Annotated in this window: 42 protein-coding genes, 2 tRNA genes, 1 rRNA gene and 2 pseudogenes; 24 read left to right on the top strand and 23 right to left on the bottom strand. The window is 62.4% G+C overall.

Annotation, left to right across the window (positions count from 1 at the left end; all coding sequences use genetic code 11):
- Positions 1 to 79: 79 nt before the first annotated feature.
- The 3 genes from ACZ9H4_RS35890 to ACZ9H4_RS35880 form a co-directional block, all read right to left on the bottom strand.
- On the bottom strand, positions 80 to 517 hold the full coding sequence (locus ACZ9H4_RS35890) for a DUF2971 domain-containing protein (RefSeq protein ID WP_476122921.1): 438 nt from the start codon (positions 515 to 517) through the stop codon (positions 80 to 82).
- Entirely contained in the window at positions 460 to 873 is a 414-nt protein-coding gene (locus ACZ9H4_RS35885; protein ID WP_476122919.1) for a hypothetical protein, read from the bottom strand. The genes ACZ9H4_RS35890 and ACZ9H4_RS35885 overlap by 58 nt, the downstream gene beginning before the upstream one ends.
- A gap of 402 nt (positions 874 to 1,275) precedes the next feature.
- Positions 1,276 to 1,800, bottom strand: coding sequence for an alkyl hydroperoxide reductase subunit F family protein (locus ACZ9H4_RS35880; protein ID WP_476122917.1), 525 nt, complete (start codon positions 1,798 to 1,800; stop codon positions 1,276 to 1,278).
- 743 nt (positions 1,801 to 2,543) lie between these two features.
- Here ACZ9H4_RS35880 and ACZ9H4_RS35875 point away from each other — a divergent pair.
- The 3 genes from ACZ9H4_RS35875 (at position 2,544) to ACZ9H4_RS35865 (ending at position 3,952) form a co-directional block, all read left to right on the top strand.
- Positions 2,544 to 2,894, top strand: a complete 351-nt coding sequence (locus tag ACZ9H4_RS35875) for a MarR family winged helix-turn-helix transcriptional regulator (protein WP_476122915.1) — start codon at positions 2,544 to 2,546, stop codon at positions 2,892 to 2,894.
- 57 nt (positions 2,895 to 2,951) lie between these two features.
- On the top strand, positions 2,952 to 3,368 hold the full coding sequence (locus tag ACZ9H4_RS35870) for a DUF1398 domain-containing protein (RefSeq protein ID WP_408155535.1): 417 nt from the start codon (positions 2,952 to 2,954) through the stop codon (positions 3,366 to 3,368).
- Positions 3,369 to 3,517: 149 nt separating this feature from the next.
- Positions 3,518 to 3,952 carry a hypothetical protein gene (locus ACZ9H4_RS35865; protein WP_476122913.1) on the top strand — a complete coding sequence of 145 codons (435 nt, stop codon included), beginning with the start codon at positions 3,518 to 3,520 and terminating at the stop codon, positions 3,950 to 3,952.
- Positions 3,953 to 4,059: 107 nt separating this feature from the next.
- Here ACZ9H4_RS35865 and ACZ9H4_RS35860 read toward each other — a convergent pair whose 3' ends face one another.
- On the bottom strand, positions 4,060 to 4,983 hold the full coding sequence (locus tag ACZ9H4_RS35860; RefSeq protein WP_408145839.1) for a LysR substrate-binding domain-containing protein: 924 nt from the start codon (positions 4,981 to 4,983) through the stop codon (positions 4,060 to 4,062).
- Positions 4,984 to 5,377: 394 nt separating this feature from the next.
- On the opposite strand from ACZ9H4_RS35860, the gene ACZ9H4_RS35855 reads away from it, so the two are divergent.
- The 6 genes from ACZ9H4_RS35855 (at position 5,378) to ACZ9H4_RS35830 (ending at position 10,639) form a co-directional block, all read left to right on the top strand.
- A complete protein-coding gene (locus ACZ9H4_RS35855; protein WP_408145841.1) occupies positions 5,378 to 6,220 on the top strand; it encodes a transporter substrate-binding domain-containing protein in 843 nt (280 codons plus the stop codon).
- An 89-nt stretch (positions 6,221 to 6,309) separates the two neighbouring features.
- Complete coding sequence (locus tag ACZ9H4_RS35850; protein WP_476122910.1) at positions 6,310 to 7,410, top strand: NAD(P)/FAD-dependent oxidoreductase; 1,101 nt, start codon at positions 6,310 to 6,312, stop codon at positions 7,408 to 7,410.
- The gene (locus ACZ9H4_RS35845) at positions 7,403 to 7,696 is read left to right on the top strand and encodes a (2Fe-2S)-binding protein (protein ID WP_408155543.1); all 294 of its coding nucleotides are present in this window, start codon (positions 7,403 to 7,405) and stop codon (positions 7,694 to 7,696) included. The genes ACZ9H4_RS35850 and ACZ9H4_RS35845 overlap by 8 nt, the downstream gene beginning before the upstream one ends.
- A complete protein-coding gene (locus ACZ9H4_RS35840) occupies positions 7,693 to 9,126 on the top strand; it encodes an FAD-dependent oxidoreductase (protein ID WP_476122908.1) in 1,434 nt (477 codons plus the stop codon). Before ACZ9H4_RS35845 ends, ACZ9H4_RS35840 begins: the two co-directional genes overlap by 4 nt.
- Before the next feature lie 38 nt (positions 9,127 to 9,164).
- Entirely contained in the window at positions 9,165 to 9,491 is a 327-nt protein-coding gene (locus ACZ9H4_RS35835; protein WP_476122906.1) for a RidA family protein, read from the top strand.
- Between the two features lie 431 nt (positions 9,492 to 9,922).
- Positions 9,923 to 10,639, top strand: coding sequence for a LysR substrate-binding domain-containing protein (locus ACZ9H4_RS35830; RefSeq protein ID WP_476122904.1), 717 nt, complete (start codon positions 9,923 to 9,925; stop codon positions 10,637 to 10,639).
- 37 nt (positions 10,640 to 10,676) lie between these two features.
- Here ACZ9H4_RS35830 and ACZ9H4_RS35825 read toward each other — a convergent pair.
- From ACZ9H4_RS35825 to fdnG, 8 genes and pseudogenes are all read right to left on the bottom strand, one after another.
- A pseudogene (locus ACZ9H4_RS35825) lies at positions 10,677 to 10,913 on the bottom strand (hypothetical protein); the annotation flags it as partial.
- Between the two features lie 314 nt (positions 10,914 to 11,227).
- Positions 11,228 to 11,320, bottom strand: a tRNA-Sec gene (locus ACZ9H4_RS35820).
- Between the two features lie 20 nt (positions 11,321 to 11,340).
- Positions 11,341 to 13,260 carry a selenocysteine-specific translation elongation factor gene (gene selB, locus ACZ9H4_RS35815; protein WP_476122902.1) on the bottom strand — a complete coding sequence of 640 codons (1,920 nt, stop codon included), beginning with the start codon at positions 13,258 to 13,260 and terminating at the stop codon, positions 11,341 to 11,343.
- On the bottom strand, positions 13,257 to 14,699 hold the full coding sequence (gene selA, locus ACZ9H4_RS35810; RefSeq protein ID WP_408155609.1) for an L-seryl-tRNA(Sec) selenium transferase: 1,443 nt from the start codon (positions 14,697 to 14,699) through the stop codon (positions 13,257 to 13,259). Before selA ends, selB begins: the two co-directional genes overlap by 4 nt.
- A gap of 34 nt (positions 14,700 to 14,733) precedes the next feature.
- Entirely contained in the window at positions 14,734 to 15,735 is a 1,002-nt protein-coding gene (gene fdhE / locus ACZ9H4_RS35805; RefSeq protein ID WP_408145942.1) for a formate dehydrogenase accessory protein FdhE, read from the bottom strand.
- An 87-nt stretch (positions 15,736 to 15,822) separates the two neighbouring features.
- Positions 15,823 to 16,479 carry a formate dehydrogenase subunit gamma gene (locus ACZ9H4_RS35800; RefSeq protein ID WP_408145944.1) on the bottom strand — a complete coding sequence of 219 codons (657 nt, stop codon included), beginning with the start codon at positions 16,477 to 16,479 and terminating at the stop codon, positions 15,823 to 15,825.
- Positions 16,466 to 17,398 carry a formate dehydrogenase subunit beta gene (gene fdxH / locus ACZ9H4_RS35795; RefSeq protein WP_408145946.1) on the bottom strand — a complete coding sequence of 311 codons (933 nt, stop codon included), beginning with the start codon at positions 17,396 to 17,398 and terminating at the stop codon, positions 16,466 to 16,468. Before fdxH ends, ACZ9H4_RS35800 begins: the two co-directional genes overlap by 14 nt.
- A 9-nt stretch (positions 17,399 to 17,407) precedes the next feature.
- Entirely contained in the window at positions 17,408 to 20,476 is a 3,069-nt protein-coding gene (gene fdnG / locus ACZ9H4_RS35790; protein ID WP_476122898.1) for a formate dehydrogenase-N subunit alpha, read from the bottom strand.
- Between the two features lie 189 nt (positions 20,477 to 20,665).
- On the opposite strand from fdnG, the gene ACZ9H4_RS35785 reads away from it, so the two are divergent.
- From ACZ9H4_RS35785 to ACZ9H4_RS35765, 5 genes are all read left to right on the top strand, one after another.
- Positions 20,666 to 21,025, top strand: coding sequence for a beta-xylosidase (locus ACZ9H4_RS35785; protein ID WP_476122896.1), 360 nt, complete (start codon positions 20,666 to 20,668; stop codon positions 21,023 to 21,025).
- Between the two features lie 228 nt (positions 21,026 to 21,253).
- Positions 21,254 to 22,318, top strand: a complete 1,065-nt coding sequence (selD, locus tag ACZ9H4_RS35780; protein ID WP_476122894.1) for a selenide, water dikinase SelD — start codon at positions 21,254 to 21,256, stop codon at positions 22,316 to 22,318.
- A gap of 188 nt (positions 22,319 to 22,506) precedes the next feature.
- On the top strand, positions 22,507 to 23,577 hold the full coding sequence (gene mnmH / locus ACZ9H4_RS35775; RefSeq protein ID WP_476122892.1) for a tRNA 2-selenouridine(34) synthase MnmH: 1,071 nt from the start codon (positions 22,507 to 22,509) through the stop codon (positions 23,575 to 23,577).
- Between the two features lie 25 nt (positions 23,578 to 23,602).
- Positions 23,603 to 24,658, top strand: a complete 1,056-nt coding sequence (locus ACZ9H4_RS35770; RefSeq protein ID WP_408145955.1) for a permease — start codon at positions 23,603 to 23,605, stop codon at positions 24,656 to 24,658.
- Between the two features lie 41 nt (positions 24,659 to 24,699).
- A complete protein-coding gene (locus tag ACZ9H4_RS35765) occupies positions 24,700 to 24,834 on the top strand; it encodes a hypothetical protein (RefSeq protein WP_476122890.1) in 135 nt (44 codons plus the stop codon).
- Between the two features lie 93 nt (positions 24,835 to 24,927).
- Here the strand turns inward: ACZ9H4_RS35765 and ACZ9H4_RS35760 are convergent, their stop codons facing one another.
- On the bottom strand, positions 24,928 to 26,250 hold the full coding sequence (locus ACZ9H4_RS35760; protein WP_408145957.1) for an MFS transporter: 1,323 nt from the start codon (positions 26,248 to 26,250) through the stop codon (positions 24,928 to 24,930).
- A 243-nt stretch (positions 26,251 to 26,493) separates the two neighbouring features.
- Here ACZ9H4_RS35760 and ACZ9H4_RS35755 point away from each other — a divergent pair, with 243 nt between their 5' ends.
- The 7 genes from ACZ9H4_RS35755 (at position 26,494) to ACZ9H4_RS35725 (ending at position 32,103) form a co-directional block, all read left to right on the top strand.
- Positions 26,494 to 27,237: an IclR family transcriptional regulator gene (locus ACZ9H4_RS35755; protein WP_476122887.1), complete on the top strand. Its 744-nt coding sequence runs from the start codon at positions 26,494 to 26,496 to the stop codon at positions 27,235 to 27,237.
- Positions 27,238 to 27,306: 69 nt separating this feature from the next.
- On the top strand, positions 27,307 to 28,359 hold the full coding sequence (locus ACZ9H4_RS35750; protein WP_476122885.1) for a cyclase family protein: 1,053 nt from the start codon (positions 27,307 to 27,309) through the stop codon (positions 28,357 to 28,359).
- A 32-nt stretch (positions 28,360 to 28,391) separates the two neighbouring features.
- On the top strand, positions 28,392 to 29,093 hold the full coding sequence (locus ACZ9H4_RS35745; protein ID WP_408145963.1) for an SDR family oxidoreductase: 702 nt from the start codon (positions 28,392 to 28,394) through the stop codon (positions 29,091 to 29,093).
- A 2-nt stretch (positions 29,094 to 29,095) separates the two neighbouring features.
- On the top strand, positions 29,096 to 30,055 hold the full coding sequence (locus ACZ9H4_RS35740) for a 3-hydroxyacyl-CoA dehydrogenase (protein ID WP_476122882.1): 960 nt from the start codon (positions 29,096 to 29,098) through the stop codon (positions 30,053 to 30,055).
- A 76-nt stretch (positions 30,056 to 30,131) separates the two neighbouring features.
- Positions 30,132 to 31,457 carry a short-chain fatty acid transporter gene (locus ACZ9H4_RS35735; RefSeq protein WP_476122880.1) on the top strand — a complete coding sequence of 442 codons (1,326 nt, stop codon included), beginning with the start codon at positions 30,132 to 30,134 and terminating at the stop codon, positions 31,455 to 31,457.
- 52 nt (positions 31,458 to 31,509) lie between these two features.
- On the top strand, positions 31,510 to 31,794 hold the full coding sequence (gene catC / locus ACZ9H4_RS35730) for a muconolactone Delta-isomerase (RefSeq protein WP_476122878.1): 285 nt from the start codon (positions 31,510 to 31,512) through the stop codon (positions 31,792 to 31,794).
- Between the two features lie 12 nt (positions 31,795 to 31,806).
- Positions 31,807 to 32,103 carry a YciI family protein gene (locus tag ACZ9H4_RS35725; protein ID WP_408145970.1) on the top strand — a complete coding sequence of 99 codons (297 nt, stop codon included), beginning with the start codon at positions 31,807 to 31,809 and terminating at the stop codon, positions 32,101 to 32,103.
- A gap of 93 nt (positions 32,104 to 32,196) precedes the next feature.
- Here the strand turns inward: ACZ9H4_RS35725 and dhaK are convergent, their stop codons facing one another.
- From dhaK to ACZ9H4_RS35680, 9 genes are all read right to left on the bottom strand, one after another.
- A complete protein-coding gene (gene dhaK / locus ACZ9H4_RS35720) occupies positions 32,197 to 33,900 on the bottom strand; it encodes a dihydroxyacetone kinase subunit DhaK (protein ID WP_476122876.1) in 1,704 nt (567 codons plus the stop codon).
- A 252-nt stretch (positions 33,901 to 34,152) separates the two neighbouring features.
- A tRNA-Val gene (locus tag ACZ9H4_RS35715) sits at positions 34,153 to 34,229 on the bottom strand.
- Between the two features lie 79 nt (positions 34,230 to 34,308).
- Entirely contained in the window at positions 34,309 to 35,799 is a 1,491-nt protein-coding gene (locus tag ACZ9H4_RS35710) for a M81 family metallopeptidase (RefSeq protein WP_476122874.1), read from the bottom strand.
- Positions 35,796 to 37,076, bottom strand: a complete 1,281-nt coding sequence (locus tag ACZ9H4_RS35705; RefSeq protein WP_476122872.1) for an allantoate amidohydrolase — start codon at positions 37,074 to 37,076, stop codon at positions 35,796 to 35,798. The genes ACZ9H4_RS35710 and ACZ9H4_RS35705 overlap by 4 nt, the downstream gene beginning before the upstream one ends.
- A 33-nt stretch (positions 37,077 to 37,109) precedes the next feature.
- On the bottom strand, positions 37,110 to 37,811 hold the full coding sequence (locus ACZ9H4_RS35700; RefSeq protein WP_408145978.1) for an ABC transporter ATP-binding protein: 702 nt from the start codon (positions 37,809 to 37,811) through the stop codon (positions 37,110 to 37,112).
- A complete protein-coding gene (locus ACZ9H4_RS35695) occupies positions 37,808 to 38,575 on the bottom strand; it encodes an ABC transporter ATP-binding protein (protein ID WP_476122869.1) in 768 nt (255 codons plus the stop codon). The genes ACZ9H4_RS35700 and ACZ9H4_RS35695 overlap by 4 nt, the downstream gene beginning before the upstream one ends.
- Entirely contained in the window at positions 38,572 to 39,648 is a 1,077-nt protein-coding gene (locus ACZ9H4_RS35690; RefSeq protein WP_476122867.1) for a branched-chain amino acid ABC transporter permease, read from the bottom strand. The genes ACZ9H4_RS35695 and ACZ9H4_RS35690 overlap by 4 nt, the downstream gene beginning before the upstream one ends.
- A complete protein-coding gene (locus ACZ9H4_RS35685; RefSeq protein ID WP_476122866.1) occupies positions 39,645 to 40,505 on the bottom strand; it encodes a branched-chain amino acid ABC transporter permease in 861 nt (286 codons plus the stop codon). The genes ACZ9H4_RS35690 and ACZ9H4_RS35685 overlap by 4 nt, the downstream gene beginning before the upstream one ends.
- Before the next feature lie 91 nt (positions 40,506 to 40,596).
- Positions 40,597 to 41,805 carry an ABC transporter substrate-binding protein gene (locus tag ACZ9H4_RS35680; RefSeq protein ID WP_408155632.1) on the bottom strand — a complete coding sequence of 403 codons (1,209 nt, stop codon included), beginning with the start codon at positions 41,803 to 41,805 and terminating at the stop codon, positions 40,597 to 40,599.
- Between the two features lie 272 nt (positions 41,806 to 42,077).
- On the opposite strand from ACZ9H4_RS35680, the gene ACZ9H4_RS35675 reads away from it, so the two are divergent.
- On the top strand, positions 42,078 to 42,923 hold the full coding sequence (locus ACZ9H4_RS35675; RefSeq protein ID WP_408145986.1) for a FadR/GntR family transcriptional regulator: 846 nt from the start codon (positions 42,078 to 42,080) through the stop codon (positions 42,921 to 42,923).
- A gap of 339 nt (positions 42,924 to 43,262) precedes the next feature.
- The gene (locus ACZ9H4_RS35670) at positions 43,263 to 43,727 is read left to right on the top strand and encodes a hypothetical protein (protein ID WP_476122923.1); all 465 of its coding nucleotides are present in this window, start codon (positions 43,263 to 43,265) and stop codon (positions 43,725 to 43,727) included.
- 404 nt (positions 43,728 to 44,131) lie between these two features.
- Here ACZ9H4_RS35670 and rrf read toward each other — a convergent pair.
- Positions 44,132 to 44,245: ribosomal RNA gene (rrf, locus tag ACZ9H4_RS35665) — 5S ribosomal RNA — on the bottom strand.
- Positions 44,246 to 44,295: 50 nt separating this feature from the next.
- Between rrf and ACZ9H4_RS35660 the strand changes: the two are divergent.
- Positions 44,296 to 44,802, top strand: a pseudogene (locus ACZ9H4_RS35660) (integrase core domain-containing protein); the annotation flags it as partial.
- Between the last annotated feature and the right edge of the window lie 298 nt (positions 44,803 to 45,100).

Genomic DNA, 45,100 nt, shown 5'->3' with positions numbered 1-45,100 from the left:
TCATTTCCTGCCTGGTGTTAGTCAAAAACACAGTCTTATGCCTACCCGTTATTTTAAGTGGGAGACTGTGTCCGGTGTTTCAGGGGGCTACTCCACTAACGTCCAGGCACACATAAGGCGTGAGTCCAAACTGTCCGTCACGGAATAAGACATGGTCCTCTTCCCCTAGCGACACAACGTGACATAGCCTCCACTCTTCTTCAATAGCGAAGGCAGGATGCTTGAACGACAGCAGGTAATCTGCCACCTCGGCGCGTACAAACTCGCAGCATCTAGCTATCACATTACTCGAATCGGCAACCGAAACGCCTTGGGTACCCGCCTCCAATGCTTCGATCGTCTTATCGATTACCTCTGAAAGCAGGCTTCTCTGCTGGTCGACGTCATAAACTACTCGCCGAAGCACGAAGTCCTGCGCCCGCTCCAGTTTGCCCCAACGACGCCCGATTTCCTTTGTTGTCAGACCGAGGGCGTAGCCGCCTCCAGACCCAGCGTATGTGCGCCATTGGTTGAGCAATCGTCTCGCTCACAAAAACAGGCTATGTAGCAATCAAGCATGCCATCGAAGCCATTTGCAGTGCGTAGTGTCCGAGTTAGGAACTCAGAAACAACATCGTTTTGTGCCTTGGCGAGCCGCTCTTGAATCAGGGTTTCGAAGAGACTTGCACTATGCGCGACCTCTGATGCATCGTTAAGAAACCGATAGTTGGTCGCCCACAGGCGCGAACTATCGAGAATGCCGCGCATGCCAGAGGCGGTCGTGTAGTGGAACAAGAGCTCAGGTACCTCGGTCTGCAGTCCATTGCGCGATTTGGCAAACACTGCGGACGCTTCCGCTAGGGTCGAATCAATCGTTTTATAGTCAAGTACCATTTCTTTCTTACGGTCTAATCTTTGAGTTCAGGGACCATCGGAGGCCCCGGGCCTATGCGACTCAAGCATCGTATGTCCGCTTTGTGGCACAAGGACGAGCGGCCGCTCTTGGCCGATACTGTTGAAAAAGTCGCTGATCGTCGTTCTCGCAAGGTTTTCAGGGGTCTTCCTTACCCTTGACCGACGTTCGCGAGGGGCTTGTGGGTCAATCTGAGCGGTCGATTTTTTCGGTAGCTGATTTCAAAAGCCAGGAAGCGACTTTTTCAACAGTATCGGCCGACTGCTGCCCGACACGGCCGGCTGACGTCCACGCGTGACGGACTTTCGGCGTTTCAGATAACAACAGCCCCGTGGACGAATTTGCAGGGATTACTCGCCACCGATATGACCTGCAGGTCAATGCTACTGTTTGCCCGCCGCGTGCAGTGCTGCTCTCATGCTCAGTTCTATGTCGTGAAGTTTCGCGCCGAGCTCCACAAAGCTGCTGCGCCCCTCCCCGAATACCTCGCCGTTCATGTAGATCGTCGGCACAACGCTAATATCACGCGCCGACACCTCGCTTTGAAAAATTCCTCCGTCGATCGTAATGTTGTGAATCCGTGGATTGATCACCGTCATCATGTTCAGCCCTTGCACAACGTCCACACAGCTTTTGCAAGATAGCGAAATATAGGTCTCGAAATAGTAATCACGTTCTAGCGCGTGAATCTGTTCAATGGTCGTACTGTCGGCTATGACGGGATGTCCTCCAACCTGGAGTATTGCCAAGACAAGGGACGAAAATTCAGGCCCTGTTGGAATGGCGGCAAACTGGATACCGGCTCTTCCTCCCGCCTGCCTGATTGAAAATGATGGCTTGCGTAAGTTGCCCTGCTGCTCCTCGATTACCGTCACCAGATCTGTCAACGACGCGATTTCGTTCAACATCGTCAGCATCTCGTGCGATTTTGGACTACCGCCCTGCGACACGACCAATTCGACAGGTCTGCGAATGTTTCGCAGATACGTCTGCAGCTGTGACCTGAGGCTGACGTTTAACATCTTTCGATCCCGTAATGACTTACAAGTCTATGTCAGGAAGGTGCCAGGAGCTGAAAGAAATCTGAATAGAGAGTGCAGCGCTGATTTGCCATCAGAGGCAGGAGGGTGCCAAGCCATGCTCCCTCGAACGTCGGTGCGTTTTGGTGCGCTATCGCACATATGCAAAGTGTGGGCGTTCCGGCAGCACGATTCGCTGTGACAGGCTGAGTGCGTGGAAAAAGTATGAAGTTACCGCATAGTTTTCGTCGCTCGCTTTGGCGAAGGCGGCCGGACCGGCGATGGTGCAGCTACTGGCCAATCTTCGTACCAAAGTTATAGCAAATCGGACGAGAGGGACTGTAGTCGACCCGTTCCCGCCAATCGACGCACGTTCGGGAAAGGTCCGCCCCCACTGCCGTAGATCAGACATTCGTCATCGCGTTGAGATCGCATTAAAGATCGACCGCATTCGGCCTTTCCTGGGGCGCTTGACAAAGGTTTCCATGGAAATTAGATCAAGCGGATCCACTGTGGACCCTACGACTTCGGTAAAGCCTGCGCCCGCTCTCGAAGCGCATTTGGGATACTGGGTAAGACTCGTTTCCAACCACATTTCCGGCACGTGCGCCCGCGCGTTGCAGGAGCAAGGCTTGTCCGTCGCTGAGTGGGTCGCACTGAACCAGATCGGGAGGGGGACGATCCTGAGTCCAGCTGGACTCGCCGACGTAATGGGTATGACCCGCGGGGCCATTTCAAAGGTGCTCGACAAATTGCAATCCAAGGAATGGATTTCGTGCGCGACGAGCCAGGAAGACAACCGCGTTCAGCTACTTGCGGTGACCCGACAGGGCAAACGTGTTTTGCCCGAACTTACAACCATCGCCGACGGCAACGACGAGCATTTTTTTGGTGTTCTGGATGCTACCGAACGAGCGACGCTTCAAAAGTTACTAAAGAAGCTGGCCGATGCCCAACAAATGCACAAGATACCCGTGGACTGACGCGCGACACCCACCACGCGTTCCCACAGCAGCGTTTTCCTAATGAGGAGTGCAGCAATGAGCAAGGCGATAGAGAATCTGGAGGCCGCCCAGCAGCGTGCCATGTCCGGCAGGCCGAAAGTGGGCGGGTTTCCGTACCAGGCTGATACCCTTCGGCGAGCAGGCGTGACGCGCAATGTGTGGTTCTTACCTGCATGCGAGAGCCTGTACCTGACCGAAGATGGGCCTGTCGTCATGCAGGGCACGCCGTTGGTGTCGGGCGCCGCGGACGTGCCACCTTTCGACCAGCACGCACTCGTGAGAGCGCTGCGCATTGATCAGGCAGGAAAGAGCTCATTTCCAGAATTTTTGGAGGCGTCCTGGCGCGCGGGCGTCGTCCGCTACGACGTCGACCTGGTTAATCGCATCGTTACTTATTACGGGTGCCAAGACGAACAATATGTCGAGCAATACCCTGCTCCAGAAGGTCAATAACCGCGAAGACTGGAAACGCTGCGAGGCCCATTCCTGCTGGTGAGCCAATCCCATCGCAGGCAGCCCGCTTGCAACAGTCGAGATTTCCCGACACCGCGCCGAATGGTTTTCATGGTAGCTGGACCGCTGCGCGTGAATGACTGGGTAGTTTGGAGTCCGAGAAGACTATTCTTCTAGCTTTTTCCCCTTTTATCGCATTCGTGGTGATCGAGCGTCTGGTCAGCGTGCCGGCGGGGCTCGCAGCGGGCGCGATCGTAGCCGCCGCCCTTCTGGTGCGCGACCTGGTGACACCGGGCCGCCACATCAAGCTTCTGGAGATCGGCACAGTTCTGCTGTTTGTTGCACTTACGATCTATGCGCTCACGAACAATGTGCAATGGTCGATTGCCACGGTGCGACTGCGCGTCGATGCGGGACTGATGCTGATCGTGCTGGCGTCTATCGCTGTGCGGCGGCCGTTCACACTGCAGTACGCCCGCGAGACCGTCAGCCATGAGCAATGGGACAGTGCGGACTTCGCGCATATCAATTATGTGATCAGCGCAAGGCTGCCTGATAACAGCGGTCCACCAATAGTCGGCTAAAAAACACGGACAGCACACCGAGCGCTTCGCAGCGCCGTCGAATGAACGGCCCCGCGAAGCCACACAGTTGCCGCATCAACCGTTGACCGGGATATCGTCGATGCGTTTCACGCGGTTGCGGCTTCGAATCCCGCAATCTCCCGGGTCAGTTCGTCGATGACCCGTTCGATCAAGGCATCCGTCAGTGCGGAGGCCTTGCTCCCTTTTTGCCGATAGATGCTGTAGTTGATCGACAGTGCCGGTTCGAATTTCTTGATGACCACCCCTTTCGCCGCCGTAGCGCTGGCGGACAGATAATCCACGACGGTGACGCCTGCCCCGGCCTGACAAAACGCGATGGCCGTCGCGGCAAGATTCGTCTCGATTGCGATCGGGATTCTCAGGTTCGCCAGCGCGGCGTGCTGCTCGATCTGGGCCACGAGCGGATCGGATGCGAGCAACGAGATCAGCGTCACGTTTTCCAGATGCTGCAGCGTGACCGCATCGACATCCGCCAGGGCGTGGCCTTCCGGCACCACGCACACTACCGGCACTGCCGGAAGCGTGCGCCGAACGACCGCCGGATGCTCGATGCTGGTTGTCACGCCGATCGCGAGATCGAGTTGATTGCGCCCCGCCCACTCCACGAGCGTCTGGGTAGAGCGGATATTGACCGTGATCCTGACGCCGGGATGGTCAGCCTGGAACTTGTGGATGATGGCAGGCATCAAGCCACTTCCCAGTGCGGGAAGAATGCCGATTTTCAGGCGACCTGCCCGGAGATCGCCGAGATCCCGCGCCAATCTCATGATTTCCTTGGCCGAGATGAACGATCGCTCCACCTCGGCATAGAGCGACATCGCCTCGGGCGTCGGGATCAGGCGCTGCCGCTGCCGGTTGAACAGGCTGTACCCCACTTTGGCTTCAAGACGCGCTAGCAGTTTGCTGACGCCGGGTTGAGCAATATCGAGAAAATCCGCGGCTTTTGTGACCGTGCCGTGCTGCATGATTGCCGCGAAAACCTCCAGCTCGCGCAACGTAAAATCGCCCACATCACACTCCTCAAAGTCCGCGGCTTTTCATGCCCGCCAATCCGGTACCGTCGTCGGCGCTTGCCGGCGCACACACACGCCGGTTGATCCGATCATAACCTTTCGAGATAAAGCAAAGAAGACACCGCCCTGCGCGCACGGATTTTCCCGCCGATCTCACGTTTGCGCTGCATCTGCCGTTGCATGATGGCGCCTAGTTCCGGAACGCGACCCGCACTCATTCGCCGACACGGCGTACAGCCGAGCCGCAACGCCCCATACCTTTTTGGAATGACCGGCAAATTTTGCGGCAATTGAGCCCGCGGCCCAGCCGATCCGACAATGGTTCAACGCTGTACGACGCAGCGCCTGGCATCAGCCCGCCAACCCAGGTCGAGACTCCACGGAACCGGAAATGATGAACAACAGGATATTGAAACGCGCTGTGTGTCTGATCGGCATCGGCAGCCTCTGCGCGCTGGCCAACGTTCAGTTGGCTAACGCGAAGGATGTCGTGATCGCATTTGAGGGCAGCTACACGCCCTGGAATTCTTCGAACCCCGACGGCACGCTCGGCGGATTTGAACCGGCACTGGCCAAGGTGCTGTGCGAGCGCGCCCATCTCAGTTGCAAGCAGATCGCCGCCGACTGGGACAGCATGATCCCGGCACTGAACACCGGCAAATTCGACGCAATCATGGACGGCATGGCGATCACGGACGCACGCAGGCAAGCGATTGATTTCAGCATTCCCTACGCCACCGTCACGTCGAGCTTCGTGACCGCCAAGGACCGCGCCGCCGACTTCGGAAAGCTGGGGAGCGGATTCGTAACGATCAATTCCGAGGCCGACGCGAAAACCGCGCTCGCCCCGCTTCGCACCGCACTCAAAGGCAAGGTGATCGGTGTGCAGGCAGCCACTACTTATGTACCGTTCGTTCGCTCAAATTTCGCCGATATAGCAAAAATACGCGAATACCGCAGTTCCAAGGATCGCGATCTCGATCTGAAGAGCGGGCGGATCGATGCGTCGGTCGAGAACACCGTCTATCTGCTCAACAACGCCGGCAGTGACCTGTCGCTGATCGGGTCCGTCATTGGCGGGAAGATCTGGGGCGAAGGCGTCGGCATCGGCCTGCGAAAGTCTGACACTGCGCTGCGCGACGCGTTCGACAAGGCAATCGCATCTGTCAAGGCGGACGGCACGCTGTCGCGGCTTTCCATGCAGTACATGAAAACCGATCTGACGCCGCGTTGATGCGCGCCGGTCGTTGTGATCGGAACCACCATTCCGGATACCGAATGTTCCCGCCAGCAATTTCCAGGCAACCACGGAAGAAGTCGTGAATGAAGAACACCTATGATTTCGCCATCGCCGGCGGCGGACTGGTCGGTATGGCGATCGCTTATGGGCTGGCGAAGCGCGGCCAGACCGTCGTCGTACTGGACGGCGAAGATGCGAGCTTTCGCGCCGCGCGTGGCAACTTCGGGCTGATCTGGGTCTCGGGCAAGGGCCGAAAGAAGCTGGAGTACGGGCGCTGGTCGCTCGAGTCGTCGCGGCTGTGGCCCGCGTTCGCCGAGGAACTGGAAGAAGCGGCGGGCCTGAGCCTCGGTTATTCGCGACCGGGCGGATTAAACATCGCTTTGACCGAGGAATCGCTCGCGGCAAGCGTCGAGAACGTCGATTTCCTGTATCGCCAGGATGCCCGGCTCACCTACGACGTGCTAGATCATCGCACGCTGAAAGCGTTGGTACCCGACATCGCCGGCGACGTCGTCGGTGCGGTCTATTCGGAGAACGACGGTCATGTCAGCCCGCTTTACACGCTTCGTGCCCTGTTCGCGGCATTCGAAAGAGCAGGCGGCGACTACGTGCCGAAAGCGACGGTCAGCACGATCGAGCGGCACGGCGACGGATTCCGTATCGACACGGGATTGAGAACGTTCCGCAGTGCAAAGCTCGTGTTGTGTGCCGGGCTCGGCAATCGCGATCTCGCTCCGATGGTCGGCCTCGACGCCCCCGTGGTTCCGCTGCGCGGCCAGATCCTGGTGACCGAGCGCGTCCAACCGTTCCTTCATTACCCCACCCTGTCGGTGAGGCAAACGGCTGAAGGCTCGGTGCTGCTCGGCGAATCCGCGGAGGATGTGGGCATGGATGCTGGCGTGACCGCGGATATCGTCGCACACATCGCCCGCAAAGCCATCAAGCCGTTCCCTTTTCTACAGAGCGTGAACGTGGTGCGGGCCTGGGGCGCGCTACGCGTGATGACGCCCGACAGCATGCCGATCTACGAGGAATCGCTCGAGTGTCCCGGTGCATTTCTCACGACCTGCCACAGCGGCGTCACGCTCGCCGCCGCCCATTGCGAGCTGTTGGTGCCGTGGCTGTTGGGCGGCCAACGTCCTGCCATTCTTGATTATTTCCATGCAAAGCGATTCCATGTTTAGCCTCCTGGAAGGGAGCAAACCGAAGCTGATCCGGATTGAGATCGAAGGCAGGCATGTCGACGTGCCAGAATCGCTGACGGTAGCCGCCGCGCTGCTCTATGCCGGCGTTCACACTTTCCGGCGAACGCCGGTCGGCAATGCGCCGCGAGCGCCGTTCTGCATGATGGGCGTCTGCTTCGACTGCCTCGTGCAGATCGACGATCTGCCCAACCGGCAATCCTGCATGGTCAAGGTCAAGGAAGGTATGCGCGTGTGCTTCATGAACGGCGCGAGGGACATTCAATGACGATCGAATCAGTCGACCTCGTCGTGATCGGTGCTGGACCCGCTGGCATGGCATGCGCGCTGCGAGCGAATTCCCTCGGTTTGAAAGTTCTGGTGATAGACGAAAACCCATTACCAGGCGGCCAGATCTACCGCAACGTCAGCCGTTCGCCTCTGCCCGACCCGGCGCGCCTGGGTGCGGATTACACAGACGGCGCCGAGCTGGTGACTCAATTCAGAGCATCCTCCGTGTCGTACTGGCCCGACACGCTGGTATGGCAAGTGAGCCGATCGCTGGACCTCAGCTTCACACGTCGAAACGAGACGGCCGGAAGCGGTCAGATACACGCCAGGGCGCTCGTCATCGCTAATGGTGCCTATGAGCGCCCCTTTCCAGTGCCAGGGTGGACGCTACCCGGGGTCATGGGTATCGGTGCGGCTCAGACACTTGTCAAATCCGCCGGCCTGTTGCCCAACGTGCCGACGGTGCTGGCAGGCAGCGGGCCGCTGCTCTACCTGTTCGCCTGGCAACTGATTCAAGCTGGTCGGCCGCCCGTCGCGATACTGGAAACCACGCCAACCGCCAATTACCGTCATGCGCTAAAGCATCTGCCCACCGCATTGCGCAGTCCCAACTATCTGTTAAAAGGCATGAAGCTGGTGCGCGCGATCAAGAAAGCGCGCGTCGCCCACATTCGCAATATCGGCGAACTCAACATCGAAGGCGCCGAGCGAGCGGAGCGGATCAGCTACCGGTCCGGAGGACAATCGGCCACGGTCGTGGCAGACCTCGTCCTGTTGCATCAGGGCGTGGTGCCGAACGTGCAACTGACGCGCTCGATCGGCTGCACTCACGACTGGGACGAAGCGCAGCTCTGCTGGCGTCCGCGCACCGACGGCTGGGGCGAGACCTCTGTGCCGAACGTTTTCACGGCGGGAGATGGCGCCGGTATCGGCGGTGCGCTCGGAGCAAGAATCAGCGGGGAGATGGTCGCGCTTGCCGTCGCGCATCGCGTGGAGGCGTTGAGTACCGAATTGTTGATTGAACATGCGGCGCCACTGGGCCGCCAACGCAATCAACACAGCCGCGTACGCCCGTTTCTCGACGCGCTGTATCGCCCGAGCGCGCCTTTTCGTCGTCCATCGGACCAGACAATCGTCTGCCGCTGCGAAGAGGTAACGGCAGGACAAATCCGTGAAATGGCTCGCCTCGGCTGCGTCGGCCCTAGTCAGACCAAATCCTTTTCTCGCTGCGGGATGGGTCCATGTCAGGGCCGTCTCTGTGGTCTGACTGTGTCGGAGTTGCTCGCCGACCAGAACGGGCAGCGAATGGACGAGACGGGCTACTACAACATCCGCCCTCCTATCAAGCCTGTGAGCCTCGGAGAGCTGGCGGCTTCCTTTATCCCCGATGAAAATGCAGCGAAACCAACCGAATGGGTCCCGAAATGAGTGATGCTCCTATCCTGAGAACCTCCGGCAATGCACGAATGAGCAAGATGGTGCGCTTTGGAAACCTTCTGTTCCTGGCCGGACAAACGTCGTCCGGCCAGGAACAGGCACGCTCGATCGAGGAGCAGTGTCTGGAGGCGTTCAGCCGGATCGACACGCTACTGAAGCAGGCGAACAGCGATAAGCGAAATCTGTTGTCTGTGACAATCTATCTGAAGGACATGAGCGATTTCGATCGTATGAATGCGGCATGGCAGCGGTGGGTCGATTCCGACTACCTACCGGCGCGTTGTACGGTGCAGGCGACACTTGGTTTGCCTGAACTGCTGGTGGAGTTCAGCGTCACCGCTGCTGTCCAGGATTAAGTCTTGCCCCAGCCTGCAAAGACTGTCGGGACGCAAACACTCGAGCGGACTCGTCACGTTCTCAGCCAGCAGGGCGAGAGGCGGTTCCGCCGACACGCTGTTGAACGGCAATCGACTCGGGGGACGCCTCCAAGGCAGCCGGAGTCGAACCGACCTGAGAACGTCTGACGCCCTCAACTGGGTTTGAAGCCCGGTCTTTTTGCCCGTGCTACAAGGGTTCTGCGGACCTGAGTGGCATTACGGTGTCATTTGTGGAATGGCGACCATCGCGACAATAGCCGCTGGTTTGTGGCAAGGCCATTCTCTGCGAGGCTAGTCGACTACGACAGTTAGTCGGGTCCGCCAAACAGAAGGCTAAAAGCGGACAACCTAGCCTCTACAAACAAACACTTCGCTCACTTTAAAGTTTGCGGTCTTACGGATTGGGCCGGATGGCGATCGCCTCTCTGCCGGCACTGGGCACAGGCTTTCTGCCTCGTGTCATTGCGGCGTTCGATGCTCCATCCAGAAACGTACAAATTTCCCTACAGGTGATGAGTTCTCGCGAAGTGCATGAGAAGGTTTCGGCTGGACAGGTGGATTTCGGCCTGATGTCCGACGAGATGTCGATGGCCGGCCTCGAGCATTCGGTATTCGCGCGTATGCCGGGTGTCGCAGTGATGAACTCACATCACCCTTTGGCCGCGCGTCCTTTCATCGCTGTTGCAGACCTGCCCGAATTTCCCTTCATCGCGCTGAATCCCGAAGACAGCACCAGGCTGCGTCTGGACACGCAACTCACGGCGCGCGAACTCCGCCTGAAACCGGTCGTCGAGACGCCGTATTCGCACACGATATGCGAACTGGCGCTTGCCGGAGTCGGTATAGGAATCGCTCATCCGATCGTGACCTTGGATTTCGTAGAGCGGGGGCTTGTCGTGAAGCCGATTGACGTCGAGGTCATGTTCACGGGAGTGCTGGTGTTTCGCCCTGGTACGCCACTCGCGGAAACTGCGAGGCAATTCATGCGGCACATGAGAATGCAGCTTGAACGTGACCAGAAGGCGCTCAAACTGGCGTTAGACGCTGCGGTGGCAAAGGAGGACGAAGCCGCCACTCGCAAGCGCAGTCGCCGTGCGGCAGGAGGGCGTGTCCCCCAGAGTCGCTAGTGCCCTGAAATGCATCCTGCCCAAGGGGGATCGCAGGCAACAACGCCGCGCACAGCGTTTCAACGGACACGCGAAGACTTTCGTGCAACCGGTCGACGTCCACCATACCCAGCTGCGGCACAACACCCTCGTACGGATCGACGTCCGGTCCCAGCAGTCGTGCAACCACGTGGCCCGGTAGTGCATTCGCCTTCTCGAACTTCCACAGTATCGAGACGAGGGGCTCGCATGGATCGAGCCACTTCCTGTTGAAGACGTAACCGAGCGCAGGCATAAGCTTCCGCTCATCGACCGCGAGGATCGGAAAGCGCGGCGCCTTCAGGGGCGCCGTACTATGCTGCGGCGACGAGAACGCGACCAGACGATGATCTCCAGGGTTTGTGGCCGCTGGATGCCGGAAGCAGATCGCGGTGCAGGCAGTCGCGCAGTCGCAATGTTCTCAACTCCGACCACGCCGACGACAGAATCGACTGTGACGGAGTAGTGGCGTGAGATTGTCATTCCTGCGGGTACTGCGGGGTAATGTGGGGGCAAGAACAGTTTGAAGGAAATCAGTCGATCGCTCGCAAACCCTTATAGAACCGAGGGCGGAAGGCAGCCGGAGTCGAACCGACCTGAGAACGTCTGACGCCCTCAACTGGGTTTGAAGCCCAGCCGCACCACCGGATACGAATGCCTTCCTTCGGTGATTGAACTACGCGTTATTCGATCAGCAGATCGAGCCAACGACTCTCCGTGCGCATCAGGTGCAGGCCACGGTGGAAGCGAGTATACCCAACCCGGTCGAAGAATTCCAAAAGCTGGATCGCGCGCTTGCGCCCCAGTCCGGTGGCATCACGAAAAGGCGCGGCCCCTACCGTGCCCACGTTCTTCTGTGCTTCGGTCGCCGCGATGGCAGCCAGCTCGCGAATCATTTCCGGGTGATAAAAGAGGTCATGCACGACCTGGAAAAGCTCGCCCTGGCGCGCGAGTTTGCGCATCAATTGACGCACACGCACCTCGGGCACACCATGGGCGCTCGCCAGATCACGCACCCACGGCGGATCGAAGCGCCCTGCCTTGATCGCTGGCAGCAGCGCTGCCGCGAGCGCCTGATCGGCGTCGTCGAGCGTCACGGTGTGGCGAGGCAGATGCAGCCATGGCCCGCGCTTGACCACCGCACCGCGCGCCGCCGCCTCGTCGACGAGCGCGCGCCACAGCACATCGTCCACCAAGGGCGCTGCGATTCGCCGCAAGCGCGACACGTCCGGACCCAGTTCGTCCGGGGAGCGCTCGTGATATTGCGTCAGCGTCGATATCAGCCGGTTGTCCAACGCCTGCCATGAAGCATCGGCGACCAGCAACGCATCGTGGCGAGGCAATTCGACCACGCGAGTGCCGGACGGCAACGCGAGCGCAGCCGCCGGCATGCCCGTCAGCCTTTCCAGCAACGCGCGCGACAAACCATGCGGCGCCCTCGCGAACATCGCGTCGAGCGTGCCGGTGTCGAGCATCGTCTGGATCGCATCGAGCCACGCGAGCCGCTCGGCCGAGCGCCGTTTGCGCGACGGCGCGAATGCATCGAGCACATGCCCACCGCCCACGGTTCGATCGGCCTGCGCATTGCGCACGACGAAGCGATCGCCCGCGACCGCGCACACCGGACGCTCGAACACGAGTTGCACACGGGCGCGTTGACCGGCGCCCAGTGTTTCACCTTCGAGCAATGCGACATGCGCAACCTGATGCTGCGTGCCCAGATGAACATGCAGCGGCGCCCAATGCTCGAGCGTGAGCGGCGCATCGGCGAGCAGCGTCAGCATCACGTCGAGCCGCTCCGACGCCTGCGACAGACGCGGATCGACGATCCAGTCGCCGCGATCGATCGCGCTCTTCTCGATGGCCGCCAGATTCAACGCGCAGCGCTCGCCGGCACGCCCGCTCTCGGTCGGCCGATTCTGCGCATGAATGCTGCGCACCCGCACCGCCTGATTCTTCGGTGCCAGCAGCATCGTCTCCCCGACCGTCACGCTGCCGGCGACCACGGTCCCGGTGACGATGGTGCCTTGCCCCGCGAGTGTGAAAACCCGATCGACGGCAAGCCGGAACAGGCCGTCGGCGCGCTTCATATGCCACGCCTCGGCCGCCGCACGCAGATGCGCTTTCAACGCGGCGACGCCGGGGTCATCAACGCGCGTCGCGCAGGTCTCGAACACGGGCGCATCCTTCAGCACGCCGCCGCTCACAAACGCGGCGACCTCATCGCGCACTTCCCGCAGTCGCTGCGCATCCACCCGATCCACCTTGGTCAACGCGATCGCGCCGCGCTGGATGCCGAGCAGTTCCACGATCGCCAGATGCTCGCGCGTTTGCGGCATCACGCCGTCGTCGGCGGCAATCACGAGGAGCGCGAAATCGATGCCGCTCGCGCCCGCGGTCATCGTATGCACGAGCTTTTCGTGGCCCGGCACGTCGATCAGGCCGAGCACGTCGCCGTTCTCGAGCGGCACGTACGCGTAACCCAGTTCGATCGAAATGCCACGCGCTTTCTCTTCTTTCAGCCGGTCCGTATCGACGCCCGACAACGCCTTCACCAGGCTCGTCTTGCCGTGATCGATGTGTCCCGCCGTGCCGACGATCATGCCTTCGCGCCCTTCAGTTGTTCGGTCAACTGCGCGATCAGTTGCGCTTCATCGGCGGCTTCGAGGCAACGCAGATCGAGGCGCAGCGCGTCGTCCGCGATCCGGCCGATCACCGGCCGCGCCATCTCGCGCAGCAGCTTTTCCACCGCGAGCAAATGACGTCCGCCGCGCTTGCCGTCGGCCATCCTGACGACGAGGCCGTAGCTCGGCAGCACGTCGACCGGCAACGCGCCGCTGCCGATCTGGCTGAACATCGGCTCCGCGACCACCGCATAGCGCTCGCCGAGCGCACGCTGCAAAGCCGGCTGCACGCGCTCGGCCGCGAGCCGGATGTCGTCGGCGGCACGCGTGAGCAGGCGCAGCGTGGTCAGCCGCTCCACGAGTTTCTCCGGCGTGCGATACAACTGCAGTACCGGCTCCAGCGCCGCGAGCGTCAGCTTGCCGACACGCAGCGCGCGCTTGAGCGGATGCTTCTTGATCTTCGCGATCAGATCGCGCCGCCCGACGATCAGGCCCGCTTGCGGGCCGCCGAGCAGCTTGTCGCCGCTGAACGTGACGAGGTCCGCGCCGGCTTCGACGGTTTCGCGCACGGTCGGCTCGCGCGGCAGGCCCCATTGGCTCAGATCGACCAGCGTGCCGCTGCCGAGATCCACGGCAACCGCGAGGCCGCGCTCATGCGCAAGCGGCACGATTTCGTCGAGGCTGGCTTCCTTGGTGAATCCGTTGATCGCGTAGTTGCTCGCGTGGACCTTCATCAGCAGCGCGGTTTGCGGACCGATGGCTTCGGCGTAGTCTTTCAGATGCGTGCGATTGGTCGTGCCGACTTCGCGCAGTTTGGCGCCCGCGCGGCTCATGATGTCAGGAATGCGAAACGCGCCGCCGATCTCGACCAGCTCACCGCGCGACACGACCACTTCCTTCTTCGACGCCAGCGCGGAAAGCGTAAGCAGCACCGCGGCGGCGTTGTTGTTGACCACGGTGGCCGCTTCGGCGCCGGTCAGCTCGCAAATGAGTTCGTCGATGAGGTCGTCGCGGTCGCCGCGCTTGCCGGTGCCGAGATCGAACTCGAGGTTGGCGGGTTGCGTGAGCGCCTTCATCACGGCCTGCACCGCCTCATCGGGCAACAGCGCGCGGCCGAGATTGGTGTGCAGCACCGTGCCGGTCAGATTGAACACGCTGCGCAAGCGCGAGGCGTTGCGCTTGCGCAGCGCGGCTTCGACCGCTGCCTGCAGCCGCGCGATGTCGAGCGCGCTGGCGGACGCATCGCCCGCTTGCGCGCTGGCGCGCCACGCGTCGAGCGCGGCACGCACCGCGCCCAGCACCTGCGTACGGCCATAGTTGCCGATCAGCGCCGCGAATTCCGCCGACGCCATGACCCTCTCCACCGACGGCACGCGCGCCATCAGCGCGCGCAGTTCCGAGCCGCTCACATCGCTCACGAAGCAATCCCTTTGAAGTGGTGTCCGGCCGATTCTAGTCGGACCCGGACTCGCCGGCGGGCTCATCCGTGTCGCCAGCCTGCTCCGGCCACAGCCACGGATGCGGCGACGCGCGCCGGTAACCCTCCGCCCCCATCAGCAGATCCAGCGTGAGGCTGGCGAGATCGTCCGCGAACGGCTCGAAATCGTAGTCCTTCGACTGAATGCCGATCTTCCGGTAAGTATGGCATTCGTCGCACGACTCCGCCTTCAATACGGCGTTTTTCGATTCGGCTTCCCGCGTCGCTTCGTCCGCGTCCGGCGAGCCGACCGCGTGATAGGCGATGCCCTTTGTCGAATCGCAGTTCGAGCATTTCGAGCGGACCATGTGCCACTCGGTTGAGCACAAGCCGCATTGCAGGTAGCGGTAATTGTCATGCGCGCCGCCCACCCGCACGATGCTCGCCACGGGATGCGAGCCGCACACGGGGCAGAGCCCGAGCGTTTCGATATACGGCACTTCGCGCTTGTCGATGTCGGCGGCGAGATCGGTCCAGACCACCTGCAGCGCGGCCATGATGAACGGCGCGCTGGCCGGATCGATTTCGTCGAAGCGCTGCGCGAAGATCGCGTCGGCCTGAGCGTCGAGCGCGGCGGTGTCGAGCGTGCGCAAGCGCGCGATCAATTCCACGAGCGGCGGCGTGAGCGGACCGGCGGCTTCGAGCTTGTCGAGCAACTGGCTCAGCACCGCGCGCCACGCGGGATCGCGTGCGCCGGAGAGCGCGGGGATCAGCGGCATCGAATGCTGCTGCGCGCTTGCGATCAGTTCGGGACTCGGCGGCTGCGCCTTGAAGCCCGCGATCACCGCCTGCTGCGCGTCAGCCAGCACGGCCATCAGGCGCAGGTAACCGGCGATCGGATTGTTGAGAGCCGCGAGCTGGCGCAGGCGTGCGGCGCGCGGCGCGAACACCGCGAGGCGTTCCGGCATGCGGATGCGGGGAATCGCCGTGTGATCGAGCGCCTCGATGTCGCCCGCTTCAAGAATGCGTTGAACCACTGTATCGACCTCTAAAAACTGAAGAGCCGCCGCGCTTCGTCGAACAAAGGCGGCGGCTCGGTGTGCAGGGCGCTGAAACGCGCTGCCTTATTTGCCGATGATTTCCTTGAACCAGTTCGGATGATGCTTGCGTGCCCAGCCGTACGTGACCGTGCCGCGCGTCATCGCGCCGATCGAGCCCTTCACCCACAACGCGGCGTATATATGCACGACGATGCCCACGATCAGCACGAACGCCGTGGCCGCATGCACCAGCGCCGCGAGCCGGATGATCCCGATCGGGAAATAGAACGAGAAGTAGCGCCGCCAGATCACGATGCCGCTCAGCAGCAACAACACGAGACAAACCACCATCGTGAAGAACAGCAGCTTCTGACCGGCGTTGTACTTGCCGATCGCGGGGAGCTTTTCCTCGCGATTGTTGAGCACGTCGTCGATCTGCCTCATCCACTGGATGTCGGCCTGGTCGAGATAGTTGTGATGCCAGAAGCGCAACGCAAGAATCAGGAACGACACGAACATCACACAGCCGACGAACGGATGCAGAATCCGCGTCCATTGCCCGCCGCCGAAGATCGCATAGAGCCACGACATCGCCGGATGAAACATGGCGAGGCCGGAGAGCGCCAGCAATACGAACGTGATCGCGGTGATCCAGTGATTCGTGCGCTCGTTCGGCGTATAGCGCACGATCAGGCTATTGCCCTTCACGTCCTTCAGCTCGGTATGCTCAGGGTGCTTCATTGGATGCCTCCCTCGAACGGCGTGCTTCGTCGGCTTCGCGTTGTGCCACGGCTTCGTCTTCCACCGTCACCTCGTTCGGACCGACACGCGTGTAATGGAAGAACCCGGCCACGGCCGCGAACGCAATACCCGCCAGCGCGAGCGGCTTAGCGAGCCCCTTCCACAGCGAGACCATCACGCTGATCTTCGGATTGTCCGGCAAGCCGTGATACAGACCCGGCCGGTCGGCATGGTGCAGCACGTACATCACGTGCGTGCCGCCCACTCCTGCGGGATCGTACAGACCGGCGTTCTGGAAACCCCGCTCCTTCAGATCGACGATACGGTCCGCGGCCTGCTGGTGCATGTCCTCCTTGGTGCCGAACATGATCGCACCCGTCGGACAGGTCTTCACGCAAGCAGGCTCCTGCCCGACCGCCACGCGATCCGAACACAGCGTGCACTTGTACGCGCGGTGGTCCTTCTTCGAAATGCGCGGCACGTTGAACGGGCAGCCGGCGATGCAATAGCCGCAGCCGATGCAGTTTTCCTCGTGGAAATCCACGATGCCGTTCGTGTACTGCACGATCGCGCCAGGTGCCGGACAGGCCTTCAGGCAGCCCGGATCCTCGCAGTGCATGCAGCCGTCCTTGCGGATCAGCCACTCCAGATCGCCTTGCTCGTTCTCGTACTCGGAGAATCGCATGACGGTCCACGAGTGCTCGGTCAGATCGGCGGGGTTGTCGTAGACGCCGACGTTCACGCCGACTTCGTCGCGCAGGTCGTTCCATTCCATGCAGGCGGTCTGACACGCCTTGCAGCCAATGCACTTCGACACGTCGATGAGCTTGGCGACCGTACCCGTGACCGGCTCACGCACTTGCGGCGCAGGCACGGTCGTGGCGGAAATACGTCTGATATCCAGTGATTGCAGTGCCATCTCTTTTCCTTATGCCTTTTCGACCTTGACGAGGAACGACTTGAATTCCGGTGTTTGCGAATTCCCGTCGCCCACGGAAGGCGTCAGCGTATTGACGAGATAACCCGGTTGCGTGAGGCCCTTGAAGCCCCAGTGCAACGGCAATCCGACGGTCTGGACTTTCTTGCCTTCGATCGTCAGCGTTTTGATCCGCTTGGTGACGAGCGCGACCGCGAACACATGGCCGCGATTGGACGACACCTTGATGCGATCGCCGGCCACCACGCCGACTTCCTTCGCCAGATCCTCGCCGATCTCCACGAACTGCTGCGGCTGAATGATCGCATTCAGATGCGCGTGCTTCGTCCAGTAGTGGAAATGCTCGGTCAGACGATAGGTGGTCGCCGTATGCGGGAAGTTCTCGTGCGTGCCGAATGCCGCCCGATCGTCCGGGAACACGCGCGCCGCCGGATTGCTGACGACCGCCTTGTTCTGCGGATGCAGCGGGTTGTAGCCGAGCGGCGTTTCGAACGGCTCGTAGTGCTCGGGGAACGGCCCTTCGACCAGACCGTCACGCGAGAAGAAGCGCGCGACACCCTCCGCATTCATGATGAACGGATTCATGCCGTTTTCCGGCGGCTCGTCGACCTTGAAGTCCGGAATATCGGCGCCCGACCACGTCTTGCCGTTCCACGCGATCAGCTTGCGCTTCGGATCGAACGGCTTGCCGCTCACGTCGCACGACGCACGGTTGTACAGAATCCGCCGGTTCGCCGGCCATGCCCACGCCCAGTTCAGCGTATTGCCGATACCGGTCGGGTCGGAGTTGTCGCGGCGGCCCATCTGGTTGCCCGCCTGGGTCCACGATCCGCAGAAGATCCAGCACCCGCTCGCGGTGCTGCCGTCGTCGCGCAACTGCGCAAAGCTCGCCAGCTGCTCGCCCTTCTTCGCGAGCACCTTGGTTTTATCCGTCGGATCGGTGACGTCGGCGAGCGCCTTGCCGTTGAACTCCATCGCGATCTCTTCGGGCGTCGGGCTTTCCGGATTCGAGTACGGCCAGCTCATGTTGAGGATCGGATCGGGATACTTGCCGCCGTCCTTGCGATAAGCAGCGCGGATGCGCAGCCACAGCCCCGACATGATCTCGAGATCGCTCTTCGATTCGCCCGGGCCTTCCCCGCCTTGCCAGTGCCACTGCAGCACACGGCTCGAACTGACCAGCGAGCCGCGCTCTTCCGCGAAGCAGGTGGTCGGCAGACGGAACACTTCGGTCTGAATCGACGCCGTATCGACGTCGTTGAAGTCGCCGAAGTTCTTCCAGAACTCGGACGTCTCGGTGGCGAGCGGGTCCATGATGACGAGCCACTTCAGCTTGGCCAGACTCGCGCCGATCTTCGCCTTGTTCGGCGCCGCGGCGAGCGGGTTGAAGCCCTGCGCGATGTAGCCGGTCATCTTGCCTTGATTCATCAGCTCGAAGACCTGCAGCATGTCGTACGACTTGTCGAGCTTCGGCAGATAGTCGAAGCCGAAGTTGTTCTCGGTCGTCGCGTTATCGCCCCACCACGACTTCATGAAGCTCACATGGAACGCGCGATAGTTGCGCCAGTAGCTCAACTGGTTCGGCCGCAGCGGCTGCGCCGCGCGCTTCGTGATGTACGCGTCGAAGTCCTGCTCCGCTTCCATCGGCAACGTCATGTAGCCGGGCAGCAGGTTCGACATCAGGCCGAGGTCGGTCAAGCCCTGAATGTTCGAGTGACCGCGCAGCGCATTCATGCCGCCGCCCGCAATGCCGATGTTGCCGAGCAGCAGCTGCACCATCGCGCCGGTGCGGATGATCTGCGAGCCGACCGAGTGATGTGTCCAGCCGAGCGCGTACAGCACCGTGCCGGCGCGTCCCGGGACGGCCGTCGAGGCCAGCATCTCGCACACGTGGAGGAACTTCTCCTTCGGCGTGCCGCAGATTTTCTCGACCTGCTCGGGCGTGTAGCGCGAGTAGTGCTGCTTCATCAGCTGATAAACGCAGCGGGGGTTCTGCAGCGTCGGATCGACCTTGGCGAAGCCGTCGTCGCCGCGCTCGTAATCCCACGAACTCTTGTCGTAGCTGCGCTTCTCGGCGTTGTAGCCGGAATACAGACCGTCGGTAAACGAGAAATCCTCACGAACGATGAACGACATGTCCGTGTAGTTCTTCACGTACTCGTGCTGGATCTTGTCGTTGGTGAGCAGATAGTTGATCACACCGCCCAGGAACACGATGTCCGAGCCGGTCCGGATCTGCGCGTAATAGTCCGCCACCGACGCCGTGCGCGTAAAGCGCGGGTCGACCACGATCAATTTCGCCTTGCGATGCGCCTTGGCTTCCGTCACCCACTTGAAACCGCACGGGTGCGCCTCGGCCGCATTGCCGCCCATCACGAGAATCACATCCGCGTTCTTGATGTCGACCCAATGGTTCGTCATCGCTCCACGGCCAAACGTCGGGGCAAGACCTGCCACCGTCGGGCCGTGTCAGACACGTGCTTGATTGTCGAATGCGAGCATGCCAAGACTACGGATAGTCTTGTGCGTCAAATAACCTACTTCATTGCTGCCGGCGGATGCGGCCAGCATGCCGGTGGTCAGCCAGCGGTTGACCTTCTTGCCGTCTTCGGTCGTCTCGACGAAGTTGGCGTCGCGATCCTCCTTCATCAACTTCGCGATGCGATCGAGCGCGTCTTCCCACGAAATACGCTTCCATTCATTGGAGCCGGCCGCGCGGTACTCGGGATACTTCAGACGGCTTTCGCTATGAATGAAGTCGATCAGGCTCGCGCCCTTCGGGCACAGCGTGCCGCGATTGACCGGATGATCGGGATCGCCTTCGATGTGGATGATGCTGGACTTTGCATTCTTGGCGTTGTCGCCCAGTCCGTACATCAGGATGCCGCAGCCTACCGAGCAGTACGGGCAGGTGTTGCGGGTTTCGGTTGTGCGCGACAATTTGTACTGGCGGACTTCCGCTAGCGCGGGTGCCGGCGAGAAGCCCATCAGGGCGAGACTCGATCCGGCTAGCGTGGTGGCGGAGACTTTCAGGAATTGTCGCCGGGACATATGGGTCATTTAATGGCCTCGGCTCTTTGGGGTACTGAAGGGATTATAGGGTGCGATATGACGTCGTGCAGCCAGACTTGCACGCTTGAACACCAGGGGAAATATGAACTTTTACAGCCGGTTTTAAAAAACCGCGGGCATCATTCCTGCTGCATAGATTGCGCTACTCCAACTTTAACTTCGGTAAAAGGCGCTCCTATGACTCGCCGTTCTCTGTTCCATTTCCGCCCAGGCAATTTTCACACTTCAGCGCGAGTATTGGCGCCGGCGCGGGTGGCGTCGGTCGTGCTGGGCGGCGTGATGCTCGTCGCGAGTCCCTACGGCAGCGCGCAAATTCCCCAGGGCGCTGGCTCGCAGCAGCAGGAAAATCGCACGTCTGCCATGGGGGCGACGCCCGACCCGGCGGCCTCGATGGTCCACGAGTCGCACAAACCGCAAGCCAAGGACGGCGGATCGGCCACCTCACGCGGCAAAACCGGTGAAAAGGATCACAAAACCCATGGTGCGGGCGGTTTTGACAATGGCTTGTACGGCACCGGCGCAGGCAGCAACAAGTGACAATTGACGCGAGTCAATTTGTCGCACCTTTGCGGAACGTATTTTGCGGCTTGCCCCGCATTGAGGGCTCCGTTTATTTTGAGTTAAGGCACTGCGCCATAGCGCGTGGCTCATGGCGCAGTGCCGCGCCTTCCCGCGCGAGCCGCATGCGCGAGGCACGTCTGGGCAGCGCCGCGGGCGAACAACCCGCATAATTGCGGTCATCCGCAGCCCGAGACTCGCGCCAACATGACCGACACCCCCGCCCAAATCAGCCCATCGCCCCGCCTCACCAGCCTGTCGCACGGTGGCGGCTGCGGCTGCAAGATCGCGCCCGGCCTACTCGCCGATCTGCTCAAGCGCAGCGCGCCGCTGCCGTTCTTCCCCGACCTGCTGGTCGGCAACGACACCGCCGACGACGCCGCCGTCTACAAGCTCAACGACGAGCAGGCGATCGTCGCCACCACCGACTTCTTCATGCCGATCGTCGACGACCCGTTCGACTTCGGCCGCATCGCCGCCACCAACGCGCTGTCTGACGTCTACGCCATGGGCGGCAAGCCGCTCATGGCGCTGGCCATCGTCGGCATGCCGATCAACGTGCTGCCGCACGACGTGATCGCGGCCGTGCTGAAGGGCGGCGAGTCCGTCTGCGCCGAGGCCGGCATTCCGCTCGCGGGCGGCCATTCGATCGATTCGGTCGAGCCGATCTACGGCCTCGTCGCGATTGGCGTGGTCGATCCGAAGCGCGTCAAGCGCAATGCCGGCGCTCAGGCGGGCGACGTGCTGATTCTCGGCAAGCCGCTCGGCGTCGGCATCCTGTCGGCGGCGCTGAAGAAAGACCGGCTCGACGCCGCCGGCTACGCCGCGATGATCGGCGCAACGACCAAGCTCAATCGTCCGGGCGCGGAACTGGCGCGGCTGGACGGCGTGCATGCGCTTACCGACATCACCGGCTTCGGCCTGCTCGGGCACACGCTGGAACTGGCGCGTGGCTCGAATCTCACCGCCCGCGTGCGTTATGCAGATCTGCCCTGGCTGCCGGACGTGGTCGACCTCGCGCAAGCCGGCATCGTTACCGGCGCCTCAGGGCGCAACTGGGACGCGTACGGCAAAGACATCGTCTTGCCCGCCACGTTGCCGTCGACGGCCCGTGCGCTGCTGACCGACCCGCAAACCTCGGGGGGCCTGCTGGTCTCGTGCGCACCGGAATCGGCCGACGAAGTGCTCGCGCTGTTCCACGCCGACGGCTTCGGCGACGCGCGCGTGATCGGCGAAATGGTGGAGGGAGAAAGGCGCGTCGAGGTCGTTTGAGGCGTTTGAGGCGTTTGTTTGGCGAGCTTGTCGACGCTTTTGCTCCACTCACCTGGCGCAGGCCACAGGCCGGCACGAGAACCCACGCGAACCGCCCCGCACGCCAACGCCTTTCCGCATACACCGGCCCGCCCTGGCGGCGCATGCGATAATTTCACCCTTCCGCCGCCCCGTTTCGTCCGTACCCCTTGAAAAACCTTCTCGTCAGCCTCGAAAAAGCAGGTGATTTCGATGAAATCATCGATGTCCGCACGCCTCTCGAGTTCGCGGAAGACCATATTCCCGGGGCGCTCAACGCGCCTGTGCTGAGCAACGAAGAGCGGGTGCTGGTCGGCACGACGTACAAGCAGGTGTCGCCGTTCGAAGGCACGCGCATCGGCGCGGCACTGGTCGCACGCAACATCGCGCATCACCTGGAAACGACCTTCGCCGACCGGCCGCGCAACTGGCGGCCGCTGATCTATTGCTGGCGCGGCGGCAAGCGCTCGGGCTCGGTCACGACGCTCTTCAACATGATCGGCTGGCCGGCTCGCCAGCTGGACGGCGGCTACAAGAGCTATCGGCGCTTCACGCTCGACACGCTCGACACCCTGCCGAAAACCTTCTCCTACATCGCGCTGGTCGGCCCGACCGGCAGCGGCAAGACGCGCCTGCTCGCGGCGCTGAACCAGGCGGGCGCGCAGACGCTCGACCTCGAAGCGCTGGCCGCGCATCGCGGCTCGCTGCTCGGCGCATGGGCGGGCGTGCCGCAGCCGTCGCAGAAGCGTTTCGACACGCTGCTCGTGAGCGCGCTGCGCGAGTTCGATCCGGGGCGGCCGGTGTTCGTCGAAGCGGAAAGCCGGCGCATCGGTTCGGTCGCGTTGCCGCTCGCGCTGCTGGAAACGTTTCATCAGGGTGCGTGCGTCGAGGTGCTGTCGAGCCGCGAAGATCGCGCCGAGTTCCTGTTGCACGACTACGCCCATCTGTTCGACGACCCCGAGGCGCTGAAAGGGCAACTGCAACGGCTGATCGGCTTGCATAGCCGCGAACGGGTGACGGGCTGGCAACAGCTCGTCGACGCCGACCAGCGCGCCGAACTCGCGCACGAACTGATCGAGCTTCACTACGATCCGGCGTACGCGCGCAGCAGCCATCAGCACTTCGTCCAGTTGCCGCACGCTTTGCCCTTGACTTTCCGCCCCAACGACGCCGACGTCGTCGACCAGGCGAAAGCGTTATTGACGCGGCTCGACAGCCGCGCGCTTGCCGCTGTGATCTGATCAAAAAACCACGCTGGGACCACTCATGCAATCAACCCTTAGACAACCTCGTATCGCGCTTGGCTGGATCGTCTTCCTGCTGATCGCCGTCGTCGGCCTCTTCTACGTGAAGTGGTTCCCGTACTACAACCGCGCCTTCGTCGCCGCGAGCCAGCACTCGATCGGCAAGTCGATCCTGATGGGCACCTCGGCGAGCGCGCCGGACGCATCGTGGCAAGCCGCGATCGACTACGCGTTTGCGTACGGCAAGGCCATCTGGCAAGCGATGGTGCTCGGCCTGCTGCTCGGCTCGGCGGTGCAGGCGCTGATTCCGCCGCAATGGGTCGCGCGCGCGCTCGGCCGGACCGATTTCAGCAGCGTCGTAAAGGGCGGGCTGATGTCGTTGCCGGGCATGATGTGCACCTGCTGCGCGGCGCCGGTCGTTGCCGGTTTGCGTGCGCGCCAGGCGGCGCCGGGCGCGGCGATCGCGTTCTGGCTCGGCAACACCGCACTGAATCCGGCCACGCTGATCTTCATGGGCTTCGTGCTCGGCTGGCAGTGGATGGGCTTGCGCCTCGCGCTCGCCATCGTGATGGTGTTCGGCCTCGGCTATCTGGTGAACCGCATGGTCACGCCGAAAGAAGCCGAAGCGTCACGTGAAGCCCTCTCGCAACTGATCACCGCCGACGACCCCGGCACCGCGTTCACGCGCTGGATGAAAATCCTCGCCAGCATGACGCTGCGCCTCGTGCCCGAATACATCGTGCTGGTGTTGATTCTCGGCGCCGCGCGCGCGTGGCTGTTTCCGCACATCGGCCCGCACATCGACAACAGCCTGCTGTGGATCGTCGCGTTGGCGATCGCCGGCACCCTGTTCGTGATCCCGACCGCCGGCGAAGTGCCGATCATCCAGGCGATGCTTTCGTTCGGCATGGCCGCGGGTCCTGCCGGCGCATTGCTGTTGACGCTGCCGCTGATCAGCGTGCCGTCGATGGCCATGCTGGGCCGCTCGTTCCCGCGGCGCGTGCTGACCGCGGTGGCAGTGGCCGTGGTCGCGTGCGGCGTGGTGAGCGGCCTGCTTGCGATTGCTTTGGGCTTCTGAATTTCCGCTTCTTTTCCGCTTCTTTTCCGTATCGCAAGCGTATGAAACGAATCGCCGCATTCACGCTGACAAGCTGGTCGGCTGCCGGCCTGCTGTATGTCGGACAACACTCGGTGGCGCTGATCGCGATCAGTGCCGTCGTTGCGCTAGCCGGCTTCGATCTGCTGCGCCCCTGACGGCGAGCCGCGTTCCAGTCGAACTGAACGCGGCCTGCCGCGAGGCGGCTCGCCGCCTTTCCTGCGCAACCCTTCCCCGTTCGGCGCAGACGTTCAGCTCTGCGCCAGCATCGCTTCGCGCGCCGCATCACGCGCGCCTTCCTGACGCATCCGCGTGATCAGCCCCAGTGCGCAGAACAGCGTAATCAACACGTGCAACACGCCGAGTGCGACCACCGACAGAATCGAGCCGGTCGCGCCGAGCAGGTATTGCCCGAGAATCGGCGTCGTACCGGCGAACACCATGCCGCAGATTTGATAGGAAAGCGAAATACCCGTGTAACGCACTTGCACCGGAAACGACTTCGCCAGAATGCCGGCCATCGCCGCGTAGTACAGCGAGTGTGGAATCGACGCGAGCGCCATGCCGAGCATCGCGAGTTTCGTCGAGCCGGTTGCGATCAGCGAAAACATCAGCGGCAGTGCGATGATTTCCGGCACCAGCATGTAAATCACCGCTTTTTTCAGGTCCATTTTCGTCGCCAGCAAGGCGCCGAACGGTTGCACGATGAGCTGCACGACGATCGCCCCGGTGATCACCGTGAGGAACTGCGTGCGGTCGAAACCGATACTCGTCACGGCCCACGACAACGCAAACGTCGTCTTGAAATAAGTCGCCGACAAGCCGATCACGCACGCGCCCACGCCCATCGCCACGAGACCTTTGTGGTCGCGCAGCACTTCGGCGATCGGCAGTTTCGCGACCTTCTTGCGGTCCTTCAATTGCTGCATCGCGGGCGATTCGTCGACGCTCATGCGGATGAACATCCCGACTACCACCAGCAACGCGGAGAACAGGAACGGCACGCGCCAGCCCCACGTCATGAACTGGTGGTCGGGCAGCATCGACGTCAGCAGGAACGCCACGGTTGCAAGAAGATTGCCGGCGGGCGAGCCTTGCTGTGCGAAGGCCGAGTACAAGATTTCCTTGCCCTTCGGTGCGTGTTCGGACGACAGCACCACCGCGCCGCCCCACTCGCCGCCCATCGCGATGCCCTGCATCAGACGCAGCAGAATCAGCAACGCGGGCGCAAGCAAACCGATCTGGTTGTAGGTCGGCAAAAGACCCATGCCGGTCGTGCAGCAACCCATCAGCATCAACGTAATGATCAGCGTTTTCTTGCGGCCCACCTTGTCGCCAAGGTGGCCGAAGATGATCCCGCCGATCGGCCGCGCCAGAAAGCCCACCCAGAAGGTCGCGAACGCGGCGAGCGTGCCGGCCAGCGCCGACGTGGTCGGAAAGAAGATCTTGCCGAGCACGAGCGCCGCCGCCGTGCTGTACGCGTAAAAGTCATACCACTCGATCGTCGTCCCGACGAATGATGCGATACCCGCCTTGCGGGCATTCCGGTGTTGCGTTTCGAGCGTGAGCGCCATCGGGGTACGTCTCCATGTTGAGTCGCCAATGCAAGCGGACGGACCTCACATCCGACCCGCGTTCGCTGTTCGATTAACGAACTTTATTTTCTCTACCGAACAGGAGGCGGACTATAGGGATCGTCGGCGATACGCGTCAATCGAGGGATTACCCTGCGACAACTTCCGGCAACACGGCAACCGACTAGGTGTATACCCGCGCCCCTATTGCCATCGCATTATCGAAATGTCGATAATGTTCTCATGGATGTGAAAACAGCAGTACGCGTCTTCGACGTGATAAACCTCTTTGCCGAAGTGCGGCAACCCATGATCTACAGCGAGATCGCGCGTCGAACCGAGATCCCGCTGTCGAGTTGCCACGCGCTTTTGCAAACCATGGTGGCCAAGGGCTACCTGTACGCGCCGGGCGTGAAGGCCGGCTATTACCCCACCCAGCGGCTGCTGCACGTCGCTCGCGACATCTGCAGCGAAGACCCGCTGACGCTGCTGTTCCAGCCGCTGCTCAGTTCGCTGCGCGACGCCACGGGCGAGACCGCGGCGCTCGCCACGCTGGCCGGCAACCGCGTCGTCTATCTCGAGGTGATGGAGTCGCGCCAGAAGATTCGCTACAGCGACGAGCCCGGCGGCTTCATGTACGTGCATGCGAGTGCGGCGGGCAAGGCGCTGCTCGGCGCGCTGTCGGTGGATGCGCGCCGCAAGCTGCTCGACAGTTGCGAGCCGTTGACCGCATCGACCGACGGCTCGGTGATCGACCGCAAGACACTCGACGCCGAAGTCGAGCAAGGCGTGACGAACGGCTGGCATCGCTCGACGGGCGAAAACGTCGAAGACGTCGCCGGTCTCGCACGCGGCTTCCTGATTCACGGCGAAGCGTTCGCGCTGGTAATCGGCGGCCCGAAGGCACGGCTGCTCAAAAACGAACAGCGCGCAATCGAAGCGCTGCTCGACATCTACGGCCAGATCCCGCCAGGACTCCTGGCGTGACGGCGCGCCGCCACGCATCGTTCGGTATCCGAACGGTGCAGTGCGCAGGCCAGCTCAGAAGGATTTGCAATGCGCTGGAAGAACAGGCCGGAAGGCTCGAACTGGGGTGACTTCGGAGCCGACGACCAACTCGGCAGGCCGAATCTGATCGGCACGGAACAGGTACTGACGGGCGCGCGTGAAATCCGCGCGGGTCTGAGCTTCTGTCTGTCGTTGCCGCTCGACTTTCCCGGCGACAACAAGCTGAACGTGCGCCGCCACCCGCCCGTCTTGCGACCCACGTTCAGGGACGGCCTGCCCTACGTGAACTTCCCGTTCGCGCGCAACGAACCCGGCGCCACCGACGTCGTCAGCGACGACCAGGTGTTGCTGAGCCTGCAATATTCGACGCAATGGGATTCGCTCGCGCACGTGGGCGCGCGCTTCGACGCGGACGGTGACGGCGTGCCCGAGAGCGTCTACTACAACGGTTATCGTGCGCACGCCGATGTCGTCGGGCCGATCGAGTATCGCGCCGACGAAGGATTTGCGCCGCACGCATGCGGCGGCGAACACAGTCACGCCGACGTGCTCGGCATCGAGAACCTGGCGGTCAAAGGCATGCAGGGCCGCGGTGTGCTGGTCGATCTGGTCGCGCATTACGGTCGCGAGCATCGCACGGTCGGCTACGACGACCTGATGTTCGCGATCGAGGCCGACGGCGTGCGGATCGAACGCGGCGACATGCTCGTGCTGCGCACCGGCTTCGCGGAGATGGTGCTGGAAATGAATCGTCATCCTGACGAAGCCGTACTCGACAGTCACTGCTGCGCGCTCGACGGCCGCGACGAACGCCTGCTGCAATGGCTCACCGATTCGGGCATTGCAGCGCTCGCCGCCGACAACTACGCGGTGGAACGCTATCCGGCGCGCCCGCCCGCGACGCCGGGCGAGCATCCGCTAATGCCGCTGCACCACCATTGCCTGTTCAAACTCGGCCTGCCGCTCGGCGAACTCTGGTACTTGCGCGATCTCGCCGCGTGGCTGCGCGCAAACGGCCGCTCGCATTTCATGCTGACGGCGCCGCCGCTGCGCCTGCCTGGCGCGATGGGTTCGCCCGTCACGCCGATCGCGACCGTCTGAGCTTTCTCTCTTTCCCTTTCTGAATCTGAAACATGGCCAAAGAACGAGTGTTGATTACCGGCGGCGCCGCCGGCATCGGAGCGGCATGCGCCGCGCGCTGCGAGGCGGATGGTTATGACGTGGTCGTGATCGATCGCGTGGGCGACGGACTGATCGCCGATCTGTCGGACCCGCAGGCGACTGCACAGGCACTCGAACGCGCGCTCGAAGGCGGGCCGATCACGCGCCTCGTCAATAACGTCGGTGTCGTGGTGCCGGCGAACGCCGCGGAGCAATCGCTCGAAGAACTCGAACGCGCGTGGGCGCTCAACGTGCGCTGTTCGCTGCAATGCATGCAGGCGCTGTTGCCCGGCATGAAGGCTGCAGGCTTTGGACGCATCGTCAATATGTCGTCGCGTGCGGCGCTCGGCAAGGAATTGCGCACCGCCTATTCGGCGACCAAGGCTGCATTGCTCGGCATGACGCGTGTGTGGGCGCTCGAACTCGGCGCGTTCGGCGTGACCGCGAACGCGATCGGCCCTGGTCCGATCCGCACCGAACTGTTCGACCGCGCGAATCCGCCGGATGCGCCGCGCACGCGCGCGATCATCGACAGTGTTCCGGTCAAGCGCGTCGGCACGCCGGCCGACGTCGCGCATGCCGCGTCGTATCTGCTCGATGCGCGCAGCGGTTTCGTGACGGGCCAGGTGCTGTACGTGTGCGGCGGCATGACCGTCGGCATCGCGGGAGTCTGAGCATGGCCGCTCAGAAGACGCGGCGTGCGGGCATTGTCGGCGGCGGCAGCATCGGCATTGCATTCGCGGTGGTGTTCGCGCGTGCCGGTTGGCAGGTGCGTCTGTTCGATCCGGCTGCGCAGCGGCGCGAGCTTGCGCCGGCGGAAATCCTGCAACGGCTCGAAGAGTTGACGCGCTTCGGCCTGCTCGATGAAGCAGCGAACGTGGTCGCCGCTCGCGTCGAAATCGTCGCGACGCTCGACGCCGCCGCAGCACACGCTGACCTCGTGCAGGAATGCGCACCCGAGCGCGAGGAGATCAAGCGCGAACTGTTCGCTCAACTCGATCGCGCCGCGCCCGCGCATGCGATCCTCGCGAGCGCCTCGTCGTTTCTCGCAGCGTCGCGCTTTATCGACGCTACGTTGCCGGGCCGCGGCCGCTGCCTCGTCGCGCATCCGGGCAATCCGCCCTATCTGATTCCGGTCGTCGAAATCGTGCCCGCGCCGTTCACCGACGACGACGCCGTCACACGCGCCATCGATCTGTTCAGCGACGCCGGCCTCAAGCCGGTGCGCGTCGCGAAAGAAGTGGAAGGCTTCGTCTTCAACCGGCTGCAAGGCGCGCTCTTGCGCGAAGCGTATTGCCTCGTGCGCGATGGTGTCGCGTCGGTGGACGACATCGACACCGTCGTGCGGGAAGCGCTGGGTTTGCGCTGGTCGGTGATCGGCCCGTTCGAAACCGCCGATCTGAATACGCGCGGCGGCATCGCGTCGCACGCGCAGAAGATGGGCCCCTCGTATGCGCGCATGGGCGCCGAACGCGGCCAGCACGATCCGTGGACTCATGAGCTCGTCGCGGATGTGGCCGCCGCACGCCGCAGCGCGTTGCCGCTCGACCAATGGGAAGCGCGTGTCGCATGGCGCGATCGTGCACTGATGAAGCTGGCCCAGTATCGCAAGGAATCCCTATCGAACGATTCATAGCCCGCGGCCGTTATATCCCGCCGTAATCTCCGCATGACCCGATAACTACTATTCGACCAAAGCTAGAGACAGTCCCATGCAGAAAATCACCGCGTTCTTCACCGAGCTGATGCGCAAGTATCTGCCCGACCCGTTCGTGTTCGCCATCGGCCTCACGCTACTCACGATGCTTCTCGCCGTGCTCGTTCAGGGCCAGGCGGTCACGGCGCTCACCCTGAGTTGGGGCAAGGGCTTCTGGGCGCTGCTCGCGTTCACCACCCAGATGGCGGTGATTCTCGCGATGGGCTATGTGCTCGCCACCGCGCCGCTGACCGAACGCTTCCTCGACCGGCTCGTCGCGCGGGTTCATGATCCGCGCATGGCGGTGATCGTCGCGACGCTGGTCGGCGGCATCGGCAGCTATCTGAACTGGGGCTTCGGTCTCGTGATCGGCGGCATCGTCGCGCGCAAGCTCGCGATGAGCATCAAGGGCGTGCACTACCCGCTGATCATTGCATCCGCCTATAGCGGTTTCACGATGTACGGCCTGGGTCTGTCGGCAAGCATTCCGGTGCTGATCTCCACCAAGGGTCATCCGATGGAAGCGCAGATGGGCGTGATTCCGCTCGCGGAAACGATCTTCTCGCCGACCATGCTGCTCACGAGCCTCGTCGTCATTATTACGCTGCCGCTGCTCAACGCGTGGCTGCATCCGAAGCCGGGCCAGCCGGTCACGGAAATCGACCCGGCGCTGTACGAAGCGAAGGCCGCGACGCCCGCCGTCGATATCGACGAAAGCAACACGATCGCCAACCGCCTGAACAACAGCCGCCTGCTGAGCTTACTGATCGGCGCGATCGGCGTGATTTACGTGGTGCTGTATTTCCACGGCGGCGGTTCGATGGACCTGAACCTGATCAACTTCATCATTCTGTTTCTCGGCATCATCCTGCTCGGCACGCCGATTCGCTATGTGGAGAAGCTGAACGAAGGCATTCGCACGATCAGCGGCATCATTCTCCAATACCCGTTCTATGCGGGGATCATGGCGATCATGGCGTCGTCGGGTCTCGTCAACACGTTCTCGCATTTCTTCGTGAACATCGCCACGCCTGCCACGCTGCCGTTCTGGGGCCTGGTCAGCTCGTTTTTCATCAACTTCTTCGCGCCCTCGGGCGGCGGCCACTGGGTGATTCAGGGGCCGTTCATGATCGAAGCGGCCAAGTCGATCGGCGCGTCGGTGGGACACACGGCGACCGCCGTCATGCTCGGCAACGCATGGAACGATCTGATCCAGCCCTTCTGGATTCTGCCGGCGCTCGCGCTCTCGAAGCTGAAATTGAAGGACATCATGGGCTATACGGTCATCATGATGTTCTGGATCGGCATCGTATACACGGTGGCGATTCTCGCCTGGGGTTGAGCAAGGATCCGGCCGCAAGGTACGCGGCCTCATCGATGGAGAGAAGTTTCGAATGCTATATCTGGTTCATATGCAGGTTCAGATTCCCGCCGACGCCGACCGCGCGTTGGCCGATCGTCTGAAGGCCGAGGAAAAGGCGTTCTCGCAGAAGTTGCAGAACGAGGGCAAATGGCGTCATCTGTGGCGCGTGGCGGGACAGTACGCGAATTACAGCGTGTTCGACGTCGAGTCGAATGACGAACTGCATACGCTGCTCAGTTCGTTGCCGCTCTATCCGTACATGAGCGTGAACGTGACGCCGCTTGCGCAGCATCCGTCCGCAATTGTGCCGAACTGAAGGGGAGAGCCGATGCCCTACATCATCGAAACATTCGACAAGCCCGGCCATGCCGAGGTCCGCGCGCGTGAGCGCGATACCCACCTTGCGTTCCTCGAGAAGAACAAGGCGCTGCTGCTCGCGTGCGGCGCGAAGCTGAACGACGACGGCAGCGGTGCGGGCGGCGGCTTATATGTAGTCGATCTGGAGACGCGCGAGGAAGCCGAACGATTCATTGCGGCCGATCCGTTTTCATCGGTCGGCCTGTTCGAGCGTGTGACGATCACGCGTTGGCGCAAGGCTTACTTCGACGGCGAATGCTGTTTGTAGAGACGCGACGTCGACTGTTTGATTGAACGGCTAGCAGTGTTCGTACTGTTAGCCGTTTTCTTTTCGGGCACGCAAGCACTGGTGCAATGCTGCTTACTTCACCCACACGTCCCGAATCGCAGCCAGCCACAACGCCACCGCATGCGCGCCTGGGTCCACGTGACCGAGCGCGCGGTCGCCGACATAACTCGAACGCCCTCGCCGTGGATGCATCGACGCCGTTTGCGCAGTGCCTTCGGAGGCGGCGTCGACAGTAGCCTGTAGTGCAGCACCGATCTCCGTCGAGCCTGCGAGCGCGGACTGCAACGCGTCGGCAGCCGGCTTCAGTGCATCGACCATCGTGCGATCGCCCGGCCTCGCACCGCCTAACTCCATCAATCCTTCGACGCCCGCGCCGAATGCCGCCGCCCATTGCGTCGCCGTGGCGCCGCCCGACTGTTCGAGCGCAGCGGCGGCACGCAACAGCATCACCGCGTACAGCGGTCCCGACGTCCCGCCGACCACACGGCGCAGCGTCGCGGACATGCTGCGCAACACGGCGCCCGGCATCGTTGCGGCGGGATAGGTGTCGAACTCATGCAGCAGGGCGCGCGCGCCGCGCGACAGACTGATGCCGAGATCGCCATCGCCGACGCGTTGATCCATCTCGGTCAGCGTCGGCTCCGCTTTCAGCAGGCACGCGCACACCGCTTCGATCACACGACGCAGCGTCGCATCACGCGCGAGCGTTGCGCCGCTCGTACGCTCCGGCGTCTGCGGCGCGGGCCGCACCGACACCTGCGCGACGCGGCCGCTCGACGCGGGCCATGCACTCGTGTGCGCCACGGCATCGAGCCAGTCGAGCCGCTCGTCGTCCACGCGCAGAAGCGTCAACGAGATGCCCGCCATTTCCAGCGCGCTCAGGAACGTACCGGCCCACGCACGCTCCACCTTGATGCCCCGCTCCGCCAGATTGCGCAGCGCGGACCCCGCCGCCACGTTCAACTCGCTCAATGGCGTGCCGCCGAGGTTGTTCACCAGCAGCGCCACACGCTCGCCGGCCTGCAACGCGAGATCGTCGACGATTTTCGTCAGCAGTCTCGCGACGATCGCCTCGGCCGGCTCCATCGCGCCGCGTTCGACACCGGGTTCGCCATGAATGCCGAGCCCCCACTCGATTTCACCGTCGGCCAGTTCGAACCCCGGCTTGCCCGCTGCGGGCACCGTGCACGGCGTGAGCGCGACGCCCATCGTGCCGAGCGACGCGGCCACCTCGCGCGCGATCCGCGCGACCTCGCCCAAAGGACGGCCCGCTGCCGCTGCCGCGCCCGCGATCTTGTGAACCAGCACGGTCCCCGCGAGCCCGCGACGGCCTGCGTGGTCGCCGCTCGCCGTCAGCGCGACGTCGTCGGCGACGATCACCATGTCGGTCGGGATGCCCTCCGCGCGCGCGATCTCTGCGGCAAGGCCGAAGTTGAAGCGGTCGCCCGTGTAGTTCTTCACGATCAGCAGCGCACCGGCCGGGCCGGCCACCGCGCGTATCGCGTCGAGCACGGCATCCGTGGACGGCGACGTGAACACTTCGCCCGCCACCGCCGCGCTCAACATGCCGTGGCCCACATAGCCGCCGTGCGCGGGCTCGTGGCCCGAGCCGCCGCCCGAGATCAGCGCGACTTCGCCGCGCGCGACAACGGCCTCGGCATCGGCCCGCACGACGATCGTGCTGCCTTGCAATAGTGAGAGATGGGGATTGAGCGCCGCGAGTCCGTCGAGCATGTCGGGGACAACGGCGCAGACGTCGTTGATGAGCTTCTTCATTACGTCGGCTTCCTTTCAAGCTGCCGGCACCGCGTGATGCTCTGACGGCAGTTTATTCAGTTGCGAAAACGGGAATGGGAAGCCTCAACTGTACCGCGCATTGGCAAAGGCGACGCAATGCAGAGGCCGCGCACGTGCAATGGCACTCGTGACGGAGTCAGGCGACAAAACGAATGGGAGCAGTGCAGAAGGGAGAAACTGACAGCACCGTAGACGAAAGCGCAACCGCTTTCGTCTACGCCACTGATGCGTTGGTAGGCTCGATTGGATTCGAACCAACGACCCCCACCATGTCAAGGTGGTGCTCTAACCAACTGAGCTACGAGCCTTTAGAGAGCGCGAATTATAGAGAGTCCGAGCGAACAGCACAAGCCCCTATCGCTATTCAGGCCCACACGGACGAGCCGTTCAATTCGCCAGCGCCCATTCGGTGGCCGTATCCAGCGGATAAACCGGCCGCCTCACATGCTCGAAGGCGAACAGCCCGTAATCGGAACTCGTCACGCCACGGCTGTCGCACTCCACGAGCGCAGCGGCGATCGGCACGAAAACAGGCCGGCAGTACATGCGCGATTTGAGCAGCAGAAAGCGCGCGCGGCGCGGATCGATACCGACGCTCTCGAACACGCCCAGGTCCCACGGTTCGTGCGTGTGCTCGGTCATCACGAGCTTCACGGTGCCGGTGTCGAGCACCGCGGCGCGTCCCATGAAAGCGCGCTGGCCGGTGTACGTCGGACCGCTGATCACGTATTCGCCGTCGGTCAGCGCACGCACCACGCCGGTCACGGCCAGCGGCGGGCGCGGCGTCAACGCGTCGCTCGCAACCTTGTTGCCGATCGTCACGGTCACCGTGCTGCCGACGCCCGCCGACATCAACGCCGCGACCGCTTGCGGATCGCACAACGGCCCGCTGACGATACCTTCGAGCTTCTGCTTCAACGCTTCTTCGAGCAGATCCATCGTGTCGCAGGTGCCGCCCGACATGCAGTTGTCCCCGTGATCGAGCAACAGCACGGGTTTGTCGGCGCCCTGCGCGAGCAAGGCCGCTTGCGCGACCGACTCCGCGAGCGGCGCGCTGCGATAGACGAAATCCTCGCGTTCGTCCCAGATCTGCCGCGCGATGTGTTCCGCCACCGCTTCGGCCTCATCACGCGCGCCGTTACTCACCACGACGACGCTGATGCACGGCGCGGCAATATCGGCCAGCGAAAAGCCGGACAACACCGACACCGCCAGCATGCCGTCGGCTTCGGCCGCACGCGCGGCGTCCACCGCGCGTTTCATGGCGCCTTCGGCGGTCGCACTGCGCAGTGTGTGCGTGAGCAGCGGCGGCTGACGCCATGCAATCACCGGCTTCGTCTTGCCATGCACGAGATCGAACATCAGACGCGCCGCGTGCGCGCCTGTCTCGTGCATATCGACGTGCGGATAGGTCTTGAAGCTGACGATCACATCCGCGTTGTCGATCATCTTCTGCGTGACATTGCCGTGCAGATCGAGCGCGACCGCAATCGGCGCATCGGGCAGCAATGCACGCACGCGTTCGAGCAGATCGCCTTCGCCGTCGTTCGAATTCTCGGCGACCATCGCGCCATGCAGATCGAGCATCACGGCATCGCAACCGCCGGCGGCCGCCACGATTGCGTCGCAGATCGCATCGTAAGCGGTGGCCTCGACCGGTCCGCTCGGATTCGCCGAAGCGGATATCGGCGTGACGATCTCCGCATGCTCGCGCTCGGCGGCGTCGATGAACGCGGCCATCGCGGTCTGCATGCCCTTGTTCTCGTTGAACGCGTCGTCGCCATAGCTCGGGCCGTTGCGGCCGAACGCGGCGAGCGGCGTCGCCACCGGCGAGAACGTGTTGGTCTCGTGATTCATCCGCGCGATGAGGATCTTCATGCGTTTGCGCTCCCGAGCTTCCACGCGGCATCCAGCATCGCCTGCAACAGCACGTTACAACCGGCTTCGAGATGATCGGCGCGCGCGTCTTCGATTTCGTTGTGACTGATGCCGTCCTTGCATGGCACGAAAATCATCGCGGCGGGCGCGACGCGCGCCAGATAGACGGCATCGTGGCCCGCGCCGCTGATCACGTCCATCGACGAAAAGCCGAGCGCGTCCGCGCCCTGCTTCACCGCGGCGACCAGGTTCGCCGCGAACGGCTGCGGCGGGAAATACACGACCTGTTCGACGTCGACGGCGATGCCGGCCTGCTCGCCCGCCGTCGAGCACGCGGCGCGCAAGGCGGTGTCCATCGCGGTGAGCGTCGCGTCGTCGGCGGCACGCAGATCGACCGTGAGCGTCACGCGGCCCGGGATTACGTTGCGCGAGTTCGGATGCACGTCGAGCCAGCCCACCGTGCCACGGCCGTGCGGCGCGTGGTCGAGCGCGATGCGGTTCACCGCGTGAATCAGATCGGCCGCGACGAGTAGCGCGTCGCGGCGCAATTCCATCGGCGTCGGCCCCGCGTGCGCTTCCATGCCCTGCACCGTCACGTCGTACCAGCGTTGGCCAAGCGCGCCTCGCACGACGCCGATGGTTTTATCGTGCGCTTCGAGCACCGGCCCCTGTTCGATATGCGCTTCGAAATACGCACCGACGGTATGCGGTTTTCCGTTCTCACCGGCATAGCCGATCGCCGTCAGCGCATCGCGCACCGACACGCCCTCACGATCGCGTTGCGCCAGCGCATGCTCCAGCGTGAACGCGCCGGCAAACACGCCCGAGCCCATCATCACCGGCACGAAGCGCGAGCCCTCCTCGTTGGTCCACACCGCGACTTCCAGCGGCGCGAGCGTTTGCACGTTGGCCTCGGCCAGGGTGCGCAGCACTTCGAGACCCGCGAGTACGCCGTAATTGCCGTCGAATTTGCCGCCCGTCGGTTGCGTGTCGATGTGGCTGCCGGTCATCACAGGCGGCAGGTCGTCGCGCAAACCGGCGCGGCGCGCGAAGATATTGCCGATCGCATCGATCCGCACGGTGCAGCCGATCTCTTTCGCCCACGCGATAAAAAGCTCGCGCCCCTGGCGGTCCAGCTCCGTCAACGCGAGCCGGCACACTCCGCCTTTATCGGTGGCGCCGATCTGCGCGAGTTGCATGAGACTGTCCCACAGCCGCGCGCCGTCGACTCGCAGATGGGCGGGCGTCGCGACGGTTGTTGATTCATGAACTTGCATCGATGCTTCCTCGTATTGAAGACAGCGCCGGCGTCAAACGACGCCCACGCCGAGATAACGGTCCTTGATCGACTCGTCCGCGGAGAATGACGCGTTGTCGCCCGAATAGACGATCACGCCCTGTTCGATGATGTAGTGGCGGTCCGCGAGTTGCGTGCAGACTTCGAGGTTCTGCTCGACCAGAAGAATCGCGACACCCGCTTCGCGGATCAGCTTGAGCTGCGCGACGATTTCCTCGACGATCACCGGCGCCAGTCCCTCCACCGGCTCGTCGAGCATCAGCAGACGCGGGTGATTCATCAGCGCGCGGCCAATCGCGAGCATCTGCTGTTCACCGCCGGACAGTTGTGCGCCACCGTTCATGCGCCGTTCCTTTAGGCGCGGAAAGATGCGATAGATGTCCTCCAGTTGCCACGGCGAATCCTTGCGTGCGCCAAGCCGCAAGTTCTCTTCGACCGTGAGCAGACGAAAGATGCCGCGATGCTCGGGCACGAAGCACACGCCGCGCGAGGCGATCTTGTGCGGTGGCATGCCGCCGATCCGCGCGCCGCTGAACGTCACCTCGCCGCGTCTTGGCGCGACGACGCCGGCAATCGCTTTGAGCGTGGTGGATTTGCCAGCACCGTTCCGGCCTAATAGTGTGACCGTTTCGCCATCGCCAATCTGCAAGGACACGCCTTGCAGAATGTGGCTCTTGCCGTAGAAGCCGTGAATCTGCTGCACGTCGAGAATCATGCGCGGCCTCCGGTGATCATATTGCCAAGATACGCGCTGCGCACGCGCTCGTCGCCGCGAATGTCGTCCGGGCGCCCTTCCACCAGCACGTGGCCTTGCTGCATTACGGTAATCGTGTCGGAGATGTCCATCACGATGCCCATGTTGTGTTCGATCAGCACGACCGTGTAATCGTCGCGCAGGCCGCGAATCAGTTGCTTCATGTCGTCGAGATCGTCGATGCCCATCCCCGAGGTCGGTTCGTCCAGGAAAATCGCCTTGGGCCGCGCCGCAAGCGCCATGCCGACTTCGAGCCGCCGCTGCTGACCGTGCGACAGCGCGGCCGCCGGGACCTCGCTGAAACGCTGCAACGCGAGCCGCTCGAGCACGCTGTCGACAGTGTCCGCATACGCGAGCGCACCGTGCGGCGGCGTCCACGCATTCAGCGCGCGCACCGCATCGACGCCTTGCGCGGCGAGGCGCAGGTTCTCGCGTACGCTCAGATTGGCAAACAGGCTCGTCACCTGAAACGATCGCGCGACGCCGCGGCGCACGCGCTTATGGTCGGGTTCACGCGTGACGTCGTGGCCGTCGAAGACGATCTTGCCTTCAGTAATGGGAAGCGTGCCGGTCAATACGTGAAAGAGCGTGGTCTTGCCCGCACCGTTTGGACCGATCACCGAATGCACCGTGCGCGGCATGATGCTCAGATTCACATCGGAGAGCGCGGTGAATTTGCCGTAGCGCTTTACTATGCCGTTCGCTCGCAGAATGGCTTCGCTCATGCGGCCTCCTTGTTCGCGCCGTTGCCTGTGTTGTCCGGGTCATTGTCCGCGTCGGAGGATGGCTTGCGGCGCAGTGCATGCCAGATGCGCTCGCCCAATCCGCAGAGTCCGCGCTGCATGAACAGGCTGACCGCGATCAGTACGATGCCGAGCAGCAACAGCCAGCGCGGCCACAGCGTCGAAAGCCAGTCGGCGAACAGCACATAGAACGCCGCGCCCAGGACCGACGCGAACAGATTGCCGGTGCCCCCGATCACCGTCATCACGAGGATCATCTCGCTCGTGTGATAGTCGATATTGGAGAGCGGCGCGATGCCGGTCATCAGCGCATGAAGCGCCCCGGCGAGTCCGGTGACCGCGCCTGAAATCACGAACGCCATCAGCTTGAAGCGCTTGACGTCGTAGCCTACCGCCGCTGCCCGCGCCTCGTTGTCGCGAATCGCGAGCAACGTGCGGCCGAATACCGAATGCGATACGCGCATCAGCAGCCAGAACACCACGAGAAACAGCACTGCGACGAAGCCGTAGTATTGCCACGGCGAGGTCAACGGGACGACCGATTTGCCAAACAGACTCAGCGCAGGGCGCGGAATGTCGAGCAGGCCATTGTCGCCGCCGGTCAGATCGGGCGTGGTATAGGCCAGAAAATAGAAGAGCTGGCCGAACGCGAGCGTCAACATCACGAAGTACGTGCCGCGCTGGCGAATCGAAAACCAGCCCACCACGGCGGCTGCCGCGGCGCCGGTCACAGCCGACGCGAGCAGCGCGACGGGCAGCGGCAATGCGGTTCTGGTGAGCACCAGTCCCGCGCAATAGCTGCCGAGTCCGAAGAAGATACCCTGCCCGAACGATAACAGGCCTGTGTGACCGAGCAGCAGATTGCAGCCGAGCGCGGCAAGCGCGAACACCAGTACTTCCGTGGCGAGCGAGCCGGAACGCAGTGTCAGTGGCAAGACGCACACGACCAGCAGCGCAAGCAGCAGGAAACGATAGCGATGCAGCGTGTGCTTCATGCCCTGCTGAGCCGAGGAAGAGCGAATACTTTGCATGGCGGGCTTCGATGTGTCGATCATGCCGCCCTCCCGAGCAAACCGTTCGGGCGCAGCAGCAGAACCGCGGCCATCGCGACGTAGATCATCAGCCGCGCACCTTCCGGCCATAAGGTGCTCATCACGCTTTGCACGATCCCCACCAGCAGGCCGCCGACGAGCGCACCGAGAAAATTACCCATGCCGCCGACCACGACCACGACGAATGCAACCCCGAGCGCTTCGATGCCCATGAACGGATCGACGCCGCGAATCGGCGCGGCCAGCACGCCTGCCAGTGCCGCGGTTGCCGCGCCGAGCGCGAACACGAGACTGAAAACGCGCAATACGTTGATGCCGAGCAGCGACACCATCTCGGTCGATTCGCTGCCGGCACGCACCGCGCTGCCGAGTCGCGTACCTTCCAGCACCCACCACAAGAGCGCGGCCAGCACGGCAGTGAAACCAATCACGAATAGACGGTACTTCGGATAGACGAAGCTGCCCCAGATCACCACGCCGTTCAGTATGTCGGGCACCGCGACGTTATCGCCCAGCGGCCCCCAGATCAGGATCGCGCATTCCTGCACGACGAGTGCGAGGCCCACGGTCGCGAGAATATGAAACTCGTGCTGCTGCGCATAGACGTGCCGCAGAATCAGTTTCTCGACGACCCAGGCCAGCGCGCCGACAGCAATCGGCACGACGACGAGCGCTGTCCAGAAGCTCATCGACCACTGCATCGCCTGATAGCAGAAGTACGCACCTAGCAGATAGAACGCGCCGTGCGCGAAATTCACGAAACGCAGCAGGCCGAATACGATCGACAAACCGACTGCGAGCAGGAAATACAGCATCCCCACTCCGATGCCGTTGACGATCTGCAGAAGATAAACGTTCATGGCGTCCGTGCGATAGGTGTGGCAAAGAGGTGTCGCGATGCCGGCTCGTGATTGCAATGAACGTGCCGCGCTTGCATGCAGCACGAGGGCATCACGACATCTTGCAGCCGGTCTTGTCGAGCGGCAGGAAGGACTGGCCGGAGCTCACGATGTCCGCGTAGTCGTCGGCGCTCTTCATTTTGCTCTTCGCCTTGCCCTTGAGCAGATAGTAGTTCTTCAGCACCTGATGGTCGCCCGCGCGAACCTCTTCGGGGCCGGTCAAACCGTCGTATTTCATGCCTTCGAGTGCGGCAACCACTTTCTTCGGATCGACCGTCCCCGCCTTGATGATGCCGTCGAGCAGGATCTTCGTGCAAATATAGGAACCGGCGAGGCTGTAGTTAGGGTTCGCCTTGAATGCCGTATTGGCGCGTTTGACGAGATCGCGATTGAGCGGCGAATCGATGCCATGCCAATACTGTGCGCCAAAATAGACGCCATCGCACAGGTCCGCGCCGAGCGATTCGAATTGCTCGAGACCGGACGCCCACGCCATCAGAATCGTGCAATTGTTCTTCATGCCGAAACTCACGGCCTGGCGAAGCGTATCGGACGATTGCGAGCCGAAGTTCAGAATCAGCAGAACGTCGGGCTTCGCGGCGACGGCATTCGTCAGATAACCACTGAATTCCTTCTCATTGAGCGAATGGTAGCTGTTGCCCACATGCTCGATGCCCTTCTCCTTGAAGACCGCTTTGGCTGCCGACAGCAAGCCGTCGCCGAAGACGTATTGCGGCGTGATGGTGTACCAGCGCTTTGCTTTCGGTAACGTCTGGATCAGCGGACGCACGGTCTGCTCGATCGCACCATAGGTCGGCACCGACCAGCGGAACGTGGCGGCGTTACAGTCCTTGCCGGTGATTTCGTCTGCGCCCGCGGTCGTGATGAAAATGCCCCCTGCCTTCTGCACTTCCTTGCCCATCGCCAATGCTTCGGAGGACAAAATACCGCCCGCAAAGAAGCGAGCGTTCTTTTGCTGCGCGATTTCCTGCACGCGGCGCACCGCGGTAGCGGGCTTGCCCTCGGTGTCGAGCACCGTATAGGCAAGTGGCTGACCAAGAACCTTGCCGTATTGCTCGATGGCCAGCTTCATGCCGAGGTCGGCGTATTTGCCATTAGCGGCGAATGGTCCCGACATCGGCACCGGACACGCGAACTGCACGGTGCCCGTCTGCGCGAACGCGCTACGCGCGACCAGCGAGCCCAACGTCCCCGGAACGGCCGACAACGCGGCCAGCTTCAACATATTTCGGCGATTCAAAATGACGCTCCTTGAAAGAGACACGCACTGACCGGCTACGAAACTGCACACGCGATGCGACCGACTGCTTGAGCTTGCTGGCCGTTTGAAGTTTTCCACCTCTTCGGCTTTGTTCTATTTATCATGATAAATAGGTTGGACTTGATCGTAGGTACAATAAATTCGAGTGTCAATAAGGCAAAATTCCTGGCCGTCTCCCAGTGTCGCTCCTGACCGTGAAGTGGCCGGCGGATCGATCGGGAATCGTGCGGGACAAACTGGGAGAATCGAATATGGCCACGGACCGAACCAAGGCTCGCGCCGCGATAGAGATCAAACAGCAGAAGCGCGGCGATCTGGTCGCGGAAGAAATCAAGCGGCTCATCACAGAGAAAGACCTGAAGCCGGGTGATCGCCTGCCGCGCGAGGTGGAGTTGCAGCAACTCTTTTCAGTGAGCAAAAGTACGATCCGCGAAGCGTTGAAGTCACTCGAGGTGCAAGGTCTGATCAAGGTGACGACTGGCCCGAGTGGTGGCGGTATGGTGGTGGAAGTGCCGCTCGATCGCACGCTGCAGCTTTTGCAGAACTATCTGTTCTTCAAGGACGTGTCGATCGACGACATCTACACCGTGCGCAAATTGCTGGAGCCGGAACTCGCGGCCGGCGCCGTCCCGCATTTGACCGAGCAGGACTTCGACGCACTCGAAGCGAGCATTGCGTGTTGCGATCGACCCGCGTCTTCGCGTGGCGGCCAGGACATCGTGCGGCAACGTCAGGAAGACGTGAACTTTCATGACATTCTGGCAGCAGCGAATCCGAATCCGTTTCTGCGTTTCAGTTGTGAGCTGATCAATGAAATGATCCGGCAGCTCATCGAATTTCGTAACGACACGCCGCAAGCCGAGCATGAACGGTTCGGTCAGGCGAACGTCAAGATTCACAAAGCAATCACGAAAGCGGCGCGTGAGCGCGATGCGGAGAAGGTGCGTGAGTTGATGGTGATCCACATGACCGAGGCGCCACGCTACGTGAAGCGGATGAAGGGAAAACTGCGGGGACGTTTGATTCTGGATTCCGAGATCCGTCGACGGGTGCGGGCGCGCAGTGTGGCGCCGTCGGATGGGGATGGGGAACAGTGATGGGGTTGGTCGGCAACAGGTGACGGGTTTCGGGATGGTTGGCGTTTAACTTTCCGCAGACGTGGAGCGGGCACTGTCAGCGACTCTCGGCTCATTCTGTCATCGCCGTTCGTAACAGAAGGTCTCGCGGTGAAGCACGCTGCACCATGGGGATTGGCCGAAACGCGTCACCCGACTGAATTGAAAAGATACGCACGGGCTCCAGCGAGGCGAGCACGATTCATGCGGTGGCTGCAACCGGTGTTTTCAACCGGGAGTCGGTGGGATCGACGACGAGGGCTCAACCTTTTTCGGGCCGCGCCGTTATTGCATCTGCACAGGCACAAACACCGGACCTTCATGGCACAACCTATTCCCTTTTCCCGCAACGCAGGTGCGACGCGCGCGCGGCATGCCAAGGCCATGCTGTTGCCGATCGCCCGGCCGATCGCCGACGACCTCGCATTGCGGGTGCACCTGGCGCTCGACGCATTGCGCCGCGGCGTCGGCAGCAAGGCCGACGCGCAGACGCTTACACAGATCGTGCTGCTGACTGGCTTTTTGGCGGAGTCCGGCTTCGGCTTGATTAGCGGCGCGGAACTCGGCGCGGCGGACCGCGCTGTGTCGGCGGTGTTCGATATTGGCCGGGAGACCGGCGAGTGGCGATTGGACGGCGCGGGGTTCGCGCTTTTTGCGTCGCTCGCCACGAATTATGACCGGCAACTGCACAGTGCGCCTCTTTGGGCCATCACGGCGGCGAGCGAACGACTCAATCGCCTCGTCGCTGGTGTGCCTGATCAGACACCAGTGCGTAAGCAAGCTTAGTCGGGATGAGAGGCGATGAACTGCGAGGAGAGTTTGTCGGCAGGTTTCTGGAATCCGCCGGTGTGGGGGACTCGGGTAGCTTGGTGGTTAGCTCTTGAGCAGGTGCGGTACAAGTCGGGTTAGAGCAAGGCGCCAGAGCGGCGGGAGTTCTCTGACTGCGCGCTCAGGACGACGCGCATGCCGCGAACGGTCCGGCCTTCAGTTGGCGGCCGGGTTGAGATAGGTGGCCGCCAGGCGGCTGATGTGCCATGCGTTGCGCGTGGCGGAGCGGGATCGGGATCGGGTGGCCTGTTACGGCGCGACGTCCGCACCTTTGACCCGCAGGACCGGCGCCCCGGTCAGTTGAGCGCCGTAAACGCAGAAACCCCACCTTTTGGGGGTGGGGTTTCTGTTGCTGCTAGGGAGCCTGACGATTACCTACTTTCACACGGGCAATCCGCACTATCATCGGCGTGGAGTCGTTTCACGGTCCTGTTCGGGATGGGAAGGGGTGGTACCGACTCGCTATGGTCATCAGGCATGACTTGTTGTCGTGTCGCCTCTGGGGGCGGCACAACCAATCGGGAAGAACCAGCGTTGGTGTTCGGACGGCTTCGAGTTCCGGTGCGACAACGGCGAGCCGTTGCGTGTGACGTTCGCGCTGGACTGCTGCGACCGCGAGGCGATGAGCTGGGCGGCCACGACGGCAGGCCACAGCGGTGACATCGTGCGCGACGTGATGCTGACGGCGGTGGAAAATCGCTTCGGTGCTGCGTTGCATACGCCATCCGAAATCGAGTGGTTGAGCGACAACGGTTCGGGCTACACGGCCGACGAGACACGCCGGTTTGCAGTGGATATCGGTCTGAAGCCATTGACCACGCCCGTGTGCAGCCCGCAAAGTAACGGCATGGCCGAGAGCTTCGTGAAAACGATGAAGCGCGATTACGTGGCCTTCATGCCGAAGCCGGATGCTGCAACCGCTGCGCAGAACCTAGCTATCGCCTTCGAGCATTACAACGAGAAGCATCCCCATAGCGCGTTGAAATACCGCTCGCCACGAGCGTTTCGCCGCGCGATGGATTCAGCAACCTAGTGTGACGCTGTGTCCGGAATTACAGGGTCAACTCCATTCGGACTTGCTTGCGACTGAGGCGCGAGTCGGATGGGTGGGATCGGATATGCTGCGATGAGAGTCGCTAAAGGACTTTGAGGCGCGTATCGAGGTACGAGTCAGTGTTATGAGGTCCCTCGCGCTTCGCGATAGAGCCTGTTTACTCGTTCAAGTCAGATTAAGAACCGTAAACGCAGAAACCCCACCTTTTGGGGGTGGGGTTTCTGTTGCTGCTAGGGAGCCTGACGATTACCTACTTTCACACGGGCAATCCGCACTA

This window comes from Paraburkholderia sp. TE9906, from assembly GCF_056279605.1.
This window is presented reverse-complemented; position numbering and strand designations above follow the sequence as displayed.

Excerpts from the sequence above, each read along its gene's own strand:
- ACZ9H4_RS35885 (WP_476122919.1), bottom strand. The coding sequence starts at position 873 with ATGGTACTTGACTATAAAACGATTGATTCGACCCTAGCGGAAGCGTCC.
- ACZ9H4_RS35880 (WP_476122917.1), bottom strand. The coding sequence starts at position 1,800 with ATGTTGAACGAAATCGCGTCGTTGACAGATCTGGTGACGGTAATCGAG.
- ACZ9H4_RS35870 (WP_408155535.1), top strand. The coding sequence starts at position 2,952 with ATGAGCAAGGCGATAGAGAATCTGGAGGCCGCCCAGCAGCGTGCCATG.
- ACZ9H4_RS35855 (WP_408145841.1), top strand. The coding sequence starts at position 5,378 with ATGATGAACAACAGGATATTGAAACGCGCTGTGTGTCTGATCGGCATC.
- ACZ9H4_RS35850 (WP_476122910.1), top strand. The coding sequence starts at position 6,310 with ATGAAGAACACCTATGATTTCGCCATCGCCGGCGGCGGACTGGTCGGT.
- ACZ9H4_RS35845 (WP_408155543.1), top strand. The coding sequence starts at position 7,403 with ATGTTTAGCCTCCTGGAAGGGAGCAAACCGAAGCTGATCCGGATTGAG.
- ACZ9H4_RS35840 (WP_476122908.1), top strand. The coding sequence starts at position 7,693 with ATGACGATCGAATCAGTCGACCTCGTCGTGATCGGTGCTGGACCCGCT.
- ACZ9H4_RS35835 (WP_476122906.1), top strand. The coding sequence starts at position 9,165 with ATGAGCAAGATGGTGCGCTTTGGAAACCTTCTGTTCCTGGCCGGACAA.
- ACZ9H4_RS35830 (WP_476122904.1), top strand. The coding sequence starts at position 9,923 with ATGGCGATCGCCTCTCTGCCGGCACTGGGCACAGGCTTTCTGCCTCGT.
- selB (WP_476122902.1), bottom strand. The coding sequence starts at position 13,260 with ATGATCGTCGGCACGGCGGGACACATCGATCACGGCAAGACGAGCCTG.
- ACZ9H4_RS35800 (WP_408145944.1), bottom strand. The coding sequence starts at position 16,479 with ATGAAGCACCCTGAGCATACCGAGCTGAAGGACGTGAAGGGCAATAGC.
- fdxH (WP_408145946.1), bottom strand. The coding sequence starts at position 17,398 with ATGGCACTGCAATCACTGGATATCAGACGTATTTCCGCCACGACCGTG.
- ACZ9H4_RS35785 (WP_476122896.1), top strand. The coding sequence starts at position 20,666 with ATGACTCGCCGTTCTCTGTTCCATTTCCGCCCAGGCAATTTTCACACT.
- selD (WP_476122894.1), top strand. The coding sequence starts at position 21,254 with ATGACCGACACCCCCGCCCAAATCAGCCCATCGCCCCGCCTCACCAGC.
- ACZ9H4_RS35770 (WP_408145955.1), top strand. The coding sequence starts at position 23,603 with ATGCAATCAACCCTTAGACAACCTCGTATCGCGCTTGGCTGGATCGTC.
- ACZ9H4_RS35765 (WP_476122890.1), top strand. The coding sequence starts at position 24,700 with ATGAAACGAATCGCCGCATTCACGCTGACAAGCTGGTCGGCTGCCGGC.
- ACZ9H4_RS35760 (WP_408145957.1), bottom strand. The coding sequence starts at position 26,250 with ATGGCGCTCACGCTCGAAACGCAACACCGGAATGCCCGCAAGGCGGGT.
- ACZ9H4_RS35755 (WP_476122887.1), top strand. The coding sequence starts at position 26,494 with ATGGATGTGAAAACAGCAGTACGCGTCTTCGACGTGATAAACCTCTTT.
- ACZ9H4_RS35750 (WP_476122885.1), top strand. The coding sequence starts at position 27,307 with ATGCGCTGGAAGAACAGGCCGGAAGGCTCGAACTGGGGTGACTTCGGA.
- ACZ9H4_RS35745 (WP_408145963.1), top strand. The coding sequence starts at position 28,392 with ATGGCCAAAGAACGAGTGTTGATTACCGGCGGCGCCGCCGGCATCGGA.
- ACZ9H4_RS35740 (WP_476122882.1), top strand. The coding sequence starts at position 29,096 with ATGGCCGCTCAGAAGACGCGGCGTGCGGGCATTGTCGGCGGCGGCAGC.
- ACZ9H4_RS35735 (WP_476122880.1), top strand. The coding sequence starts at position 30,132 with ATGCAGAAAATCACCGCGTTCTTCACCGAGCTGATGCGCAAGTATCTG.
- catC (WP_476122878.1), top strand. The coding sequence starts at position 31,510 with ATGCTATATCTGGTTCATATGCAGGTTCAGATTCCCGCCGACGCCGAC.
- ACZ9H4_RS35725 (WP_408145970.1), top strand. The coding sequence starts at position 31,807 with ATGCCCTACATCATCGAAACATTCGACAAGCCCGGCCATGCCGAGGTC.
- dhaK (WP_476122876.1), bottom strand. The coding sequence starts at position 33,900 with ATGAAGAAGCTCATCAACGACGTCTGCGCCGTTGTCCCCGACATGCTC.
- ACZ9H4_RS35710 (WP_476122874.1), bottom strand. The coding sequence starts at position 35,799 with ATGAAGATCCTCATCGCGCGGATGAATCACGAGACCAACACGTTCTCG.
- ACZ9H4_RS35705 (WP_476122872.1), bottom strand. The coding sequence starts at position 37,076 with ATGCAAGTTCATGAATCAACAACCGTCGCGACGCCCGCCCATCTGCGA.
- ACZ9H4_RS35700 (WP_408145978.1), bottom strand. The coding sequence starts at position 37,811 with ATGATTCTCGACGTGCAGCAGATTCACGGCTTCTACGGCAAGAGCCAC.
- ACZ9H4_RS35695 (WP_476122869.1), bottom strand. The coding sequence starts at position 38,575 with ATGAGCGAAGCCATTCTGCGAGCGAACGGCATAGTAAAGCGCTACGGC.
- ACZ9H4_RS35690 (WP_476122867.1), bottom strand. The coding sequence starts at position 39,648 with ATGATCGACACATCGAAGCCCGCCATGCAAAGTATTCGCTCTTCCTCG.
- ACZ9H4_RS35685 (WP_476122866.1), bottom strand. The coding sequence starts at position 40,505 with ATGAACGTTTATCTTCTGCAGATCGTCAACGGCATCGGAGTGGGGATG.
- ACZ9H4_RS35675 (WP_408145986.1), top strand. The coding sequence starts at position 42,078 with ATGGCCACGGACCGAACCAAGGCTCGCGCCGCGATAGAGATCAAACAG.
- ACZ9H4_RS35670 (WP_476122923.1), top strand. The coding sequence starts at position 43,263 with ATGGCACAACCTATTCCCTTTTCCCGCAACGCAGGTGCGACGCGCGCG.